At 69.5% G+C, this 57,671-nt stretch carries 45 protein-coding genes, 4 pseudogenes and 3 riboswitches (1 of these 52 running past the window's edge); of the genes and pseudogenes, 13 read left to right on the top strand and 36 right to left on the bottom strand.

Going from position 1 to position 57,671, the window contains the following annotated elements; translation table 11 throughout:
* From A5696_RS20660 to A5696_RS20625, 8 genes are all read right to left on the bottom strand, one after another.
* Positions 1 to 542: the beginning of an urease subunit alpha gene (locus tag A5696_RS20660; protein WP_067882868.1), read on the bottom strand. Its footprint begins 1,174 nt before the window's first position; 542 of the gene's 1,716 nt are visible here — the first part of the coding sequence; the start codon lies at positions 540 to 542; its stop codon lies off the left edge, out of view.
* Complete coding sequence (locus A5696_RS20655) at positions 539 to 853, bottom strand: urease subunit beta (RefSeq protein ID WP_067882867.1); 315 nt, start codon at positions 851 to 853, stop codon at positions 539 to 541. The genes A5696_RS20660 and A5696_RS20655 overlap by 4 nt, the downstream gene beginning before the upstream one ends.
* Positions 850 to 1,152 carry an urease subunit gamma gene (locus tag A5696_RS20650; RefSeq protein ID WP_067882866.1) on the bottom strand — a complete coding sequence of 101 codons (303 nt, stop codon included), beginning with the start codon at positions 1,150 to 1,152 and terminating at the stop codon, positions 850 to 852. Before A5696_RS20650 ends, A5696_RS20655 begins: the two co-directional genes overlap by 4 nt.
* Before the next feature lie 45 nt (positions 1,153 to 1,197).
* Positions 1,198 to 2,763 carry an APC family permease gene (locus A5696_RS20645; protein ID WP_082956387.1) on the bottom strand — a complete coding sequence of 522 codons (1,566 nt, stop codon included), beginning with the start codon at positions 2,761 to 2,763 and terminating at the stop codon, positions 1,198 to 1,200.
* Between the two features lie 61 nt (positions 2,764 to 2,824).
* Positions 2,825 to 4,234, bottom strand: coding sequence for a PPE family protein (locus tag A5696_RS20640; protein WP_231964539.1), 1,410 nt, complete (start codon positions 4,232 to 4,234; stop codon positions 2,825 to 2,827).
* Complete coding sequence (locus A5696_RS28950) at positions 4,231 to 5,595, bottom strand: PPE family protein (RefSeq protein ID WP_304442257.1); 1,365 nt, start codon at positions 5,593 to 5,595, stop codon at positions 4,231 to 4,233. Before A5696_RS28950 ends, A5696_RS20640 begins: the two co-directional genes overlap by 4 nt.
* 615 nt (positions 5,596 to 6,210) lie before the next feature.
* Complete coding sequence (locus A5696_RS20630; protein WP_067882864.1) at positions 6,211 to 7,374, bottom strand: agmatinase family protein; 1,164 nt, start codon at positions 7,372 to 7,374, stop codon at positions 6,211 to 6,213.
* A gap of 117 nt (positions 7,375 to 7,491) precedes the next feature.
* Positions 7,492 to 7,559: riboswitch (guanidine-III (ykkC-III) riboswitch) on the bottom strand.
* A 353-nt stretch (positions 7,560 to 7,912) separates the two neighbouring features.
* On the bottom strand, positions 7,913 to 8,329 hold the full coding sequence (locus A5696_RS20625; protein ID WP_067882863.1) for a PaaI family thioesterase: 417 nt from the start codon (positions 8,327 to 8,329) through the stop codon (positions 7,913 to 7,915).
* Positions 8,330 to 8,619: 290 nt separating this feature from the next.
* Between A5696_RS20625 and A5696_RS20620 the strand changes: the two genes are divergently transcribed.
* The 9 genes from A5696_RS20620 to A5696_RS20580 all read left to right on the top strand — a co-directional run bounded on the left by A5696_RS20620 (position 8,620) and on the right by A5696_RS20580 (position 21,235).
* Positions 8,620 to 9,039 carry a BlaI/MecI/CopY family transcriptional regulator gene (locus A5696_RS20620; RefSeq protein WP_067882862.1) on the top strand — a complete coding sequence of 140 codons (420 nt, stop codon included), beginning with the start codon at positions 8,620 to 8,622 and terminating at the stop codon, positions 9,037 to 9,039.
* 14 nt (positions 9,040 to 9,053) lie between these two features.
* The gene (locus A5696_RS20615; RefSeq protein ID WP_067882861.1) at positions 9,054 to 10,004 is read left to right on the top strand and encodes a M56 family metallopeptidase; all 951 of its coding nucleotides are present in this window, start codon (positions 9,054 to 9,056) and stop codon (positions 10,002 to 10,004) included.
* Between the two features lie 87 nt (positions 10,005 to 10,091).
* Positions 10,092 to 11,558, top strand: coding sequence for an NADP-dependent phosphogluconate dehydrogenase (gene gndA / locus A5696_RS20610; RefSeq protein WP_067882860.1), 1,467 nt, complete (start codon positions 10,092 to 10,094; stop codon positions 11,556 to 11,558).
* Positions 11,559 to 11,603: 45 nt separating this feature from the next.
* A complete protein-coding gene (locus tag A5696_RS20605) occupies positions 11,604 to 13,040 on the top strand; it encodes a GuaB1 family IMP dehydrogenase-related protein (RefSeq protein ID WP_067882859.1) in 1,437 nt (478 codons plus the stop codon).
* 171 nt (positions 13,041 to 13,211) lie between these two features.
* Positions 13,212 to 14,582, top strand: coding sequence for a hemolysin family protein (locus A5696_RS20600; RefSeq protein ID WP_067882858.1), 1,371 nt, complete (start codon positions 13,212 to 13,214; stop codon positions 14,580 to 14,582).
* Positions 14,579 to 15,628, top strand: coding sequence for a hemolysin family protein (locus A5696_RS20595; protein ID WP_067882857.1), 1,050 nt, complete (start codon positions 14,579 to 14,581; stop codon positions 15,626 to 15,628). Before A5696_RS20600 ends, A5696_RS20595 begins: the two co-directional genes overlap by 4 nt.
* Before the next feature lie 300 nt (positions 15,629 to 15,928).
* Positions 15,929 to 18,130, top strand: a complete 2,202-nt coding sequence (locus A5696_RS20590) for a malate synthase G (protein ID WP_067882856.1) — start codon at positions 15,929 to 15,931, stop codon at positions 18,128 to 18,130.
* Between the two features lie 92 nt (positions 18,131 to 18,222).
* A complete protein-coding gene (locus tag A5696_RS20585) occupies positions 18,223 to 20,295 on the top strand; it encodes a substrate-binding domain-containing protein (RefSeq protein WP_067882855.1) in 2,073 nt (690 codons plus the stop codon).
* A gap of 79 nt (positions 20,296 to 20,374) precedes the next feature.
* A complete protein-coding gene (locus A5696_RS20580) occupies positions 20,375 to 21,235 on the top strand; it encodes a haloalkane dehalogenase (protein ID WP_067882854.1) in 861 nt (286 codons plus the stop codon).
* Positions 21,236 to 21,252: 17 nt separating this feature from the next.
* On the opposite strand, the gene gcvP is transcribed toward A5696_RS20580, so the two are convergent.
* From gcvP to A5696_RS20520, 12 genes and pseudogenes are all read right to left on the bottom strand, one after another.
* Positions 21,253 to 24,084 carry an aminomethyl-transferring glycine dehydrogenase gene (gene gcvP / locus A5696_RS20575; RefSeq protein WP_067882853.1) on the bottom strand — a complete coding sequence of 944 codons (2,832 nt, stop codon included), beginning with the start codon at positions 24,082 to 24,084 and terminating at the stop codon, positions 21,253 to 21,255.
* A 142-nt stretch (positions 24,085 to 24,226) separates the two neighbouring features.
* Positions 24,227 to 24,324, bottom strand: a riboswitch (glycine riboswitch).
* Positions 24,325 to 24,435: 111 nt separating this feature from the next.
* The gene (locus A5696_RS20570) at positions 24,436 to 25,065 is read right to left on the bottom strand and encodes a MerR family transcriptional regulator (protein WP_067882852.1); all 630 of its coding nucleotides are present in this window, start codon (positions 25,063 to 25,065) and stop codon (positions 24,436 to 24,438) included.
* Between the two features lie 240 nt (positions 25,066 to 25,305).
* Entirely contained in the window at positions 25,306 to 25,800 is a 495-nt protein-coding gene (locus A5696_RS20565; protein ID WP_067882851.1) for a bifunctional nuclease family protein, read from the bottom strand.
* A gap of 84 nt (positions 25,801 to 25,884) precedes the next feature.
* Positions 25,885 to 26,640 (bottom strand): MerR family transcriptional regulator, encoded by a 756-nt coding sequence (locus A5696_RS20560; protein ID WP_067882850.1) that lies wholly within the window; start codon positions 26,638 to 26,640, stop codon positions 25,885 to 25,887.
* Complete coding sequence (garA, locus tag A5696_RS20555) at positions 26,640 to 27,104, bottom strand: glycogen accumulation regulator GarA (protein ID WP_369803371.1); 465 nt, start codon at positions 27,102 to 27,104, stop codon at positions 26,640 to 26,642. Before garA ends, A5696_RS20560 begins: the two co-directional genes overlap by 1 nt.
* A gap of 236 nt (positions 27,105 to 27,340) precedes the next feature.
* Complete coding sequence (gcvH, locus tag A5696_RS20550; RefSeq protein WP_067882848.1) at positions 27,341 to 27,739, bottom strand: glycine cleavage system protein GcvH; 399 nt, start codon at positions 27,737 to 27,739, stop codon at positions 27,341 to 27,343.
* A 37-nt stretch (positions 27,740 to 27,776) separates the two neighbouring features.
* A pseudogene (locus tag A5696_RS20545) lies at positions 27,777 to 28,615 on the bottom strand (DUF881 domain-containing protein).
* Positions 28,616 to 28,717: 102 nt separating this feature from the next.
* Complete coding sequence (locus tag A5696_RS20540) at positions 28,718 to 29,050, bottom strand: small basic family protein (protein ID WP_066960535.1); 333 nt, start codon at positions 29,048 to 29,050, stop codon at positions 28,718 to 28,720.
* Positions 29,051 to 29,099: 49 nt separating this feature from the next.
* Entirely contained in the window at positions 29,100 to 30,026 is a 927-nt protein-coding gene (locus tag A5696_RS20535; protein ID WP_067882846.1) for a DUF881 domain-containing protein, read from the bottom strand.
* Positions 30,019 to 30,648, bottom strand: coding sequence for a CDP-alcohol phosphatidyltransferase family protein (locus A5696_RS20530; protein WP_067882845.1), 630 nt, complete (start codon positions 30,646 to 30,648; stop codon positions 30,019 to 30,021). Before A5696_RS20530 ends, A5696_RS20535 begins: the two co-directional genes overlap by 8 nt.
* Positions 30,649 to 30,737: 89 nt before the next feature.
* Complete coding sequence (gene secA2, locus A5696_RS20525) at positions 30,738 to 33,062, bottom strand: accessory Sec system translocase SecA2 (RefSeq protein ID WP_067882844.1); 2,325 nt, start codon at positions 33,060 to 33,062, stop codon at positions 30,738 to 30,740.
* A gap of 97 nt (positions 33,063 to 33,159) precedes the next feature.
* A complete protein-coding gene (locus tag A5696_RS20520; protein ID WP_067882843.1) occupies positions 33,160 to 34,803 on the bottom strand; it encodes an acetolactate synthase in 1,644 nt (547 codons plus the stop codon).
* 92 nt (positions 34,804 to 34,895) lie between these two features.
* Here A5696_RS20520 and A5696_RS20515 point away from each other — a divergent pair, with 92 nt between their 5' ends.
* Positions 34,896 to 36,815, top strand: coding sequence for an ABC transporter ATP-binding protein/permease (locus tag A5696_RS20515; protein WP_067882842.1), 1,920 nt, complete (start codon positions 34,896 to 34,898; stop codon positions 36,813 to 36,815).
* Positions 36,816 to 36,860: 45 nt separating this feature from the next.
* Here the strand turns inward: A5696_RS20515 and A5696_RS20510 are convergent, their stop codons facing one another.
* From A5696_RS20510 to A5696_RS20500, 3 genes are all read right to left on the bottom strand, one after another.
* Positions 36,861 to 38,366, bottom strand: a complete 1,506-nt coding sequence (locus A5696_RS20510; protein WP_067882841.1) for an FAD-binding protein — start codon at positions 38,364 to 38,366, stop codon at positions 36,861 to 36,863.
* Between the two features lie 82 nt (positions 38,367 to 38,448).
* Positions 38,449 to 38,952, bottom strand: coding sequence for a VOC family protein (locus tag A5696_RS20505; RefSeq protein WP_067882840.1), 504 nt, complete (start codon positions 38,950 to 38,952; stop codon positions 38,449 to 38,451).
* Positions 38,953 to 39,065: 113 nt separating this feature from the next.
* Positions 39,066 to 39,749 carry a TetR/AcrR family transcriptional regulator gene (locus A5696_RS20500; RefSeq protein WP_197517037.1) on the bottom strand — a complete coding sequence of 228 codons (684 nt, stop codon included), beginning with the start codon at positions 39,747 to 39,749 and terminating at the stop codon, positions 39,066 to 39,068.
* A gap of 109 nt (positions 39,750 to 39,858) precedes the next feature.
* Here A5696_RS20500 and A5696_RS20495 point away from each other — a divergent pair, with 109 nt between their 5' ends.
* Complete coding sequence (locus A5696_RS20495; protein WP_067882839.1) at positions 39,859 to 40,305, top strand: nitroreductase/quinone reductase family protein; 447 nt, start codon at positions 39,859 to 39,861, stop codon at positions 40,303 to 40,305.
* 6 nt (positions 40,306 to 40,311) lie between these two features.
* Here the strand turns inward: A5696_RS20495 and A5696_RS20490 are convergent, their stop codons facing one another.
* Positions 40,312 to 40,989: a hypothetical protein gene (locus A5696_RS20490; RefSeq protein WP_067882838.1), complete on the bottom strand. Its 678-nt coding sequence runs from the start codon at positions 40,987 to 40,989 to the stop codon at positions 40,312 to 40,314.
* 96 nt (positions 40,990 to 41,085) lie between these two features.
* Entirely contained in the window at positions 41,086 to 42,030 is a 945-nt protein-coding gene (locus A5696_RS20485) for a sterol desaturase family protein (RefSeq protein WP_067882837.1), read from the bottom strand.
* Between the two features lie 63 nt (positions 42,031 to 42,093).
* Here A5696_RS20485 and A5696_RS20480 point away from each other — a divergent pair, with 63 nt between their 5' ends.
* Complete coding sequence (locus A5696_RS20480) at positions 42,094 to 43,287, top strand: NAD(P)/FAD-dependent oxidoreductase (RefSeq protein ID WP_067882836.1); 1,194 nt, start codon at positions 42,094 to 42,096, stop codon at positions 43,285 to 43,287.
* Positions 43,288 to 43,293: 6 nt separating this feature from the next.
* On the opposite strand, the gene A5696_RS20475 is transcribed toward A5696_RS20480, so the two are convergent.
* From A5696_RS20475 to A5696_RS20455, 5 genes and pseudogenes are all read right to left on the bottom strand, one after another.
* Positions 43,294 to 44,004, bottom strand: coding sequence for an MgtC/SapB family protein (locus A5696_RS20475; protein ID WP_067882835.1), 711 nt, complete (start codon positions 44,002 to 44,004; stop codon positions 43,294 to 43,296).
* Between the two features lie 126 nt (positions 44,005 to 44,130).
* Positions 44,131 to 44,454, bottom strand: a complete 324-nt coding sequence (locus A5696_RS20470) for a DUF732 domain-containing protein (RefSeq protein WP_067882876.1) — start codon at positions 44,452 to 44,454, stop codon at positions 44,131 to 44,133.
* A 29-nt stretch (positions 44,455 to 44,483) separates the two neighbouring features.
* Entirely contained in the window at positions 44,484 to 45,887 is a 1,404-nt protein-coding gene (locus tag A5696_RS20465; RefSeq protein ID WP_067882834.1) for a PPE family protein, read from the bottom strand.
* Positions 45,888 to 45,958: 71 nt separating this feature from the next.
* Entirely contained in the window at positions 45,959 to 47,269 is a 1,311-nt protein-coding gene (locus tag A5696_RS20460; protein ID WP_067882833.1) for a PPE family protein, read from the bottom strand.
* 965 nt (positions 47,270 to 48,234) lie between these two features.
* Positions 48,235 to 49,182 (bottom strand): annotated as a pseudogene (locus A5696_RS20455) (PPE domain-containing protein).
* Between the two features lie 261 nt (positions 49,183 to 49,443).
* Between A5696_RS20455 and A5696_RS29245 the strand changes: the two are divergent.
* Positions 49,444 to 49,548 (top strand): annotated as a pseudogene (locus A5696_RS29245) (hypothetical protein); the annotation flags it as partial.
* 88 nt (positions 49,549 to 49,636) lie between these two features.
* A riboswitch (M-box (ykoK) riboswitch) is annotated at positions 49,637 to 49,812 on the bottom strand.
* 83 nt (positions 49,813 to 49,895) lie between these two features.
* Here A5696_RS29245 and eccA read toward each other — a convergent pair.
* The 6 genes and pseudogenes from eccA to A5696_RS20425 all read right to left on the bottom strand — a co-directional run.
* The gene (eccA, locus tag A5696_RS20450; RefSeq protein ID WP_067882832.1) at positions 49,896 to 51,728 is read right to left on the bottom strand and encodes a type VII secretion AAA-ATPase EccA; all 1,833 of its coding nucleotides are present in this window, start codon (positions 51,726 to 51,728) and stop codon (positions 49,896 to 49,898) included.
* Positions 51,725 to 52,930 (bottom strand): type VII secretion protein EccE, encoded by a 1,206-nt coding sequence (eccE, locus tag A5696_RS20445; RefSeq protein ID WP_067882831.1) that lies wholly within the window; start codon positions 52,928 to 52,930, stop codon positions 51,725 to 51,727. Before eccE ends, eccA begins: the two co-directional genes overlap by 4 nt.
* 19 nt (positions 52,931 to 52,949) lie before the next feature.
* Entirely contained in the window at positions 52,950 to 54,821 is a 1,872-nt protein-coding gene (locus tag A5696_RS20440; RefSeq protein ID WP_067882830.1) for a type VII secretion-associated serine protease mycosin, read from the bottom strand.
* Positions 54,799 to 56,316: a type VII secretion integral membrane protein EccD gene (gene eccD, locus A5696_RS20435; RefSeq protein WP_067882829.1), complete on the bottom strand. Its 1,518-nt coding sequence runs from the start codon at positions 56,314 to 56,316 to the stop codon at positions 54,799 to 54,801. Before eccD ends, A5696_RS20440 begins: the two co-directional genes overlap by 23 nt.
* Before the next feature lie 267 nt (positions 56,317 to 56,583).
* Complete coding sequence (locus A5696_RS20430; protein WP_067882828.1) at positions 56,584 to 57,486, bottom strand: ESX secretion-associated protein EspG; 903 nt, start codon at positions 57,484 to 57,486, stop codon at positions 56,584 to 56,586.
* Between the two features lie 106 nt (positions 57,487 to 57,592).
* Positions 57,593 to 57,671, bottom strand: a pseudogene (locus A5696_RS20425) (type VII secretion protein EsxI); the annotation flags it as partial.

Below are 57,671 nucleotides of genomic sequence, written 5' to 3'. Positions count from 1 at the left end.
TCGCCGGGGGTGACGGTGGTGGCCTTGGTGCCCTCGGCGGGCCCGGTGCCGCCGCCGATGATGGTGGTGATGCCCGACCCCAGCGCCTCGGGCATCAGCTGCGGGCAGATCAGGTGCACGTGGCAATCGATGCCGCCGGCGGTGACGATTTTCCCGTTGCCGCCGATGATTTCGGTGGACGGTCCGACCACCAGGTCCGGGTGCACGCCCGACATGATGTCGGGGTTTCCCGCCTTGCCGATCGCGACGATGCGGCCGTCGCGAATCCCGATGTCGGCCTTGATGATTCCCCAGTAGTCGAGGATCACCGCGCCGGTGATCACGGTGTCCGGCGCGCCGTCGGCCCGGCTGGCGCGCCCCTGGCCCATCGATTCGCGCAGCACCTTGCCGCCGCCGAAGACCGCCTCGTCACCCGCCAAACCCGGTCCGCCGCTGCGGTCTTCGGTGATCTCCACCAGCAGGTCGGTGTCGGCCAGCCTGATCCGATCCCCGGTGGTGGGGCCGAACAGGTCGGCGTAGCGCTCCCTGGACAGCCGCGTCATGACGGGTCGAGCCGTCCGGGCGGGTCCAGGCTCAGTCCGTGCACCTCGCGCCGGCCGCGCAGCGGGACCAGCCGGACCGTCTGGGCGATGCCGGGTTCGAAGCGGACCGCGGTAGCCGCCGGAACGTCGAGCCGGTGGCCATGAGCCGCGGCACGGTCGAACGACAGCGCCGGGTTGGCCTGCGGCAGGTGGACGTGGCTGCCGACCTGCACCGGGCGGTCGCCGGTGTTGACGATCCGCATCTCGAGCCGTTGCGCGCCGGCATTGATCTCGATATCGCCCGCGCCATAGAGGATTTCGCCGGGAATCATGCGATCGGGTGATGGACGGTGACCAGCTTGGTGCCGTCCGGGAACGTCGCTTCCACGTGCACCTCGTCGATCATCTCCGGTACCCCCTCCATCACGTCGTCGCGACCCAACACCGCACACCCGCTGGACATCAGCTCGGCCACGCTGCGGCCGTCCCGCGCGCCCTCGAGGATGTGGTCGGTGATGACCGCGGTGGCCTCGGGGACATTCAGCCGCAACCCGCGCGCCCTGCGCCGACGAGCCAGCTCGGCGGCGTAGGACAACAGCAGGCGCTCTTGCTCGTGCGGCGTGAGAAGCATGTCCTCCCGATCCTGCCATCCCGCTGCGGCGGGTCTTACCCCGACTCAGGCCCGCCGCGGAATGGCGTCGGCGTAGGGGGCGTCGCTCTTGGCGTACGCCCGGGCCGACGCCATGTACAGCAGGCCCACGCCGATGATGACCCCCGCCATCAGCAGCACGACATAGTTGTCGTACCAGGGCGCGTCGGGGGTGCGCGGCCAGCAGATGTTGACGATCGCCGCGACGCCGTAGATCAGTGCGCTGACATTGACCAGCATGCCCCACCTGCCCAGCTGATACTTGCCCGACGGCCGCCAGCCCTTCAGCCTCGCCCGCAGCGCGGCCAGCACCACCATCTGGAAGCCGAGGTACACGCCGACCGTGCCGAAGCTGACGAGCTTGTTGAGCGGGTGCTCGGAGACGATGGTCCCGGCGATCAGCGCGCCCGGGACGATGACCGCGGCCAGCAGGGCGAACGGCGGCACGTGCCGCTTGTGATCGAATCGCGCCAACAGCCGCGAACCGAAGATCATCCCGTCGCGGCCGTAGGAGAAGATGAGCCGGCTGGCGGCGGCCTGCAGGCTCAGGGCGCACGACACGAACGAGATCAGCACGATGCCCAGCACCACCCGGGAGCCCAGGTCTCCGAAGGCGCTCTGCAGGACGGTCGAGATGGGATTGGTGTCCTCGCCGCGGATCACCGCGCCGAAGTCGGTCACCGACAGGATCAGGCTCAGGCACACGAACGTCGACGCCGCCCCGCCGACGTAGATGGTGCGCCGCATCGCCTTGGGGATCTGGATGCCGGGGTTGCGGACCTCCTCGGCCACGTCGCCGCACGCCTCGAAGCCGAAGAACTGATAGAAGCCGATCAGGCTGGCGGCCAGGAACGCATACAGGAAGCTGTGGCCGCCCTGGGCGTTGAAGCTGTGGAACAACACACCCAGGCCGTGGGCGCGGTGGGTGATCAGCAGCCAGATGCCGACCACCAGGGCGCCGATGAGCTCGGCGCTGAAGCCGAAGATCGCGAAGTAGCCCAGGATCTTGGTGCCGGTGAGGTTGATGAGCGTGGCCACCGCCAAAACCGCCAGCGCGCAAAAGATCTTGGCCAGCGCGGTCGGGCGGAAGCCGACCATGGCGGCCAGGTAGGGACCCGCGCCGAAGGCCGCGTCCGCGATGAGGGCCAACAGGCAGAACATGTAGACCCAGCCGGTCATCCACGCCCACTTGCGCCCCCACAGCCGTCGCGCCCAGGGGTAGACGCCGCCGGCCACCGGGAACTGCGCGACCACCTCGCTGAACACCAGCGCCACCAGCATCTGCCCCGCGCCGACGATCAGCAGGCTCCAGATCATCGGCGGGCCCGCGGTGGCCAGCGCGAACGCGAACACCGTGTAGATGCCGACCACCGGCGACAGATATGTGAAGCCCAGCGAGAAATTGGCCCACGGGCTCATGTCCCGTTTGAACTCCGAGGAGAACCCCAGCGCCTTGAGCTGGGCGAGGTCCTCGTCCTCGGGCGCGGCCTCGGTGGGCGTCGTCGCGCGAGGTTGAGCCTGGTGTGCGGGCGTGGGTAGCACGTCGACGGCCGGGTCGCTCTCTACGCTTTGGTCAGACCCGGCGAACTTCATGAAAAACAATTGAACCGACCCCAATCATCGAAACCTGTTGTCACAATCCGGTTTTCGTCGCCTATTTCTGCGTGCCCTCCTTAATCAGCGTCGCGGCCGTGCGCTTGAGAACATCGCGCTGCCTGGTCACGTCGGCGATCGCCTTGCGGAGCTGGTTGAGTTCGTCGCGCTCGCTGACCGCGCCGTCCCCGTCCGCGGGTGCGCCGGGCTTGACCCAGGGCGCCGCGGGATCCTCCTGCTCTCCGGGCAGCGCCGCGACCACCTTGTGGCGCAACCGGCCGCGCGGCTGGTCGCCGCGCGGCGCGTTGACGACGCTGGCCACCGGGCCCATCGCCGGTAGGCCGCCGTAGAAGGTGCCCGGGCCGCCGAGCCCGGCCGGCGGCGAGCCGTCCAGGGCGGTGGCCGGCAGCGCCGTCGCGGCCAGCCGGATCGCCGGGGAGCTGCCCCACGACGGCGGCACCGACAGGTTGCCGACCGTGGCCGCCCCGCCCAGGCCCGCCGAGGCGCCCGCGCCGGACGGGCCCGCCACGTTGGACGCGAGGCCGGCGCCGGCCGCCGCCCCGGCCGCCGGTGCGGCGGCCGCCGGCGGCGTCAGCGCACTCACCACCGGGTTCCAGGCCGCGGCCACCGGCGGGGCGAGGGTCAGCAAGGAACCGGAGGCGTCGAAGTTGAGACCCTCGGAGAGGATCTGATAACCGACCGTTCCGGCGCTGAGCGTGTGGAACGTCTGCAACGGATAGCTGTTCAGCACGTCCAGGATCGGATTCGGCCCGTTCAGGTAGTCGATGATCGGGTTGCCCGCGGGAGCCGAGGCCGCCGGTGCCGACATGCCCTGCAGCAGATTCGGCACGTTCGCGAGCGCCGACTGGGTGCTCGAGCCGGTGGCGGTGGCCGCCGCGTTGCTGACCGCGGGGCCCTGGGCCGTTGTTCCGGCCTGGTTGGTCGTCGGCGGCGGTGTGGCGAACGCCGTCAGCCTCGTCGCGGCCGCCGAGGCCCCGGCGTAGCCGTACATCGCCGCGGCGTCCTGCGCCCACATCTCGGCGTACTGCGCCTCGGTGGTCGCGATCGCCGGGGTGTTCTGCCCAAAGGTGTTGGTGGCCACCAGCGATGCCAGCAAGGCCCGGTTCACCTCGATCTCCGCCGGGGGCACCGTGGCCGCAAACGCCGCCTCGTAGGCCGCGGCCGCCGAGCCGAGCTGACCGGCGGTCTGCGAGGCCTGGGCGGCGGTCGCGGTCATCCACGACAGGTAGGGGGTCACCGCCGCGGCCATCGCCCCCGACGACGGGCCCACCCACGGCCCGTCGGCGAGCCCGGACACCACTTCGCGATAGCAGCTCGCGGTCGAATTCAGCTCCGCCGCAAGCGCTTCCCAGGCCGCCGCGGCCGCCGTCAGCGACCCCGCGCCGGGACCCGCGTACATCCGGGCGGAGTTGACCTCCGGCGGCAATCCCGCGAAATCCAGGCCGATCACAGCATCGCCTCCTTGATCAGGCGCGCCGCCGCGTCGCGCTCCATCGCGGCTTCGGCGATCTCCTTGCGCAGCTTGCCGAGCTCTTCGCGCTCCCGGTCGCTCAACGCGCTGGCGACGTGCTGCCGAGCCGGTTGCGCCGGCGCGGGCCGCCCGGCCGCCTCGTCGGCGCCCTGCTCGCCCGGCATCGTCGGGACCACCTTCTGGCCCGACCCGGTTCGTGCCCGCGTCTCCTCGCCGCGGGGCGCGTTGACCAGGCTGCCCACGGGCGGGACGCCGCCGAAGAAGCCCCCCGGCCCGGCCTGCGGCGCGCCGCCCGGGCCGGCCGCCGGCACCGCCGCCGCGGTGGCCGCCAGCCGGATCCCCGGGGTGGCCGACGCCCACGACTGCGGCACCGACAACTTGCCGACGGAGCCCGCCCCACCCGCGCTCGCGGCGACGGACCCGCCCACCCCCGGGTTGACCGAACCCGCCAGCGAACCGAGCCCCGCGGCGGGCGCCACGTCGCCGGCCACGCCCGCGGCCTGCGGAACCGCCAGCCCGTACAGGCCGCCCAGCAGAGGTGTGATGCCCGACGCCGTGAACAACGGCCCACTGATGACCAGGGCCCAGTTGCCGGTGTCGGTGGTGAAGGTGTTGAGCGCCTGGCCGGTGGTGGTGCCCAGCACGTCCTCCACGAACGAGATCGGGTCCCACGATCCCCCGGACCCGAGGCCCTGCAGCGCGGCCGGCACCAGGTTCATCGCCTGCGTCAGGCCGGACTGCGCGCCGGGACCCGTCGCGGCCGCGGCGGCCTGGCTGACCGCGGCGGCCTGGGCGGCCGTCCCGCCCTGGTTGGTGGTCTGCGGCGGCATGCCGAAGGGGATCAGCTTCGTGGCCGCCGCCGACGCGCCCGCGTAGCCGTACATCGCCGCGGCGTCCTGGGCCCACATCTCGGCGTACTGCGCCTCGGTGGCCATGATCGCGGGGGTGTTCTGCCCCAGGAAGTTGGTGGCCACCAACGCCGCCAGCAGCGCCCGGTTCACCTCGATTTCCGGTGGCGGCACGGTCGCCACGAACGCGGCCTCGTACGCCGCGATCGCCGACTTGAGCTGACCGGCCGTCTGCTCGGCCTGCGCGGCCGTTGCGCTCATCCAGGACAGGTACGGGGTCACCGCGGCGACCATCGTGGCCGACGACGGGCCCACCCACGGGCCGCCGGTGAGTTCGGAAATCGCCGAGCGATACGAACGTGCCGCGATGGTGAGCTCCGCGGCCAACCCGTCCCAGGCCGCGGCGGCGGCGACCATCGGCCCCGGGCCCGGCCCCGCGTACATGCGTCCGGAGTTGACCTCCGGCGGCAATGCCGCAAAATCCAGCGTCACAACTCCCCCTGACAAGCCCACCCGGCGCGGGCGCACACATTCCCGGCAGCCGTGCCTGCGCGAACGATGGTTGGACGCTGGCTTCTCAACGCCCGGCAATGCGCGCGGTGCGGTCTCGGCAGAGACGTGGCCGGCAGCGCACCGGCGCGCACTTCGCCATGCCAGCGTCTGGATCGGCGCGCAATGACTACATGGTGGCGCAGCAGGCTGAAACCAGCCTGGTTAACTCCTGATAATTAGCTGAAGGTACGCCCAGACGCTCTGGGCATGCTGGCGGCGGCGCCCCCGCAGCTAACGGCCATCCGGCCGTGGCCGGAGCCACGCGGGGCGCCGCTCGATCGACCTGGACGGGCCGCGGACTACGCCGACGCGAGATGAAAATGCTTATACAACAAGGCGTGTCGCCGGTCCGGACGCGCGCGCCGCCGGGACCTCAAGGGCGGCGTTCAGGGCCGCTCGGGGACCCCACACTCGTGGCCCCCGCAACCCGAACGCGCGGCCGGTCGATCATGCCGCCGCAGACGTCCGTCCGTCCGGATGGCATTGCCATTGCCATACTCGGCAAGCAATGGCCGCCATCCGGGCGGAGGGTCCGTCGGAACCCGCGGGGCGGGGCTAGTCGCTATAGGGTCCCCACGCGTGTCGCTTCATGGCGGCCGGTTTCTTGCCGAGTTTTCCGGCGCGCACCATCACGGCCAGGCTGTCCAGGATGACCCGGCTGCTCATCAGCGCGGTCTGCTCGGCCCAGTCGTAGGGCGGCGAGCATTCCACCACCTCGATCCCGTTCAGCCCGGGTTCGGAGATCAGCCGGATGAGGTTGAGCGCTTCGCGCGGCAACAGCCCGCCGGGCTCGGGCCAACCGGTGCCCGGCACGAAGCCGGCGTCGATGACGTCGATGTCGAACGACAGGTAGACCGCCTTGGCGTCCTTCCACGCCGTTTCGAGGGCGATCTCGGCGACCTTCTCGATCCCGACGCGCTCGACGTCCCCGACCGTGATCACGGTGCTACCCCGCTGCCGGCCCACCTGAACCCCGGCGCGCGGCGCCTGCCACCCGCCGATGCCGATCTGCACCAGGTTGGTGGCCGGCGCGTTCTTGATGTTGGTGGCGTGAAACCACGGGGTGGTGTGCATGCGCTCGTCGAGGTCGGTTTCCTGGGTGTCGACGTGGCGGTCGAAGTGGATGATGCCCACGTTGCCGTCCATGTGCGGGGCCAGGCCCCGCACGGTCGGGAATCCGATCGAGTGGTCGCCGCCGAGGATCACCGGGAACACGCCCTGGGAGACAACGTGGGACATGGCCTGGCTGATCTGGTCGAAGGACTTCTCGATGTTGGCCGGGATCGTCAGCACGTCGCCGATGTCGACGATGTTGAGTTGCTCCCGCAGGTCGACCCCCAGCTCGTAGCAGTAGGTGCCGAACAGGTTGGTCGAGCGGCGGATCCCCATCGGGCCGAACCGGGTGCCCGGCCGGTAGGTGGTGCCGGCATCCAGGGGCGCCCCGAAGACCGCCACCTCGGCGTCGCCCACGTCGTGCACGTCCTCCAGGAACGGGCACTTGAGGAACGTTCCGCGCTCCCCGGCGAAGTGCGGCAGCTCACCGCGGGAGAAGGTGGACAGCGTGCGGTCGTTGATCGTCGGGGCGGCCTCGAGGCCGTGGGCGAGGCACCGCTCGATCTCTTCGCGATGCCGCCGGGTGGGCAGTTCCGCCTCGGCCTGCTGTGCCCAGCTGCCTTCCCGGTTGGGAATGTCGGCCTGACCGGCGAACGGGTTTGTCATCAATGTGTCCTCTCGTCGCGAACCAATTCACGGCGGAGGATGCCCCGACGACCGGCGTCTAAGCGGAAGACAGGTCCAGGGACCAGTTTTGGGTGAACCGGCGCGTCAGGCATCCCGCGGTCGCCGTCTTGTCGCTTTCCGGGTACGGCGAACTCGTCCGGGCGGCCCCTGCGGCGCGCCGCTATTGAAGGTACCGGCTCGTTCGGCGGGGGCAACTTTCGGCGGCGGCCGTGTCGCACCGCGGCGATCGGCTCCGTCCCACCCGCCGGTCCCGGGCTTCGCCGCATTCATGCGCTGGGTGAAAGGCGTTGCACAGCAATGCGTTTCACGCAGACGCTGCCGCGCATCCGGCCCCCGCGAAGCCGAGACGTTGGCGAGGCGTCGGCCGAACGCAACGAAGAACCGCTCCGGGGCGGCGCGCAGAACCGGCCACCGCGGGTCGTGATTTCCGTTGCGGAGCAGGCATTTTCGCAGCCCGGCCGCCGCGCCGCCGGCAGCCTACGTGACGACTGGTCGAGCGCTGGGAACTTGCTGGGAATTACGCCTCGAGGTTCTGCAGGCGCACCTGGCCGCGGGCCACCACCCGATCGGCGGCGTCGGTGATCGTGACGAGCCAGAGCTGCTGGCGCCGGCCACGGTGGATCGGCTCCGCGCTGCCGTGCACGGTTCCCGAGCCGATCGAGCGCAGGAAGTCCGTGTTGTTGTTGACGCCCACCACGTTGCCGCCGTCGCCGTTGGCGTTGAGCCAGGTGTAGGCGGCAACGCTGGCCATGCTCTCGACCATGGAGCAGTAGACACCGCCGTGCACCAGGCCCATCGGCTGTAGCAGTTTCGGGGTGACCTCGAGCTGGGCGCGGGCGCCGTCTGGTCCGAGTTCGGTGAACCGCAGCCCCAGCTCGGTGTCGAACGGCGCGGTGAAATTCGGCGGCAGGATCGCGTCGGGCGGCGGTGGCACGTTATGTGTCTACACCATTGCCGACCGGCGGCCGGCGGGGCGGAACGGCCGCCCGAAAACGGGCGAGCCCCGCGCTGGGCGCGGGGCTCGCCGATCGAGTAGACCGGGGGTCGCTGCAGCCCTCAGGACTCTGCCGCGGTCATTGTCGCTCGACCGCCATTAATATAGGCAAGGCTGCCCTAATTTCGCAAGAGCTTCCCGGCGAAACGCGACGCGACGTGACCGCGTTGGTACGACCGGCAGTAGTAAGCGGAGTACGCTGGTTTCGACGCTCAGGAGATGAACGCACTATGGCCAAGCTGACCCGGTTGGGCGATCTGGAACGCGCCGTGATGGACCATCTGTGGTCCACGGCCGAACCGCAAACCGTTCGCCAAGTCCACGAGGCGTTGTCGGCGCGGCGCGACCTCGCATACACGACGATCATGACCGTCCTGCAACGGCTGGCCAAGAAGAACCTGGTCTCCCAGATCCGCGACGACCGCGCCCACCGGTACGCGCCGGTGCACGGCCGCGACGAGCTGGTCGCCGGGCTCATGGTCGACGCGCTGGCGCAGGCGGAGGACTCCGGGGACCGGCAAGCCGCGCTCGTGCACTTCGTCGAGCGGGTCGGCGCCGACGAGGCCGAGGCGCTTCGGCGCGCCCTCGATGAGCTGGAAGCCAATCAACGCGACGACACGCCGTCGGCTGGCGCAGCGGCGGAGGACTGAGGGAGACTGGCAGCGTGGCAGCGCTGGCCTTCACCATCCTCGCGGTGCTGTTGGTCGGCCCCGCGCCGGCCTTGTTGGCACGCGCGACGTGGCCCCTGCGCGCACCCCGCGCCGCGATGGTGCTCTGGCAGGCCGTCGCGCTGGCCGCGGTGCTGTCTGCGTTCAGCGCCGGGATCGCGATCGCCAGCAGGCTGCTCGTGCCCGGGCCCGACGGGCGGCCCACCGCCGGCATCGTCGGCGCCGCGGGCCGGCTCGGCTGGCCGCTGTGGACGGCATACATCGCCGTCTTCGCGTTGACCGTGGTGGTCGGCGCCCGGTTGATGGTCGCCGTCCTGCGGGTGGCCATCGCCAATCGGCGCCGGCGGGCCCATCACCGCATGGTCGTCGACCTGGTCGGGGTCGGGCATGGCGCGGCCGCCGCCCAGCCGTGTGCCCGCACGCGCGACCTTCGCATCCTGGACGTCCGGCAGCCGCTCGCCTACTGCCTGCCCGGCGTCCGGAGCCGGGTCGTGGTCAGCGAGGGCGCGCTGCAAACGCTCGCCGACGAGGAAGTCGCGGCGATCCTCACCCACGAGCGGGCCCACCTGCGGGCCCGCCACGATCTGGTGTTGGAGGCGTTCACCGCGGTGCACGCCGCCTTCCCGCGGCTCGTCCGCAGCACCAACGCGCTGCGCGCGGTGCAACTGCTGGTCGAACTTTTGGCCGACGACGCGGCGGTGCGCGCAACCGGCCGCACCCCCCTGGCCCGCGCGCTGGTGGCGTGCGCGTCGGGGCGGGCGCCGTCGGGCGCCCTGGCCGTCGGTGGCCCGAGCACGGTGGTGCGGGTGCGCCGGCTGTCCGGGCGCGGCAACAGCCTGAAGCTCTCGGCGGCGGCGTATCTGGCCGCGGCCGCCGTCATGGTGGTGCCCACGGTGGCGCTGGTAGTCCCGTGGCTCACCGAGCTGCGCCGGCTGTTCAACCTCTGATGCACCGCCCCGGGCGAACGCGCGCCCGCTGTGCCACAGTGTGACCGAAGGAATTTCGGAACAGCTCCCAACGAAAGAGGCGCAGCAATGAGTTCGTCGGACGCGAAGACCGGGACCGCGCAGATCGGCGTCACCGGCCTGGCGGTCATGGGATCGAACATCGCCCGCAATTTCGCCCACCACGGTTATACGGTCGCGCTGCACAACCGGTCCGTCGCCAAGACCGACGCGCTGCTCCGGGAGCACGGCTCGGATCTTGGAGAGGGCAACTTCGTGCGCTCTGAAAGCATCGAGGAGTTTCTCGGCGCTCTCGAGAAGCCGCGGCGGGTGCTCATCATGGTCAAGGCCGGCGACCCCACCGACGCCGTCATCAACGAGCTCGCCGACGCCATGGAGGAAGGCGACATCATCATCGACGGCGGCAACGCGCTCTACACCGACACCATCCGCCGCGAGAAGGCGATGCGCGAGCGCGGGCTGCATTTCGTCGGCGCCGGCATCTCCGGCGGCGAGGAGGGCGCGCTCAACGGGCCTTCGATCATGCCTGGCGGTCCGGCCGAGTCGTACAAGTCGCTGGGCCCGCTGCTCGAGGAGATCTCCGCACACGTCGACGGGGTGCCGTGCTGCACCCACATCGGGCCCGACGGCGCCGGACATTTCGTCAAGATGGTGCACAACGGCATCGAATACTCCGACATGCAGCTGATCGGCGAGGCCTACCAGCTGCTGCGCGACGGGCTCGGCAAGACCGCCGACGAGATCGCCGACGTGTTCGACGAGTGGAACTCGGGCGATCTGGACAGCTTCCTGGTCGAGATCACCGCGCAGGTGCTGCGGCAGAAGGACGCCAAGACGGGCAAGCCGCTCGTCGACGTCATCCTCGACGAGGCCGAGCAGAAGGGCACCGGCCGCTGGACCGTCAAGTCCGCCCTCGACCTGGGTGTGCCGGTGACCGGCATCGCCGAGGCCGTGTTCGCCCGGGCCCTGTCGGGCTCGGTGACCCAGCGCAAGGCCACCACCGGGCTGGCTTCGGGCGAGTTGGGTGAAAAGCCAAGCGATGCAAAGCAATTCGTCGAGGATGTCCGCCAGGCCCTGTACGCGTCGAAGATCATCGCCTACGCCCAGGGGTTCAACCAGATTCAGGCCGGCAGCGCCGAATACGACTGGGGCATCACGCCGGGCGACCTGGCCACCATCTGGCGCGGCGGTTGCATCATCCGGGCGAAGTTCCTCAACCGGATCAAGGACGCTTTCGACGAGGACCCCGACCTGCCGACGCTGATCGTCGCGCCGTACTTCCGCAGCGCGATCGAGGCCGCGATCGACGGCTGGCGTCGCGTCGTGGTGACCGCCACCCGGCTGGGCATCCCGATCCCGGGTTTCTCCTCGGCGCTGTCCTACTACGACGCGCTGCGCACCGAGCGGCTGCCCGCGGCGTTGACCCAGGGGCTGCGCGACTTCTTCGGCGCGCACACCTACGGCCGCACCGACGCCGATCCGGACAAGCGCTTCCACACGCTCTGGAGCGGTGACCGCAGCGAAGTGCCCGCCTGAGCGCGGCTCGCGTGTAAGAGGGCGCAAAGGGGGCAGTCGACTGTCATGAGGTTCTTGGACGGGCACCGGCCGGGGTATGACCTGACCTACAACGACGTGTTCATCGTGCCCAACCGGTCCGAGATCGCGTCGCGCTTCGACGTCGATCTGTCCAGCGCAGACGGCTCGGGCACCACGATTCCCGTGGTGGTCGCCAACATGACCGCGGTGGCCGGGCGGCGGATGGCGGAGACGGTCTCGCGGCGGGGCGGCATCGTGATCCTGCCCCAGGACCTGCCGATCACCGCGGTGCAGCAGACGGTGCAGTTCGTCAAGAGCCGCGACCTGGTGCTCGACACCCCGGTGGTGCTGGAGCCCGACGACTCGGTGTCCGACGCGATGGCGCTGATCCACAAGCGCGCGCACGGCGTGGCCGTCGTGTTGTTCGAGGGCCGCCCCATCGGCGTGGTCAGCGAATCCTCCTGCCAGGGCGTGGACCGCTTCACCCGGGTGCGCGACGTGGTCGCGACCGACGTCGTCACCGCTCCGCTGGGCACCGAACCGCGCAAGATCTTCGACCTGCTCGAGCACGCCCCCATCGGCGTCGCGGTGGTGACCAACGGCGACGGCACCCTGGCCGGGGTGCTCACCCGGACCGGGGCCGTGCGCGCCGGCCTGTACACGCCTGCCACCGACGCCCGGGGGCGGTTGCGGATCGGCGCGGCCGTCGGCATCAGCGGCGACGTCGGCGCCAAGGCCCGGTCGCTGGCCGAGGCCGGCGTCGACGTGCTGGTGATCGACACCGCGCACGGGCATCAGGTCAAGACGCTGGACGCGATCAAGGTGGTCGCCGGGCTGGACCTGGGCTTGCCGCTGGCGGCGGGGAACGTGGTGTCGGCGGAGGGCACCCGTGATCTGCTGGGCGCCGGGGCGACCATCGTCAAGGTGGGCGTCGGGCCGGGCGCGATGTGCACCACCCGGATGATGACCGGGGTCGGTCGCCCGCAGTTCTCGGCCGTGCTCGAATGCGCCTCGGCGGCAAGGGAAATGGGCGGCCACGTGTGGGCCGACGGCGGCATCCGGCACCCGCGGGACGTGGCTTTGGCGCTGGCCGCCGGGGCGTCGAATGTGATGATCGGCTCCTGGTTCGCCGGCACGTACGAGTCGCCCGGCGACCTGATGCGCGACCGCGACGACCAGCCGTACAAGGAGAGCTACGGCATGGCGTCCAAACGGGCGGTGGTCGCCCGCGCCGGCGAGGAGACCGCGTTCGACCGCGCCCGCAAGGCGCTGTTCGAGGAAGGCATCTCGACGGCGCGGATGGGGCTGGACCCCGACCGCGGCGGCGTCGAGGACCTGATCGACCACATCACCTCGGGCGTGCGCAGCACCTGCACCTACGTCGGCGCGGCCACCCTGGCCGAGCTGCACGAGCGCGCCGTCGTGGGGGTGCAGTCGGCCGCCGGGTTCGCCGAGGGCCACCCGCTGCCGCTGGGCTGGTGAGCGCTGAGCCGCCGACGGTCGATCTGCCCGGTACGTGTTGGCTAACATGTGAATTCACGTGAGTTTTCTCCCTGGCAGCAAAGCGCTGCGCCGCACCGAGGAAAGGGATGACGTGCCGCAGGCACGCGCCGACGCCCCACCACCGGCCCGGGCCGTCCGCAGGAAGCGGCCGTGAACGTCGCCCTCACCGCGGTCAGCCTGCTGGCCATAGCGCTGCTCATCTTCGCCAACGGGGTCTTCGTGGCGGCCGAGTTCTCGCTGACCGCGCTGGACCGCAGCGTGGTGGACGCCAACGTTCGCGCCGGCAGCCGCCGCGACCGCCTCATCCAGCGCGCCCAGCAGCGGCTGTCTTTTCAGCTGTCGGGCGCCCAGTTGGGCATCTCCACCACCACGCTCGCCACCGGCTACCTGACCGAGCCGTTGGTGGCGGACCTGCCGCATCCGGCGCTGAGCTCCCTCGGCATTCCCAACGGGCTGGCCGACGGGATCATCGCGTTCCTGGCGCTGGTGATCGTGACGTCGGTGTCGATGGTGTTCGGTGAGCTCGTCCCGAAGTACCTCGCCGTGGCGCGCCCGCTGTCGAGCGCCCGCGCCGTCGCGGGTTTCCAGTTGCTGTTCTCGCTGCTGTTCACCCCGGCCATCCGGTTGACGAACGGCGCGGCCAACTGGATCGTCCGCCAGCTGGGCATCGAGCCGGCCGAGGAGCTGCGCTCGGCCCGGTCGGCGCAGGAGCTGGCGTCACTGGTGCGCAGCTCGGCCCGCAGCGGCACCATGGACGCGGCCACGGCCGTGCTGCTGCGGCGATCGCTGGAGTTCGGCGAGCTGACCGCCGAGGAACTGATGACGCCGAGGTCGAAGATCGTGGCACTGCAGACCGACGACACCGTCGCCGACCTGGTCGCGGCGGCCGCCGAGTCGGGGTTCTCCCGGTTCCCCATCGTCGACGGCGACCTCGACGAGACCGTCGGCATCGTGCACGTCAAGCAGGTGTTCGCGGTGCCGCCCGGCGAGCGTCCGCGCACCTTGCTGACCACCCTCGCGCAACACGTTCCGGTGGTGCCCTCGACGCTGGACGGCGACGCGGTGATGGCCGAGATCCGCGCCAACCCACTGCAAACCGCGATGGTCGTCGACGAGTACGGCGGCACGGCCGGCATGGTGACGGTCGAGGACCTGATCGAAGAGATCGTGGGCGACGTCCGCGACGAACACGACGACGCCACCCCCGACGTCGTCCCGGCCGGCGCCGGCTGGCGGGTGAACGGGTTGCTGCGCATCGACGAGGTGGCCGCCGCCACCGGATTCCGGGCCCCCGAAGGGCCGTACGAGACGATCGGCGGGCTGGTGCTGCGCGAGATCGGCCACATCCCGGCGGCCGGGGAAACCGTGGAGTTGACCGCCCTGGACGCCGACGGCCTGCTGGACTCCTTGATGCGCTGGCAGGCGACGGTGGTCCGGATGGACGGTCGGCGGATCGACGTGCTCGAGCTGCAGCGGCTGGACCGCCGCGCCGAAACCGCCGCCGGACGGGCCCCCCGATGAACGACCTGCTCGCGGTGCTGGTGGCGGTCCTGCTGATCGGGGTGAACGCGTTCTTCGTCGCAGCCGAATTCGCGTTGATCTCGGCCCGCCGCGACCGCCTCGAAACCCTGGCCGAGCAGGGTAAGGCGCGCGCCGTCACGGTGATCCGCGCGAGCCAGAACCTCCCGGCCATGCTGGCCGGCGTGCAGCTGGGGGTGACGGTCGCCTCGCTGCTGCTCGGACGGGTCGGCGAGGCCGCGGTCGCCAACCTGCTGCGCAGGGCGATCGGGCTCACCGGCATGCACCCGGCGCTGCTGCACACGGTGTCGCTGGTGATCGCGCTGGGAATCGTGGTGACGCTGCACGTGCTGCTGGGTGAGATGGTGCCGAAGAACATCGCGTTGGCCGGCCCGGAGCGCACGGCGATGCTGCTGGTCCCGCCCTACCTGGTGTATGTGCGGTTCGCGCGGCCGTTCATCACCTTCTACGACAACTGCGCCAACGTGGTGCTGCGCGCGCTGCGCGTCGAGCCCAAGTCGCAGCTCGACATCGCCGTCTCCACCACGGAACTGCGGGTGATGATCAGCGAGTCGGTGTCCGAGGGCCTGTTGGACGCCGAGGAGCACGGCAGGCTGACGCGGGCGCTGCAGCTTCGCACCCGTGTGGTCGGCGACGTCGCGCGGCCGCTCGCCGCGATCCGCGCGGTGCGGGTGGCCGCGCCCGGCTCCGGGCCGACCGTCGGCGCGGTCCAGGAGGCCTTGGCGCAAACCGGCTACTCCCGGTTCCCCGTCGCGGATCTCGACGGCAAGTTCGTCGGCTACCTGCACATTAAGGACGTGCTGACGCTCGACGACGACCCGAAGACGGTGATCGACCAGGCGCTGGTGCGACCGCTGCCGCGGGTTCCCCGATCGCTGCCGCTGGCCGACGCGCTGTCGCGGATGCGCCGCAGCAACAGCCACCTGGCGTTGGTGACGGCCGACAACGGGGTCACCGGCGACGTGGTGGCGATGGTGGCCATGGAGGATCTGGTGGAAGACCTCGTCGGGGCCATGCGCGACGCATAGCCGCCCGCCGGGCCCGGCGGATGGGTGGGCCCGCGCGCAGGCCGTATGATCTGCAACGGCTACCAGTCAAGGAAATGCTGGAGAGCAGAGGGTCCCGGCCCGCGGAACATGCGTTGCCAGAAGCGACCCTCGGGACCCGCCGCGGCGCCATCGTTGTGGCTGGAGCCCGGGCGTGACCTGCTGTTGCGGGTCGCCCGGGTAACTGTCGTCGGGCTGCCGGTCGGTAGGCTGACGACGATGCCTGTTGTGGCCGGTGAGGTTCCGCTTGGCCCCTGAGGAGCCCATTTATGGAGGAGAAACATGACTGACCGCGTGTCGGTGGGGAACTTGCGCGTCGCCAAGGTGCTCTACGACTTCGTGAACAACGAGGCCCTGCCCGGCACCGGAATCGACCCGGACAGCTTCTGGGCCGGTGTCGACAAGGTCGTCACCGACCTCACGCCGCAGAACCAGGATTTGCTGAACCGCCGCGACGAGCTGCAGGCGCAGATCGACAAGTGGCACCGGCAGCGGGTCATCGAGCCGATCGACACCGAGGCCTACCGGGAGTTCCTGACCGAGATCGGTTATCTGCTGCCCGAGCCCGACGACTTCAGCATCACCACGTCCGGCGTCGACCCCGAGATCACCACCACCGCGGGCCCCCAGCTGGTGGTGCCGGTGACCAACGCCCGCTTCGCGCTCAACGCCGCCAACGCCCGCTGGGGCTCGCTGTACGACGCCCTCTACGGCACGGACGTGATCCCCGAAACCGACGGCGCCGAACAGGGCACCAGCTACAACAGGGTGCGCGGCGACAAGGTGATCGCCTATGCCCGCCAGTTCCTCGACGGGGCCGTGCCGCTGTCGTCGGGTTCCTGGGCGGACGCGACGGGCCTGAGCATCGCCGACGGCCGGCTCGAAGTCACCCTCGGCGACGAATCCGTCGGGCTCGCCCAGCCCGAGAAGTTCGTCGGATACAGCGGCGAGCTCGGCTCCCCCAGCTGGTCGGTGCTGCTGATCAACAACGGCCTGCACATCGAGATCCTGATCGACCCCGAGTCGCCCGTCGGCCGGACCGACCGCGCCGGCATCAAGGACGTCGTCCTGGAGTCGGCGGTGACCACGATCATCGACTTCGAGGACGCGGTGGCCGCCGTCGACGCCGACGACAAGACCGCGGCCTACCGCAACTGGCTCGGCCTGATGCGGGGCGACCTGGCCGCCGAGGTGGACAAGGACGGCAAGACGTTCACGCGGGTGCCCAACCAGGACCGCAACTACACCACCCCCGACGGCGGTGAGCTGGTGCTGCCCGGGCGCGCGCTGCTTTTCGTGCGCAACGTCGGGCACCTGATGACCAACGACGCAATCGTTCTGAGCACCGACGGCGGCGAAGAAACGGAGATCTTCGAGGGCATCCAGGACGCGCTGTTCACCGGCCTGTGCGCGGTCCACGGCCTCAAGGCCACCGACGCCAACGGGCCGCTGGTCAACAGCCGCACCGGCTCCATCTACATCGTCAAGCCCAAGATGCACGGCCCCGACGAGGTGGCATTCACCACCGAACTGTTCAGCCGGGTCGAGGACGTGCTCGGACTGCCGCAGACCACGCTGAAGGTCGGCGTCATGGACGAGGAGCGGCGCACCACCGTCAACCTGAAGGCGTGCATCAAGGCCGCCGCCGACCGCATCGTGTTCATCAACACCGGGTTCCTGGACCGCACCGGCGACGAGATCCACACCTCGATGGAGGCCGGCCCGATGGTGCGCAAGGGCACGATGAAGAGCCAACCGTGGATCCTGGCCTACGAGGACAACAACGTCGACACCGGCCTGGCCGCGGGCTTCGCCGGTCACGCCCAGATCGGCAAGGGCATGTGGACCATGACCGAGCTGATGGCCGACATGGTCGAGCAGAAGATCGGCCAGCCCAAGCAGGGTGCCAGCACCGCCTGGGTGCCGTCGCCGACGGCGGCCACCCTGCACGCGTTGCACTACCACCAGGTCGACGTCATCGCGGTGCAGCGGGAACTGGCGGGCAAGAAGCGGGCGAGCATCGAGCAGCTGTTGACCATCCCGCTGGCCAAGGAGCTGGCGTGGGCCTCCGAGGAGATCCGCGAGGAGGTCGACAACAACTGCCAATCCATCCTTGGCTACGTGGTGCGCTGGATCGACCAGGGCGTCGGGTCGTCGAAGGTGCCGGACATCCACAACGTCGCGCTGATGGAGGACCGCGCCACGCTGCGGATCTCCAGCCAGCTGCTGGCCAACTGGCTGAAGCACGGCGTGATCACCAGCGAGGACGTCCGCGCGAGCCTGGAGCGGATGGCCCCGATGGTCGATCAGCAAAACGCCGGTGATCCCAAGTACCTGCCGATGGCGCCGAATTTCGACGACAGCATCGCCTTCCTGGCCGCCCAGGAGCTGATCCTGTCCGGAGCACAGCAGCCCAACGGCTACACCGAGCCGATCCTGCATCGGCGCCGGCGCGAATTCAAAGCCCGCGCCGCCGGTGGGTGAAACCGGCTCGACAATGCGGTGAGCAGTGCCTCTGATGACTAGAATCTGCGCCGAGTCCATGACGAGTCGACGGAAAGGCGGCGGGCACCGGTATGGGTAGGCACAGCATGCCCGACCCGGAGGACTCCGTCGACCGGCCGGCCGACGAATACGTCGCCGGTGATCAGGACGCCGCCGAGGACACCGGTCACCACTACCGCGACGCCGCGGCCGACGACCGTTATTGGCACGACGACTTCGCCGACGAGAACTTTCCCGCGCGCGGCGAGGCGGCCCATCCCGCCGACGACACGTTCGCGGACGGCACCGCCGACGACTATCCGGAATTCCCGCCGCGCAGGCAGGGCCCGGCGGGCGACGAGCCGCCGGCCTCCCCGCCGTCGCTGTCATCCCGGTTACGGGGCGGGCACCGGGGGCTCGGCGAGCGGCTCGGCGGCCACCGCAGCGAGGGCGGGCGCCGCGGCGTCAGCATCGGGGTGATCGTCGCGCTCGTCGCCGTGGTCGTCGTGGTGGGCACCGTGATCCTGTGGAGCTTCTTCGGCGACGCGTTGTCCCACCGGTCGCACAACGCCGCCGCCCGCTGCGTCGGGGGTCAGGAGTCGGTCGCCGTCATCGCCGACCCGTCGATTTCCGATCCCGTGCAGCAGCTGGCCCAGAGCTACAACTCCACGGCCGGCCCGGTCGGCGACCACTGCATGGTGGTGAACGTCAAACCGGCCGGTTCCGACGCGGTGCTCAACGGGTTCGCCGGCAAGTGGCCCGCAGATCTGGGCGGGCAGCCGGCGTTGTGGATCCCGGGCAGCTCGGTGTCCGCCGCGCGGCTCGCCGCCACCGCGGGCCAGAAAACGATCACCGAAAGCCATTCGCTGGTGACGTCGCCGGTCATGCTCGCCGTCCGGCCCGAGCTCGGGCAGGCCCTCGGCAACCAGAACTGGGCGGCGCTGCCGGGCCTGCAAACCAACCCGAACGGGCTGGCCGCGGTGAACCTGCCGACGTGGGGGTCGCTGCGGCTGGCGCTGCCGACGAACGGCAACGGCGACGCGTCGTATCTGGCCGGCGAGGCCGTCGCGGCCGCGTCGGTTCCGGCGGGCGCGCCGCCCACCCAGGGCACGGGCGCCGTCCGCGCCTTGTTGAGCGCCCAACCCAAGCTGGCCGACAACTCCCTGACCGAGGCGTTCAACGCCCTGCTCAAGCCCGGCGACGCGGCGGCCGCGCCGGTGCACGCGGTGCTGACCACCGAGCAGCAACTGTTCCAGCGCGGCCAATCGCTGTCCGATGCCAAGAGCACGCTGGCGTCGTGGCTGCCGGGCGGCCCCGCGCCGGTCGCCGACTACCCCACGGTGCTGCTCAGCGGCCCCTGGCTGACGCCGGAGCAGACCTCCGCCGCCAGCGGGTTCGACCGCTACCTGCGCAAGCCCGAGCAACTCGCGAAGCTGGCCAAGGCCGGTTTCCGGGTCAACGGGGTCAACCCGCCGAGCAGCCCGGTGACCAGTTTCCCGGCGTTGCCCGCGACGCTGTCGGTGGGTGACGACGCGATGCGCGCGACGCTGGCCGAAGCCATGGCCGCCCCGGCGAGCGGACTGGCCGCGACCATCATGCTCGACCAGTCGATGCCGGTCGACGAGGGCGGGAAGACCCGGCTCGCCAACGTGATCGCTGCGCTTCGGGACAAGATCAAGTCGATGCCGCCCAGCGCCAGCGTGGGCCTGTGGACCTTCGACGGCCACGAGGGCCGCTCGGAGGTGCCGGGCGGACCGCTGGGCGACCCCGTCGGCGCCGCCGGAGGCCAACCGCGCTCGGCGGCGCTGGCGGCCGCGCTGGACAAGCAGTATTCGTCGGCCGGCGGCGCGGTTTCGTTCACCACCCTGCGCATGATCTACCAGGAGCTGCAGACCAATTATCATGCGGGCCAGGCGAATTCGATCTTGGTGATCACGTCCGGACCGCACACCGACCAAACCCTGGACGGCGCCGGACTGCAGGATTTCATCCGCAAGAGCGCTGACGCGGCCAAGCCGATCGCGGTCAACGTCATCGACTTCGGCAGTGACCCGGACCGCTCCACCTGGGAAGCCGTCGCGCAACTCAGCGGCGGCGGATACCAGAACCTGTCCACGTCGGCGTCCCCGGACCTGGCCGCCGCCATCAACACTTTCTTGAGCTGAGGGCGTCGGGGCGAGCACAGCTGACGCGGCGCTGTCACCCCTTCCGCATACGATCGTGGGCGTTGCCGAAGGGAGCGTCATGCAGGTCGATTTCACCCCGGATCCCCAGCTCTATCCGTTCGAGTCGCGGTGGTTCGACAGCTCGCGCGGGCGTCTGCACTACGTCGACGAGGGCGACGGCCCGCCCCTGCTGCTGTGCCACGGCAATCCGACGTGGAGCTTCCTGTACCGGAACATCATCGTCGCGCTGCGCGACCGGTTCCGTTGCATCGCACCGGATTACCTCGGGTTCGGGCTGTCCGAGCGACCCGCGGGATACGGCTACAAGATCGATGAGCACGCGCGGGTGGTCGGCGAATTCGTCGATCACCTCGGGCTCGACGGCTACCTGACCATGGGCCAGGACTGGGGCGGCCCGATCGGCATGGCGGTCGCCGTCGAGCGCGCCGACCGGGTGCGCGGCGTCGTGCTGGGCAACACCTGGTTCTGGCCGGCGGACACGTTCTCGACCAAGGCGTTCAGCCGGGTGATGTCCAGCCCGCCGATGCAGTACGCCATCCTGCACCACAACTTCTTCGTCGAACGGCTCGTCCCGGCGGGCACCCAGCACCGGCCGAGCGCGGCGGTGATGGAGCACTACCGCGCCGTGCAACCCAGCGCGGAGGCGCGCAAGGGCGTGGCCGAGATGCCCAAGCAGATCCTGGCCGCCCATCCGCTGCTGGCCCGCCTGGCCCGTGAGGTGCCGGCCAAACTGGGCGACAAGCCGGCGCTGTTCGTCTGGGGCATGAAGGACTTCGCCTTCCGGCCCGGCCCGTCACTCCCGCGGATGCGCGCGACGTTTCCCGACCACGTCGTGGTCGAGCTGCCCGACGCCAAGCACTTCATCCAGGAGGACGCGCCCGACCGGATCGCCGCGGCGATCATCGAGCGCTTCGGCTGACCGGCCGCGGCGACAACCTAGGCGAACGCCTCCACCGGCGGGCAGGAGCACACCAGGTTGCGGTCGCCGTACGCGCCGTCGATGCGGCGCACCGGCGGCCACACCTTGGGCCGGAAGCCTTTGCCCAGCGGGTAGGCCGCCTCCTCGCGGGTGTACGGGTGATCCCAGTGCGAGACCAGCAGGCACTCCGCGGTATGTGGCGCTCCCCGCAGCGGGTTGTCGTCGGCCGACCACTCCCCCGAGCCCACGCGGTCGATCTCGCGGCGGATGGCGATCATGGCCTCGCAGAAGGCGTCGATTTCGGTCAGGGTTTCGCTCTCGGTGGGCTCCACCATCAGCGTGCCGGCCACCGGGAAGCTCATGGTGGGCGCGTGAAAGCCGTAGTCCGCCAAGCGCTTTGCCACGTCGTCGACGGTCACGCCGGTGGACTTGGTGATGCCGCGCAAGTCCAGGATGCACTCGTGGGCCACCATGCCGTTCTCCCCTGCGTAGAGCACCGGGAAGTACTCGTCGAGCCGCCGGGCGATGTAGTTGGCCGACGCGATCGCGGTCAGTGAGGCCGCCCGCAGGCCGCTAGTTGCTCCGCCGCCCATCATCCTGATGTAGGCCCAGGTGATCGGCAGGATGGAGGCCGACCCGTAGGGCGCCGACGACACCGCGTGGCCGCCGGGCAACTCCGGCGCGTAGGGGTGGCCCGGCAGGAACGGGGCCAGGTGCGCGCGCGCCGCGACGGGGCCGACGCCCGGCCCGCCGCCGCCGTGCGGGATGCAGAACGTCTTGTGCAGGTTCAGGTGGCTGACGTCGCCGCCGAACTTCCCGGGCCGGGCCAGCCCGACCAGCGCGTTGAGGTTGGCGCCGTCGATGTAGACCTGACCGCCGGCGTCGTGCACGGCCGCGCAGATCTCGGCGATGTCGTGCTCGTAGACGCCGTGCGTGGACGGGTAGGTGATCATCAGCGCGGCCAGCCGGTCGGCGTGCTCGGCCACCTTGGCCCGCAGGTCGTCGAGGTCGACGTCGCCGTTCTCGCGGCAGGCGACCACGGCCACCCGCAGCCCGGCCAGCGCCGCGGACGCGGCGTTGGTACCGTGCGCGCTCGACGGGATGAGGCAGATGTCGCGGTGCGGCTCGCCCCGGCTGGCGTGGTAGTCGTGGATCGCCAGCAGGCCCGCGTACTCGCCCTGTGAGCCGGCGTTGGGCTGCAGCGAGACGGCGTCGTAACCGGTGATCTGCACCAGCCAGCTCTCCAGGTCGGCGACCAGCCGGCGGATCCCCGCGGTGTCGGAGGCCGGCGCGAACGGGTGCAGGCGGGCGAACTCCGGCCAGGTGATCGGTTCCATCTCGGCGGCCGCGTTGAGTTTCATCGTGCAGGAGCCCAGCGGAATCATGCTGCGGTCCAAGGCGACATCCTTGTCCGCCAGCGTGCGCAGGTACCGCATCATCGCGGTTTCGGTGCGGTATTGCGTGAATGCGGGATGGGTGAGGAACTCCGAGCTGCGGGTGGCGATGCCGACGGACTCCGGCTCGGCGGGCTGAACCCCGAACGCCTGCAGCACCGCGGCCACGTGCTCGTCGGTGGTGACCTCGTCGCAGGCCACCGACACATGGTCGGCGTCGACGCGCCACAGGTTGATGCCGTGGGCCTTCGCCGCCGCCAGCACCTCGTCGGCGCGCCCGGGGACCCGGGCCAAGACGGTGTCGAAGAACGTGTCGTGCACCAGCGCGGCACCCAGTGCCGCACCGATCCTGCGGGCCTGGGTGTGGACCCGCCGCGCGATCGCGGTCAGCCCGTCGGCGCCGTGGTAGCTGGCGTACATCGCGGCCATCACCGCCAGCAGCACCTGTGCGGTGCAGATGTTGCTGGTCGCCTTGTCGCGGCGGATGTGCTGCTCGCGCGTCTGCAGCGCCAGCCGGTAGGCCGGTGACCCGTCCGCATCCAACGACACCCCGACCAGCCGCCCCGGCAGCTGGCGGGCGTGCTTGGCGTGCACGGCCAGGTAGCCGGCGTGCGGGCCGCCGAATCCCATTGGGACACCGAATCTTTGGGTGGTGCCGAACGCGACGTCGGCACCGATCTCGCCGGGCGGTGTGATGAGCGTCGACGCCAGCAGGTCGGCGCCGACGGCGACCAGCGCGCCCCGGTCGTGGGCGGCGGCAACCAGCGCCGACCAGTCCGTGACCCGGCCGCTGGCGCCGGGCAACTGGGTGATGACCCCGAAGAAGTCACCGTCCGGGAGGCCGTCACGCAAGTCGGCGGTGACGATCTCGACGCCCAGCGGCCTGGCCCGGGTGGCCAGCACGGCCGCGGTCTGGGCGAAGACGTCGGCGTCCACCGCGAGCCGGTTGGAGCCGCGCGCCGCGCGGTGCATCAGGGTCATGGCCTCGGCCGCGGCGGTGCCCTCGTCGAGCATCGACGCGTTGGCCACCTCGAGGCCCGTCAGGTCGGCCACCATCGTCTGGAAATTCAGCAGCGCCTCCAGCCGGCCCTGACTGATCTCCGGCTGATACGGGGTGTAGGCGGTGTACCAGGCCGGGTTCTCCATGATGTTGCGCAACAGCACGGGAGGCGTGAGCGTGTCGTAGTAGCCCTGCCCGATCATCGACACGGCCACGGTGTTGGCGTCGGCCAGGCGCCGCAGCTCGGCCAGCGCCTCGGCCTCGCTGGCGGGCGGCGGCAACTGCTCCAGGCCGGGGGCGGCGCCGCCGTCGACGAGCCGGTCCAGGATGCCGGTGGGAACCGCCTTCGATGCCAGCTCGTCTAACGACTCCACGCCGATGACGGCGAGCATGGCCGCGACGGCCTGGCTGTCGGGGCCGATGTGCCGGTCTGCGAACGTTGATTGGTCGGGCACTCGCGAACTCCTGAGGTCGAGGGACTGGCGGCCCTCTCCCTCTGTCTTCACCCGCGGCCCGGGCGCCTGAGAGATTCGGCGCCGGGCGCCTTTCCCCATCGGCGGGTGGGGATCGTGTCTCCACCGCTTTCCAGAGGCGTCGTCAACTCGCGCGGTCCGGGTGCCTGAGAGGTTGACGGAGAGGTGTTGCTCCTTCGGCGTCCGTGACTGGCAGCCACGGAACTCTCCCGCCCGAGTGCGACGCGCCCGCCAGTTTACCCGTGGCCCGGACGCGGTGGCGAACAGACGCAAAAGCCCGCGACACGCCAGGCTTAGGGGGGCTTTTGTGTCTGCTCGCGGAGAAAGTGGCGGCTAGCCGATCTTGCGGTCGCGGTGCTTGCGCCGGGAGGCCAGCTCGTCCTCCGGGGCGGCGATCGATTCGCCGCCGTCGGCGCGCTCGCCGTGGAAGTCGGCGATGACGCCGGTCAGCTCGCGCATGGCCCCGGAGACGGCGATGCCGAACACGCCCTGCCCGCCCTGCAGCAGGTCGACGACCTCTTCGGCCGAGGTGCACTCGTAAACGGTGGTGCCGTCGGAGAACAGCGTGATGTTGGCCAGGTCCTGCACGCCGCGCTGGCGCAGATGGTCGACCGCCACCCGGATGTTGTGCAGTGAGATGCCGGTGTCGAGCAACCGCTTGACGATCTTGAGGACCAGGATGTCCTTGAACGAGTAGAGCCGCTGGCTGCCGGAGCCGGCCGCGCTGCGGATCGACGGGACCACCAGCGACGTGCGCGCCCAGTAATCCAGCTGCCGGTAGGTGATCCCGGCGATCTGGCAGGCGCTCGGCCCGCGGTAACCCACGAGCTCGTCGGGCACGGAATCGTCGGGAAACAGCCCGGGTTGCACGGGCGCGCTCGCTGCGGTGACGGTCGGGTCGCTGCTCGCGGCGGTCGCATTGTCAGCTAGGTCCAGCTGCTCTTGACGTGGCTGCTCGCTCACGGTGGTTCCTCTCGCCGATCGCGCTGTCGTCATTGGCTGCACCGCAGCCACGTTTGCTCAGGCCCGAGTGCTAGAGAGCTTACGCTTTTCGATAGCCGCCGCGCCCGTAAGTCGTGATCAAAGTATGGCGGCTGCGCGGCCGTGTGGCCGCACTATCGGCCAGCGTGTCGACATCGCGGTGCCAGATGAGATGGATCCGTGATGTCGGGGTCCAGCCTAGTGGTCCGGGATGGCCCGGGGTCAGGTGGCCTTGAAGTCGTCCGGCGAGACGCTGTCCAGGAATTCCTTGAACTTCTCCACCTCGTCCTCCCGGACGGCGGTGTTGCCCTCTTCGTCGCTCTCGTCGGGGATGAGCAGGCCGGCCTGGGCGAGGACCGCCTCCTCGACGTAGATCGGAACGCCGACCCGCAGCGCGATCGCCACCGAGTCCGACGGGCGCGCCGAAACGGTGATGTTGCGGTCGAAGACCAGGTCGGCGTAGAAGGTGCCCTCCTGCAGATCGACGATCCGCACTTCTTTCAGCGAATGCCCAAGGGCGGCAATGAGATCCCTGATCAGGTCGTGCGTCAGCGGGCGAGGCGGTTCGACGCCTTGCTGCTCCAGCGCGATGGCCGCGGCTTCCGACTGGCCAATCCAAATCGGCAGGTATCGGTCACCGTTGGCCTCGCGCAGCAACAGCACCGGCTGGTTCTGCGGCTGCTCGACGCGAATGCCGACAACACGAACTTCACCCATTTGTGTCTGCCCTCCGCATATGCCGCTCTGGTCGCACTGCCAGCCTGGTGTGCACACACCAAGCTGTCCAACGAAGTCTAATCCTCAGCGATGCAGAACGTCGCGAACGGCGGACTTGATCAGCGAGGTGTGCAGTGTGATAGCGAGCGCAGCCACCTCACGCGCCAGGTCGTCGGCGCGGTCGCGGGCGCCGGTCTTGCCCGCTTTGACTACCGGCCCGGCAATTTGGGCGATCAGGTCGGACTGGCGGTCGGCGGCGTTGCGGAAGGCGCGCAGATGCCGCGGTTCGACGCCGTACTCCGATAACGCCCGCGCGCACTGGAGGATCACCACGGCGTGTTCGTCGAAGAAGCCGCCCGGGCCGGTGGTGATGACCCCGGCTTTGAGCAGCGCCGTCAGGAGATTGTCGTCGACCCCGGAGCGTTCCAGCAGGTCTTCGCGGCTCAGCCGGACGCGGGGCGGAGCGACCGCCGCCGCGTCGGGCCTGGCCTCGCCCGCGGCGCCGACGTCCCCGCCGTCGGGCACCGACACCAATCGCGGTACCCCGTAAGGCGATCCGATCGGCGGCAGCTCACCGTGGGGCTGGGCGTCCAGCTGCGCCCTGATCACCTTCAGCGGCAGGTAGTGGTCGCGCTGGGCGGTGAGGATGAACCGCAGCCGGGCACAGTCGTAGGCGGTGAACCTCCGGTATCCGGATGCGGCGCGCTGCGGCGTCACCAGCCCCTCGGCCTCCAGAAAGCGGATCTTGGAGATGGTGACATCGGGGAAATCCGGTCTCAACAGATCCAGGACCGCCCCAATCGACATCCCGGCGAGTGCCGGGCTATCGGGCGCGCTCACTACCCTCCGGAACCTCCATCGTCGTCACCCTGCTTGGGGCCGGTCAAAAACACCAACCGGAACTTGCCGATCTGCACTTCGTCGCCGTTCGCGAGCACCGCCGAATCGACGGGTTCGCGGTTGACGTAGGTGCCGTTCAGGCTACCGACATCGACGACGTGGAATTCGTTGTTTTCCAACCGGAATTCGGCGTGGCGACGGCTGACCGTGACGTCGTCGAGGAAGATGTCGCTGTCGGGGTGCCGGCCGGCGGACGTGATGGGCTGGTCGAGCAGGAACCGCGAGCCCGCGTTCGGTCCCCGTTTGACGACCAGCAGCGCCGAGCCGGCGGGGAGCCCTTCGACCCCCGACACCGCGCTCTCGGTCCCCGCTTGCGCGGGGGCGTCCAGTTCGTTGAGGAAGTCGGCACGGAAGACGGAAGTCGTCTCTACCGTGACTTCGTCAGAGGTCTGGTCGTTATCCATGTCCGTCACGCGCTGCTCCTCACTGGCCGCTGTGGCGTTATCCGGCCGGGCGGCTCGCCCGGCTCTCGTTTTCTGGCCCCGTACTGCTGATTACTCGACTGTCCAGTGCCTTCCAGTGTCCCTCAAATGCCGATCTGATGAACGTACCGCGCACCGGTCCGCAATGCGCCCACCCCCGACCTCGGATCCGCGCCGCCCGACTCGGCGGGCGGGGCTGGCAGGCACATTAGCAACCGTCATTCCGTCAGGGTCCCCCGGTAGGCCTCGGCGTCGAGCAGCGCCGAAATGGCCGACTGGAGCTCGGCACCGTCGGAAACCTGGACATCCACCAGCCAGCCGGCCCCGTACGGGTCGGAGTTGACCAGCTGCGGACTGCCCTCCAGCTCGCCGTTGACCGCGGCCACCGTCCCGGAGACCGGGGCGAACAGGTCCGACACCGACTTGGTCGATTCCACCTCGCCGAACGATTCGCCCGCGCTCACTTGGCTGCCCACATCGGGCAGCTGGACGAAAACAACGTCGCCGAGGGCCGACTGCGCGAAGTCGGTGATGCCCACCCGGACGGTGTCCTCACCGCTTCGTCGAACCCATTCGTGTTCGGCGGTGTAGTGCAGATCGGACGGAATATCGCTCACGGGTGATCCTGTTCTGGTCGCTTCTCGCACGGCAAGTTCACTTGACGGGCTGAGCGTATTGGTGCGGTTTTGGTTGCCGCAAGGTGGTCACGTCCACCTTGTCGGCCTGCTGCACGGACATCCGCGCGCCGACGCGCTTGACGCTGTCCTCCGCGCCGCCCGGGATGTTCATCGCCGCGGCCAGCGTGGGCGGATCGCCAATCGCCAGAATCGAATACGGGGGCGACAGGTTCTTTGTGTCGATGGTCAACGAGCCAGGCGTACCCACAATCCAGGTATCGACACCTACCCGCACGGACTGGTGGGCGTCGTTGACCTCGATCGCCTCGGCGCCGGCGGCGCGCAACTCGTTGACCACGTCGAGCATCGCCTCCGGTGACACACCCGGGCCGGGGTCGTCGATCGTGACGGTGACGCCCGGCCCGGTGGCGCCCACGGCGCCGACCAAGATGGACAGCGCGGCCAGCCTGGCCTGCGCGCTCTGGATGGCGGCCTGATCGTTGTTGCCCGAGGGCTGCAGGGAATTCAGCGTGTTCTGCAGTTCGCTGACTTCGGTGTTCAGGGTGGCCTCGCGCTGCCGCAGCGAATCCAGCAGCACCAGGAGGTCGGCGGGGCGGGCGGTGTCCAGCGAATCGCCCGACTTGGTCTGGCGCACCTGGGTGACGATCGCGATGCCCAGGACCAGGCACAGCACCGTCGCCAGCGTTCCGAAGACGAGCCGGGAGCGTCCGCTTCGCAGCAGGCCGGAGAGCCCCGTGCGGTGAACCGGTCCGATCTCAGGGCGCGGGCGTTTGGCGGGCAGTTCGTGGCGGCCATGCTGACCGGCCTCGGCCGGCTTGCCGCCCTCAGGCTGACCGTGCCGGCCTGGCGCGTCAGGACTTTCGTCGGGGCCGCGGTCGGGCGGGTCCTCGTTCACGACGATCTCACCTCTTTCACTGCGCCGCTCCTCATCGTCGCCGGCGCGTCTCACTGCGCCACTCAAGCCCCGAACAGCCGGCGGCGCAGCGCCGCGGCGTTGCCGAAGATCCGGATGCCCAGGACGACGATGATGGCCGTGGAAAGCTGCGTGCCGACGCCCAGCTGGTCGCCGACGTACACGATCAGCGCGGCCACGAAGACGTTGAACACGAACGACACCACGAACACCTTGGGGTCGAAGATGCGTTCGAGGTAGGCGCGCAGCCCGCCGAACACGGCGTCGAGCGCGGCCACCACCGCGATCGGCAGATAGGGCTGGATGGCCTCGGGGACGGCGGGGTGGAAGATCAGGCCGAGCACGATGCCGACGGCGAGCGCCGCGATTCCGATCATGCACAGCACCCCGTGTCGGAGCGGCGAATCCGTCTCGAGAGGAGTCTTCTCACTGGGGCCCAATCTGTTTGGCGAACTTCACATCCCGGATCGATCCGGCGGGCAGCGACAGACCGTCGGCGACGTTCACGGTGACGACGACGCCGTAGGAGGACTCCAGCAGCCGCAGACGCTGCAGTCCCGGGCTGCTGTCGAAGACGTCTCGCATCGCGTGCGGTGGGCCGATCGCGAGGATCTGGTAGGGGCTGCTGGTCGGGTTGTTGTCGACCAGGATCGCCCCGCCCGCCTGACGGATGGTGACGTTCGGCCCGATCCGGACGCCGCCGACGGAGATGGCTTCGGCGCCGCTGGCCCACAACGAGTTGACCACCAGCTGCAGGTCGCGGTCCAGGATGATCTGCCTGCTGCCGCTGACGCGCTGCTTGGACACGTCGGAAAGGTTCGGGCCGGCACCGGGATCCGTCACGGTCACCGACAGACCGGGCCCGATCACCGCCGTGCTGGCCGCCGCCAGGCTGAGCGCGTCGAGGCGGTTCAGCAGCCGCTGGCCCTCCGCGTTCTCGGCCAGCGCGCGTCGTTGCACGTCGTCGACTTTCGCCGACAGCGCGCCGCGCTCCCTGCCCAGCCTGGTCGCCGTGGTTTCCGACGAACGCACGCTTTGCAGCAGCAGCTGCTGCGCGTTGCGAACGCCGGGAGCAACCGAGCGGGCCTGGGCGACGGCGGCGGCGAAGACCGCGGCGATCAACAGCGCCGCCACCGCCTCCCAAAGCCAGCCGACGGCCCGGTCCCGCCCGCGCCGCGGCGTGTCAGGGCCGCCGTGCCGGGCGGCGGCCGCGGCGTACCCCGGATCCAGGTGCTCCGACAGCAGGGCGCGCAGCAGCGACGGCACCGGGATCAGTTGCGGCCGGGCCGCCTCGTGGGCGCTGCGGCCGGCGTTGGGGTCGTAGCCGCCGAGCAGGCGGTCGGGCTCAGCCATGTTCACTCGCCTTGGGCGAAATCGGTTGCCGTACAGGATGTTTCAGCTTGGGCATGCGGCGCAGCACCAACACCATCTGCACCGCGTACAACACGAACGCCCAGAGGTACATGTAGAGGCCCCAGCCCAGGAAGCCACAGCCGACGGCATGCAGCACGCGGCTCCACGTCGCGCCGCCCGTTCCGAGCAGGACGAGCGGGAAGCCGGACATCAACGCGAAGGTGGCGGCCTTGCCGACGTAGGTCACCGGCAGCGCCGTCAGTCCGCGGCTGCGCAGCAACGGCAGGGTCGCCGCGAGCAGCCCGTCGCGCACCAGCAGCGTGATGACGAACCACCACGGCACGATCCCGTCGACGGCCAGCACGATCGGAACGGTCGCCATGTACAGGCGATCCACCGCGGGGTCCAGCAGAACGCCGAGCCGCGAGGATTGGTTGAGCGTGCGGGCGATCTTGCCGTCGGCCCAGTCGGAGGCCCCGCTGAACATCAGGATCGCCACCGCCCAGCCGTTGGCGTGGGCGAACAGCAGGGCGTAGATGAACACCGGGATGAGCACCAGGCGGATGGCGCTCAGGGCGTTGGGCACTGTCAGCACCCGGTCGGGCGGAAGCACCTGCTCCATGAGCCGTGACATTAGCCGAACGCCGAGTGTGAAGCTGGCCGCACACTCGAGCCCGAGCGTGCGGCTGGACGCACATTGGGCGGCTCGGCCTAGCGGAACACCCCGGGCAGGCTCAGGGTCGACAGCGTGTCGTCGGACAGCGGGTTGTCGTTGACCATGTACGTCCACGTCGACGTCGGCCGTGCCAGCTTGGACAGGTCTAGGCCGGGCTCCTCCTCGAGCACGTTCGCGGTCTCGAACGTCTGCTGGGCCGCCTCGATCGCGTCGGCGGCCAGCGACGCGAACGCGTCGACCGCGAGCCGGTGGAACTCGTCGAGCGGGTTTTGGCGCCCCAGCGCGCGCAGGTGGATGCTTTCGCGGATGTCGGCCAGATACGCCAGGTGATCGGCCCAGCCCCGGTCGAGGTGATACAGCATGATGAGCCGGCAGATCTTCTCGAGGCGCTCCTCGGGGATCTCCTTGGCCAGCTCCCCGTACCGGTCCGGCGCCAGCTCGGCCAGCTCCTCGCGCGCGGTTGCGGTGCGCAGCAATGTGTTTCGCCGGTCGACGATGATGGCGCGCTGCTGGGCGATCAACTGGTTGTAGCGCCAGGTGTTGGCGTGCACGTCCAGCATGCGGCCCTCGGCGACCCGCTGCGCGTGGTCGAGCATCCCGGCCGCCTTGGGGCTGACGATCCGCCCGTCGTCATCGGTCTGCATCGGGAGCTTGTTGTGGTCGAGGTTCGCGGCGACCACGTCGTCCTCCCAGCTGGAGAAGAACACCGACGATCCGGGGTCGCCCTGGCGTCCGGCGCGCCCCCGCAGCTGGTTGTCCAGCCGCTGGGTGTGGTGGCGGCCCGTCCCGACGACGTGCAGCCCGCCCAGCTCGGCGACGCGGTCGTGGTCGGCCTCGTCGGATCCGCCGAGCCGGATGTCGGTGCCGCGCCCGGCCATCTGGGTGGACACCGTGACGGTGCCGTACTCGCCGGCCTCGGCGATCACCTTCGCCTCCTCGGCGTCGTTCTTGGCGTTGAGCACGACGGCCGGCACGCCGCGGCGCAGTAGCCGCTCGTGCAGCTCCTCGGACTCGGCCACGTCACGGGTGCCGACCAGTACCGGCTGCCCGGTCTGGTGCACCTCGGCGATGTGCTCGACAATGGCGTCGTTCTTGGCTGCGGCGGTGATGTAGACCCGGTCGGACTCGTCCTCGCGAATGTTGGGCTCGTTCGGCGGGATTGGCGACACGCCGAGCTTGTAGAACTGGCGCAGCTGCTCACCGGCGGCCAGCGCGGTGCCGGTCATGCCGCAGACGGTGGCGTAGCGATTGATCAACGCCTGCACCGTGATCGTGTCGAGCACCTCGCCGGTCTCGGTCGTCTCGATGCCCTCCTTCGCCTCGACGGCGGCCTGCAGGCCGTCCGGCCAGCGCTGCAGTTGCGCGATGCGCCCGCGCGCGGAGTTGATGAGGTGGACGGCGTCGTCGCGGACGATGTAGTGCACGTCGCGCTGCAGCAGCACGTGCGCGTGCAACGCCACGTTGACCTCGGTCAGCGTGGTGCCGACGTGCTCCTCGGAATACAGGTCGATACCGCCCAGCGCCTTTTCCACCTTGCGGGCGCCGACGTCGGTCAGGTGCACGTTGCGGCTGTCGGCGTCGGTGTCGTAATCGGTGCCCGCTTCCAGCTCACCGACCAGCTTGATGATCTCCAGCCGCGGTGTCTCGCGATGCGTGGTGCCGGCCAGCACCAGCGGGACCAGCGCCTCGTCGACCAGCACCGAGTCGGCCTCGTCGATCAGGGCCACGTCGGGATTGGGCGAGACGAGGTCGTCGACGTCGGTCACCAGCTGATCGCGCAGCACGTCGAAGCCGATCTCGTTGACCGAGGCGTAGGTGACGTCGCAGCCGTAGGCGGCCCGGCGCTCCTCGCTCGTCGACTCGGCGGTGATCCAGCCGACCGTCAGCCCCAGGGCCTCGATGAGCGGACCCATCCACTCCGCGTCCCGGCGGGCCAGGTAGTCGTTGATCGTCACCACGTGCACGTGCCGGCCGGCCAGCGCGTATCCGGCGGCCGCGATCGCGCCCGACAGGGTTTTGCCCTCACCGGTGGCCATCTCGATCACGTCACCGGCCAGCATGCGCAGCGCGCCCAGCAGCTGCACGTCGAACGGCCGCAGCCCCGTCGTCCGCTCGGCCGCCTCCCGGGCGATCGCGAGGAACTGCGGGATGTCGGCCGATTCGGCGAGGTCGTCGAGCTTGAGCAGCCCGGTCGCCTTGCGCAGCTTCTCGTCGCTGAGGTCGGCGGCTTCCTTGTCGTACTCCGAGGACGCGGTGACGTCGGCGAGGGAGCGGCTGCGGTTCTTCTCGGTGCTGGCGCCCAGCAGTCGCCAGAATCGGCTACTCAGGCGGCCGGGTTGGGTCCGGGTGGTCTTCGACACAGGTCAACGGTACGCGAGCGCCCGGCTGGCGCGAGCGTGCGTGTTTGCCCGCGACACGCCGGGGCTTCGGAGTACAACTGCGCACCCGCGCGGCCGGTCAGGCCAGGTTCGACCGGCGCGGATACGCGACGGCCGGGTCGGTGAGCACGTTGACGACGGCGGGTAACCCGCTGGCGAAGGCGCGTTCCAGCGCCGGGCGCAGCTCGACCGGCGCGGAGACCAGCTCGCCGTGGCAACCCAGGGCCCGCGCCACCTCGTCGTAGCGGGTGCCCGGCCGCAGCTCCGCGACCACCGAGTAGCCGTACAGCGCCTCCATCGGGTGCTTTTCAAGTGCCCAGATCCCGTTGTTGCCGATCACGGACACCACCGGCACGTTGTGCCGCGCCAGGGTGTCCCACTCCATGCCGCTGAAGCCGAACGCGCCGTCGCCCTGCAGCAGCACGACCTGGCGGTCGGGCCGGGCGAGCTTGGCCGCGAGGGCATAGCCGGGGCCCGAGCCGAGGCAGCCGAACGGGCCGCTGTCCAGCCAGCAGCCCGGCAGGTAGCTGTCGATCACCCGGCCCGCATAAGACCCGAAGTCGCCGGCGTCGATGACGACGATCGCGTCGCGGTCCAGCAGCGGCGCCAGCTCGGCGTACACCCGCATCGGGTGCAGCGGAACCCGATCGTCGGCGAGTTCGGCCTTCTCGGCGCCGCGCGCCGCCGTCTCGGCTGCGCGCAGTTCGTCGACCCAGGCCCGGTGGTCGGCGCTTGGCGTGTTCGCCAGGGCGGACAGGATCGCGGTGAGGTCGCCGTAGAGCCCGGCGGCGATGGGACGGGGATGCGCGCGGCCGGGTTCGGCGCGGTCGGCCACGACCAGCTGGGTCTCCGGGCCGAACACCTTGCCGAAGCCGAGCCGGAAATCCATTGGCACGCCGACGATCAACGCCACGTCGGCCTCCCCCAGTGCCTTGGCCCGAACCCGCGAAAACGCCATCGGGTGGTCGGCGGGCACGACGCCGCGGGCCATCCCGTTCATCAGCACCGGGATGTGGCGTTCCTCGGCCAGGCGCAGCAGCGCCGCCTCGGCGCGCCCCCACCAGACGTTGGTGCCGGCCATGATCACCGGCCGCTTCGCCGCGGACAGCAGGCCGGCGGCCCGGTCCAGTGCGGCGCCGTCGGTGGCGGGCGGCGCCGGCAGGTCGGTCAGCGCGCCGGGCCGGCTGTCGTCCTCCGACAACGAAAACGCGTGATCCATCGGGAAGTCGACGAACCCAACCCCCGACGGGGCGCCGACCGCCGCCCGCAACGCTTCGTCGACCAACCGGCCGGCGTCGTCGGCCGACTGCGCGGTGGCGGCGAATCGGGCCAGCGGGGCCACGAACGGCACGTGGTCGATCTCCTGCAGCGAGCCCATGCCCCAGCGCCCCGCGGGGGCCCGACCGCCCAGCACCACCAACGGCGACTGATTCTGCTGCGCGGCGGCCATCGCGCTCATCCCGTTGGTGACGCCCGGCCCGGCGGTGAGCGCGGCCACGCCCGGCAGCCTGGTCACCTTCGACCAGCCCTCGGCGGCGAACGCCGCGGTCTGCTCGTGCCGCGTGTCGATCAGCCGGATACCCTCGTCACGGCACCCGTCGTAAATGGAAAACAGGTGGCCGCCCGACAACGTGAAGACGGTGTCGACGCCGCTGGCTTTGAGCCGCCGCGCGATGAGCCGGCCGGCGTGCAATGTTTGTGTGGGGATGGCGTCGGTGCTCATAACCGCAGCCTAGCCAGATCCTTCGGGTAACTTCGCCGGAGGATTTTTGTTGAGCACAGGCTGGACACCTCGGCCGTAAGGAGACGTCGACCATGGGCCCGAAGCCGTTCAAGCCGTCGATCGATTGGTCGACGGCACCCATGGATTCGCTGCGGTGGATCGCCATCGCGTGGGCGATCGGGGCCGTGTGCCTGCTGGCAGTGCTGTTCGCGTTTCGGTTCCTCACCCCGTGGGGCCGGCAGTTCTGGCGGATCACCCGCGGATACTTCGTCGGCCGGGCGAGCGTCAAGGTGTGGCTGATGCTCGGCGTGTTGCTGCTGTCGGTGCTCCTCTCGGTGCGCCTGACCGTGTTGCTCAGCTACCAGGGCAACGACCTGTACACGGGCGTGCAGAAGGCCGTGCAGGGCATCGCGGCCGATGACGACGCCGTCAAACAGTCTGGGATTCATGGCTTTTGGATGTCGATTGCGATCTTTTCCGTGCTCGCGACGCTGTACGTCATCCGGTTCATGATCGACATCTACCTGACACAGCGGTTCATCATCGCCTGGCGCATCTGGCTGACCGCCCACCTCACCGACGACTGGCTTGACGGCAAGGCTTATTACCGGGACCTGTTCATCGACAACACCATCGACAACCCGGACCAGCGCATCCAGCAGGACATCGACATCTTCACCGCCAATGCCGGGGGCACTCCGAACATCCCGTCCAACGGGACGGGCAGCACGTTGCTGTTCGGGGCCGTGAATGCGGTGGCCTCGGTGATCTCGTTCGCCGCGATCCTGTGGCAGCTCTCCGGGAATCTGGAGGTTTTCGGCCTGGTGTTGCCGCGCGCGATGTTCTGGACGGTCCTGGTCTACGTGCTGGTCGCGACCGTGGTCGCGGTCTGGTTGGGCCACCCGCTGATCCGGCTGAGCTTCAACAACGAGAAACTCAATGCCGCATTCCGTTATGCCCTGGTGCGGTTGCGCGACGCGGCCGAGGCGGTCGGGTTCTATCGCGGTGAACGAGTCGAGCGCGCGCAACTGTGGCGGCGCTTCACCCCGATCATCGCCAACTACCGCAAGTTCGTGCGCCGCACCATCATCTTCAACGGCTGGAACTGGTCGGTGTCGCAGGTGATCGTTCCGTTGCCGTGGGTGATCCAGGCGCCGCGGCTGTTCGCCGGGAAGATCGACTTCGGTGACGTCGGCCAGAGCGCGACGGCGTTCGGCAACATTCAGGATTCGCTGTCGTTCTTCCGCAACAACTACGACGCGTTCGCGGCATTCCGGGCGGCGATCATCCGGTTGCACGGGCTTGTCGATGCCAACAGCCAGGGCCGCGCGCTGCCGACCATTCTCGTCAAGCCGAGCGAGGAGTCGACTGTCGAGCTTCGCGGTGTCGAAGTACGCACGCCCGCCGGCGACCGGCTCATCGATCCGCTCGACGTGCAGTTGGACGAGGGTGACGCGTTGGTGATCACCGGGCGCTCCGGGGCCGGCAAGACCACGCTGCTGCGCAGCCTGGCCGAACTGTGGCCGTACGCGTCCGGGACGCTGTGCCGTCCCGATGGCGAAAACGCGACGATGTTCTTGTCGCAGTTGCCCTATGTCCCGCTGGGGAGCCTGCGTGGCGTCGTGTGCTACCCGAACTCGCCCGACGCCGTCTCCGACGACGAGCTGCGCGACGTGTTGACCAAGGTGGCCCTCGCGCCGCTGATCGACCGGCTCGACGACGAGCAGGACTGGGCCAAGGTGCTTTCGCCCGGTGAGCAGCAGCGGGTCGCCTTCGCGCGCATCCTGCTCACCAAGCCGAAGGCCGTCTTCCTCGACGAGGCCACCTCGGCGCTGGACGAGGGCCTGGAATTCGCGCTCTACCAACTGGTGCGCACGGAATTGCCGGACACCGTCCTCGTCAGCGTCAGCCACCGGCCGACCGTCGAGCAGCACCATGAGCAGGAGCTGCACCTACTGGGCGGCGGCGAATGGCGGCTGGGCCCGGTGGAGAAAGAGCCCGCGCGGGTTTGATCTCCTAACGCTCCTGCGCGCCCCCGGCACCGGGTCTTGGCGCGCCTACGCTCTCGCGGCCCCTCGGGCCGCGCTCGCTCCAGCGCTACGGGCCGCGTGCGCTCCGGCGCGGCGACCGAAGAACGAACCCTCCCCCAGCTGCGTGCCGCTGGCATAGCCCTTGCCGTCCTGGGCGATGTTGGACGCACACGCCCCCACCGCGTACAGCCCCGACACCGCCGAACCGTCCTCGCGCAGCACTTGTCCGTCCACGGACACGGCCAGCCCGCCGACGGTGAAACCTGCGTACATCGCCTTGCCCAGCGACATGTCGAACGCGCCCCACGGCCCTTTGTCTTGCGGCGCAAGGAATTCCGGCTGCTTGTGGAAGTCGGGGTCCTCGCCGCGGGCGGCGTGGGTGTTGTAGCGGTCCAGCGTCGCGACCAGGTTGCCCTGCGGAATGCCGAGCGCGGCTTCCATCTCGGCGACCGTCTCCCAACCGTCGATCAGCGGCACCAGCGGCATCTTGGGATGCTCCAGATGCGCCTCGTCGACGATCAAAAACGCCGCGCTGTCCGGCTGATCCATGATGAACCCCGCCGTGCGGGAGTGGTAGGAGTCCTCGGCGACGAACCGCTGGCCGAGCTTGTTCACGATGATCCCGGTCAGCAGGATCGACGGCGGGTAGGGCGGCGCGGTGATGAAGATCTGATCCATGTGCTGGGTGGCGCCGCCGGCGGACACGCCCATCCGGATCCCCAGCCCGTCGTCGTAGGTGTTGCCGAGGACGAACGGCTTCTCCCCCAGCTTGGGGGTGTACTTGGCCACCATCTCCGGATTCATCACGAATCCCCCGGCAGCGATGATCACCGAGTTTGCCTTGATCGCACCGGTTTCGGTGAAGCGCTTCCACGCCACGCCGGTCACCCGGCTCTTTTGGCCGGAATCGTCCACGATCAGCTGGGTGGCGGCCGTCTCGTAGCGGACCTGCACGCCGAGGCTCGCGGCGCGCTTGAGGAGCAGATCGATCACCATGCTGGCCCCGCCCGTGTCGCCGGGCACGGGCACCTTGTGGCCGCGCGGCGCCGGCACCGCCTTCTCCAGGAAGGGCCACACCTTCTCGTTCCCGGTGAACATCAACCCCTCGGTGTTGGGCTGGATCACCGCCTTGCCCGGGAAGTAGCTGCGCTCGAACTGAAAACCCAAGTCTTCCAGCCAATTGAAGTGCTCGACGCTGCCCTCGCAGTACGCGCGAATCTTCGCATGGTCGGGCTGGCGCGACACGGCGACCAAATACTTGTACATCTCCTCGGGCGAGTCGGGGTGCCCCGTCGCCTCTTGCACGGCGGTCCCGCCGCCGAGGTAAAAATGGCCTCCCGCAAGGGAAGTGGTGCCACCCGCCGCGGCGGCGCGCTCGAGCACCAGCACCCGCGCGCCGGCCCCCAGCTTCTCGGCCGCACTGACCGCCGCGCAGCCGCCGCCGATGCCGAATCCGATCACCACCACGTCGACGTCGTCCGACCACGACGCCACCGTGCCGGCGTCGATCGTCGTTGGGATCTCGGTGCTCATTGGCGCCACTCCTCCACATCGCTTCGTCCCCCTCGCCGCTTCGCCGCTGGGGATGCCCCCACTGCATCGTCGCCGGCGCGGCTCACCGCTGCTGCTCCCGTTTGATGTAGTCGTAGAAGGCCCTCATCTCGGGCGCGATGTAGGCGATTTCGAGGAACGGCACCCCGGCCTGCCGCGCCGACACGTAGGCGAACCGGATACCGCCGGCCATCACACCCTGCTGCACCACCGGCGCTCCTTGGCCGGCGGCCTCGGCCAGGGCCGAGTCGAATGCTTCCGGGCTCGCCGCCTCCACGCAGATGTGGTGCAACCCCGCCCCCGATTCCCGGAGGAAGTCACTATAGATGTTCTCCCCGCGGACCGGTTCGATCAGCTCCAACTGCATGTCCCCGAGGTAGCTCAGGGAGATGCTGGCGACGAAGTCGGCCGGCTTGCCGAGATAGCTGCACGTATCCGGGGCAAAGTGCACGTCGGGTATCCGCACCCACTTCCGGACGCCTAACAGGCCGGTGAGGGCCGTTTCGGTGGCATCCAGGTTCGGGGTGACCCACGCGATCTGCGTCGGCGATTGAGGAGGAAGGGTCATCGCTTCGCAGGATAGCCCAGTGCGGCGGCGGCCAGAAAGGCGCAACACGACTTTGCCGCGGGCCGCCGCGTCGGGCTGGGCAAAACGCGGTGAACACGTTCTAGTTCCGGGCGTCAGTGCCGGGTGAGCACGTCGACGAGCAGCCGAAGCTGGGTGTCGAACACCGCCGCGGGGTCGGTCAGGGTGTCGGTGCCGTATTGCCCGAACACCTCGAGGCTGATGGCGCCGAGCACGCCGGCCCACAGCAAGAAGCACTTGGCGATCACCTGGTCGTCGCCCGGAAACCCGAACTCCTGACGGATGCGGTCGAAGTCCGACGACATGGGTTGCGGCGCAGGGTCATTCGTCAACCGGATGTCTCCGGTGGCGATCCCGGCGGCGACGGCGTCGAAGAACGCGCCGACCACCCGGGTGCCGGCCGGGACCGTGCGCTCCGCCGGCGCGTGATACCCGGGCACCGGGCTGCCGTAGAGCAGCGCCCACCGGGCCGGGTGGGCGACGGCCCACCGCCGTGCCGCCCGCCCGATGGCGATGACGTCGTCGCTCCACAGATCGCCGACGGACTCGCGGGCCCGGTCCACGGCGTCGGCCAAATCGGAATAGGCGTCGACCAGCAGCAACGTCAGCAGCTCGTCGCGGCTGGACACGTACCGGTACACCGCCGAGGACACCATGCCCAGATCGCGGGCGATCGCACGCACCGACAACCCCGCGGCGCCGCGATCCACCAGCTGGCGCCGGCCCAGCTCGATGATGCGCGCCTCGATCTGCTCCCGCGACTCCTGGCGTTTGCCCACGCCGCCAGTCTGGCACAAACCGAGATCGCCGCTCTTGATTTTCGGTCGGGGCTGTGGCAGGGTGTCCGGCGAAGAGAGCACCGCTCTCTAAGATCGGAGAGGACTCACCATGGCCACGCGCTACGAAGAACCGAACGGGATGGCGCGCGCCGCCAACACCGTCATTCGCTGGCTCGCCGAGCTGGGAGTCAGCATCGCCGGCACCCGCGCGTTGCGCGTCCGTGGCCGCAAAAGCGGTAGACCGCGCGCGGTGGTGATCAACCTGCTGAGCGTCGACGGCGTCGACTACCTGGTCTCACCGCGGGGCAACACCCAATGGGCCCGCAACGTCAGGGCCGCGGGCGTCGTCGAGGTGGGCCCGCGCTGGCGTAGGCGACGCGCCCGGGTCAGCGAGGTGGACGACGCGGCCAAGCCCGTGGTGTTGCGGCGCTACCTTCAGCGGTGGTACTGGCAGGTCAAGGACTACGTCGGCGGATTGACGCCGGACTCCACCGATGAGCAGCTGCTCGCCGAGGCGCCGACGATCCCCGTCTTCGTGCTCGAACCCGCCCGTTAGGAGGCGTCAACGCGGGTTGGTCGTGGCCCCGAGATCCTGGCGGACCTGGTCCGAGGCGGCCCGCCACGACACCGCCGCGGGCAGGTCTCCCCACACGCTGTTGAAGATCCCGACGATCTGCCCCGGCCCGCCGCTGGGCGCCAGGTAGACCGGCCCCCCGGAATCGCCCTTCTGGCTCTGGACGCCGTGTGACATGGTGAACCAGCCGTTGTTGACGCTCTCGACGGTTCCGCACGTCTCACCGGTGATGACGCCGAAATGGCAGACCGGTTCACCGGGCTGCAGCGTCGCGCCGGGGTTCGATTCGAGTGGGCGCCCGCCCGGCAGGATGTTGTTGGCGGTGACGCCGCTGTCCAGCACGATCGCCTCGTAGTCGTTGATCACCTGATCGGTCGCCACGGTCGTGCCGCTGGGCGTGTTGTCTCGGAACGTGGCGAGCCTGCCGATGGCATTGTGTTGCCGGTCGTAGACGACCCCGCTGCCCCGGCAGTGCCCGGCGGTGAACGCGATCTTCAGCGCCGGGTCGACGTACCCCAGGGTGCACACGCGGCTGTCCTGATGGATTTCCATCCCGGGGAAGACCAGCGGGGGGTCGGCTTTGGCCGGCGCCGCGGCCGGCCAGCATGCCAATACCGCAACGGAAGCCGACGCGGCGAACGTGCGCATTGCCAGGCGGTGCACCATGAGCTCCCATCCGTCCGCGAAAAGACCGACCCGAAGGGTGACGTTACGACTCAGTCTCACCCCTTGTTGATCTTTTCGCACGTGACGGCGCTGGCGTTACCCCGGCGTGACCATCGGGACGGCATCGGCGGACCGGCCCGCCGCGCGCGGTAGCCACCCCGGCGGCCCGAAGACGTAGCCGAGCCGGTCCCGCAGCCGGTTCGCCGATCGCCAGTCGCGGGCGATCGCGACGTATTCGCGGGTCTGCAGCGTCCAGATGTTGAACGTGTCGACCCGCTTGGTGAGGCCGTAGTGCGGGCGGAACAGCTCGGCCTGGAAGGTGCCGAACAGGCGATCCCAGATGATCAGGATGCCGCCGTAGTTCTTGTCGAGATACAACTGGTCCATGCCGTGGTGCACGCGGTGGTGCGACGGGGTGTTGAGGATGAACTCGAAGGGCCGCGGCAACTTGTCGATGCGCTCGGTGTGCACCCAGAATTGGTAGATCAGGTTCAGCGACCAACTGAAAAACACCATCCACGGGGGAAGGCCCAAGAGCGGCAACGGAATCCACATCAGGATCTCGCCGCTGTTGTTCCACTTCTGGCGCAGCGCGGTGGCGAAGTTGAAGTATTCGCTGGAGTGGTGGGCCTGGTGCGTCGCCCAGATCAGCCGCACCCGGTGGGCGATCCGGTGGTAGGTGTACCACAGCAGGTCGACGCCGAGGATCGCGATCACCCAGGTGTACCACCGGTTTGCCGCCAGGTGCCACGGCGCGAGGTAGGCATAGATGCCGGCGTAGCCGAACAGGGCCAGGGCCTTCCAGCCGGCCGAGGTGGCGACCGAAACCAGGCCCATCGACAGGCTGGCCACGGCGTCGCGGGCCAGGTAGGCGCCCGACGCGTGCCGCGCCGGATAGGCAGCCGAGGCCTCGAGGCGCTCCAGCTTGCGCGACGCCGTCCATTCGAGGGTCAGCATCAACAGAAAGAACGGAACGGCGAACAGCACGGGGTCCCGCATCTGCGGGGGCAGCCCGAACCAGAACCCGAGGACGGCATTCACACGGATAGATTACGACCATCGGCCAACGCCGGTAACGGCGCGTACCAATGAGGTGTTGAGCACTTGACCGCTGTGGTGGTAGTGGGCTCGGGGTTTGCGGGACTGTGGGCCGCACTCGGCGCCGCACGGCGGCTCGACGAGCTCGCGGTGCCGGCCGGCACGGTGGACATCACCGTGCTGAGCCCGCAACCCTTCCACGACATCCGGGTGCGCAACTACGAGGCCGATCTGAGCGCCTGCCGCATCCCGCTCGCGGACCTGCTCGATCCCGTGGGCGTCGCGCACGTCACCGCCGAGGTGACCGCCATCGACACCGGCGCCCGCACGGTGACCACGTCGAGCGGTGCGACGTTTGGCTACGACCGGCTGGTGCTGGCGGCGGGCAGCCGCGTGGTCAAGCCCGACATAGCGGGGCTGCGGGAGTTCGGCTTCGACGTCGACACCCACGACGGCGCGCTCGCGCTGCGGCGGCACCTGCGCGAGCTCGCCGCGGAGGCGCCGACGCCGGCGGCCGCCACCGTCGTCGTGGTCGGGGCCGGCCCCGCCGGGGTCGAGGTGGCCTGCGAATTGCCGGCGCGGCTGCGCGACTCGTTCGGCACCGTCACCCCCCGCGTGGTCATGATCGACCGCAACCCCGCGGTGGGCTCCGACATGGGCTCCTCGGCGCGCCCGGTGATCGAACGGGCCTTGACGGCAAACGGCGTCGAGACCAGGACGGCCGTCGGCGTCACGGAGGTCACCCGGCGCGGTGTGTCGCTGTCCTCGGGCGAACGGCTGGAGGCGCACACGGTGGTGTGGTGCGCCGGCATGCGGGCCAGCGCGCTGACCGAGCAGCTCCCCGTGCCGCGTGACCGGCTGGGCCGGGTGCGGGTCGACGATTACCTGCGGGTCGTCGGGGTGCCGTCGGTGTTCGCCGCGGGCGACGTCGCCGCGGCGCGCATGGACGACGAGCACCTGTCGGTGATGTCGTGCCAGCACGGGCGCCCGATGGGCCGCTATGCCGGGTACAACGTCATCAGCGACCTGCTCGACGAGCCGATGCTGGCCCTCCGAATTCCTTGGTACGTCACGGTTCTCGATCTCGGCCCGGCCGGTGCCGTCTACACCGAAGGGTGGGATCGGGCGGTGGTCTCGACGGGAGCGGAGGCCAAGGCCACCAAGCAGACCATCAACACCCGCCGGATCTACCCGCCGCTGACCCGCAGCCGCGCGGAGCTGCTGGCGGCAGCCGCGCCGGAGTTGCAAAACCGCCCCTGATCGGGATCAGTCGGACTGCACCTGGTCGCCGGCGTACCAGTGCACCGCGCGCACACCCGGCTGCAGCGACAGCTCGGCCACCAGGCGCTCGAGTTTCGCCGGGGTGTGGCCGTCCATGAGCAGATGTGCCGTCAGCGTGATCTCGTCGTCGTCGTCGGCCGGCCCGGTGTGGATGCCGCGCAGCGTCATGTCGTTGCCGCTGGCATGCTGAACGATCTGCGCGCGGGCGTACTTCTCCGTTTTGGGGCGGCAGACCACCTGCACCAGGAAGGGCTGCAGGCTCTCGTCCTCGTCGTCGGTGTTGTCGCGGTCGATCAGCCGGCCGAGCGGGCGGCCGAACAGGTGGATGGCGATGACGGTGCCGGTCCCGATCAGCGTGAAGACGAGGTGTCCCGACGCGGCCAGTACGCCGATCGCAGCCGAGCACCACAGGGTGGCCGCGGTGTTGAGCCCGCGGACGTTGACGCCCTCGCGCAGGATCACCCCGCCGCCGAGAAAACCGATGCCGGACACCACATACGACGCGACGCGCGTCGGGCTGGTGTCCTCGGTGGCGACGGCGTACAGCACGAACAGGGTCGCCCCGGCCGCGACCAGCGCGTTGGTGCGCAGGCCGGCTCGCCGGGCCCGCCATTGCCGCTCCAGCCCGATCAAGGCGCCGCAGCCCACCCCGACGGCCAGGCGGAGGGCGAAATCGGCGACGCTCAGCGTCTGCATGAGACCGCACTCCTTCCCCCGCTCGCCGCGCTGGTCGGCGGCAGCTAAGCACTCGCAGGTGAACGGCAGGTGGACCGCAGCCGATCCGGTTGTCCGGCGGCCACCTCCAGGAAACCGCCGGTTGCGCTACGACTTGGAGAGTTGGTGGGGGCAGTAAAACTTCGCCGCGATCATCGCGAAGTTGGACGCGTTCTCCATGTCCATTCCGGGATTGTGGGTCTTGACGTCGTGGACAAGTTCGAGACCCGATTCACCGTTGTTGAGGCAGGTGCACACGGCCTTGCCGGACGTGACCGCGGCGTCCGGGCTGGAATAGTGGATGCCGACCTGCTGCAGAGCGGCGAGGAATCCCCCGTCGTCTCCTTGCGGCGGAGGGGGCGGATCGGCATACGCGGGCGCGGCGAAGCCGATCGCGGCCGCGGCGCCAATGGCTGCCAGTAGCAGTCTCATGCTCATCACTCTCCCAATGTCGTTGCGGCCTAACCTATTTGCGCGTCTGAGGGCACGACCTGCGGCTTGTCGCCCTTTCGCAGGTGCACGGCGTGGATGCCGGGCTTCTTCGCCAGCTGCTCGAGCAGGGCGTCGAGGCCCTCCTGATCGACGTTGTGGTGCTGCACGCTTTCGGGTTTTTCCGAAATCTGTGCCACCAGGCGCTTGAGCTTCTCGGGCGACGCCGCGTCCTTGAGGTCTTTGATCGGTTTGACGCGGCCGCGCACCCCGGCGCCGCGCAAGGCGTCGGGGCCCCCGGCGCCCAGGGCGCTGCCCAGCATTCCCGCGACGGACATCGAACTGAGCAGACCGCCCGCCCCGAGCGCGGCGGCGGGCACCGCGTCGGGCCCGGCGGCCGACAGCGCCGCCGCTACCGTCCTGACGGCCGGGGTGGCCGTGGCCCAGCTGGGCGGGACCGACAACTTGCCGACCAGCGTGCCGGCGTTGCCCATGCCCGCCGACACGGCGTTGTACAGGGTCCCGCGGCCGAAGCCCAGCGCCCCCAGCCCCGCCCCAAGCGCGTCCTTCGGGAGCGCCCCGTATCCAACCGGCGGCGCGAACTTCAGAAACTGCGACACCGGGAAGTTGATCAGCAACCCGATGTCGTTGAATCCCGTGGTGAAGCTGAGCGGGACCTTGATGGCGTTGTAGAGGTTGCCGTAGAGGGTGCCCGCGCCAGATCCGAACAACGAGTTCAACAGCCCGTTCATGGTGTCCGTGTAGTCGGTGGCGAGGTTCGACAGCCCCTGCAGAATCGGGTTGGTGCTGGTGAGCGGGTTAGCCGCTTCCGACAAGAGGTTCCCTACGGTCCCCGCCGGGGTGGCAGCGGCTTGGGTCACCGCGGCCGCTTGCGCCGCCGTGCCCGCTGTGTTGGTCGTCTGCGGCGGCTGGTTGAACGGCGTCACGTTGGACGCGGTCGCCGACGAAACGAGGTAGTTGTCCATCGCCACGGCGTCTTGCGCCCACATCTCGGCGTATTGAATTTCGGTGGCGGCGATCGCCGGGGTGTTCTGTCCGAAGACGTTGGTTGCCACGAGCGACGCCAGTTGGCTGCGGTTGGCAGCGATCTCCGCCGGCGGCACGTGCGCGGCGAAGGCCGTCTCGTAGGCGGTTGCGGCGGCGGTGGCCCGGGTCGCAGCTTCGGCGGCCTGCGCCGCTGTGCCCTGCATCCAGGCCAGGTACGGCGTGACCGCGGCGACCATGTTGACCGATGACGGACCCACCCACGATCCGCTGGTCAGGCTGTCGACCACCGAAGAATACGAGGACACGGTGGACTGCAATTCGCTCGCCAGCCCATCCCAGGCCGCGGCGGCCGCTCGCAGCGACCCCGCTCCCGGGCCGGCGTACATCCGGCCCGAGTTGAACTCCGGCGGAAAAGCTCCGTAAAACATCGTCTATACCCCTTGCCTGCTCGTCTGCGCCCGAGTGGACGGTGCTGCTGGGTTGGTTCCCGTCACTGCCGTCACTCCTCTAGCACCGGAATGACGATGATCGTGGCCGCGGCGGGGTCGGCCTCGATGACACCGCCCAGTGAGCCGAGCGCAGCACTACCGCTGCCCCCGGACTGGAACGCGGCGGCCCCGACGGCGCGACCGGCCAGGCTCGAGAGCGCCATCTGGCCGAAGACCCCCTCCTCGCCCGTGAGCGAGGCCGCCGGCGCGGCAGCGAGGTTCGTCGGCAAGACCGACGCCAGTGTCCTGATCGCCGGGGCGGCCTCGGTCCAGCCCTGCGGCACCGACATCCCCCCGACCAGGGCGGCCTTGCCCATCGAGCCGCCGACGGCCGAGCTGAGCATGGGCTTCACGGCGCTGGCCCCCTGGGTCAGCGGCGCCAGCGCCCCGCTGATGGCCTTGGGACCGGCAAGGTAAGCGGCGGCACCCTGCCCGTTCTGGCCCCATGCGTACGCCTGCCCGAAGGACAGGAACGGGCCGCCGGGTATCGAGGCCAAGCCCTGCAGGGAGTAGGGCCCGGAGGCGATGGTGCTCATGATGTTGTTCCAGGCGGTCAGGTCGCCCGAGAGGCCGGTCGGCAACGTCGGCAGGGTTGTCAACTGCGGCAGGCTCAGGCCCGACAGCAGGTTTCCGGTCGTCGCCGTCGGGGCCGTTGGCGACGTGACGGTCGTCGCAAGGTTTTGCAGGAAAGTCGGCACATAGGTGATGAATTGGGACAGCTGCGTGCCAATCGACGCCGCCGGCGTGCTGGTGGATTGAGAGACCGCGGCCGCTTGGGCGGCCGGTGCGGCGCTGCTGGTGGTCTGCGGCGGCTCGGTGAACGGGGTGAGCTGTGACGCGGTGGCCGACGAGGCCGCGTAGGCGTACATCGCGGCGGCGTCCTGGGCCCACATCTCGGCGTACTGCGCTTCGGTGGCCGCGATCGCCGGGGTGTTCTGACCCAGGAAGTTGGTGGCGATCAGCGCCATGAGCAGGGCGCGGTTGGCCGCGATCACCGGCGGGGGCACCGTGGCGGCGAACGCCGTCTCGTAGGCGCCGGCCGCGATCTTGGCCTGGGTGGCCGCCTCTTCGGCCTGAGCGCCCGTCGCACTCATCCACGCCACGTACGGGCTGGCCGCCGCCGCCATCGCGATCGACGACGGCCCTGTCCAGGGCCCCGCCGCCAGGGTTTCGATGGTGGACCCGTACGCGGCGGCTGTCGACTGCAACTCCGTCGCCAACTCGTCCCAGGCCGCCGCGGCTGCGAGCATCGGCCCCGCCCCGGCGCCGACATACATCCGGCCGGAGTTGACCTCCGGCGGTAGCGCCCCGAAATCGAACATCTATTCCCTCCGGTCCCCTAAGTGGCCGCCATGGTAGGCGCGGGCCGTTAGCCGCGGCCGCAATCGAGCCGTAGCTCAAATGGAATCCATGGAATCCGGCGTTGAATCCATGGATTGATTCACTTGTTCGAAGAAAACCAGTCCCATTTCGTTGCCCGGCAAATGCAGCCGATCGCGCGACGACCAGCCATTTGGGCCCCGCTGCCCGCAATTGATCTCATCGTGATCGGAAAATATTCGTCGCATGTTCCCGCGATGTAAGGCTAACGTAAATAACGCGTGGCAGATGTCGTCTTTCGCTGTGAGTGCGCTGCCGGACAGCTAATACAGACCTGGACCGTAAGAGGGCGTAGAGACGATATACAGCGTCTTTTCAGCAACTAGACAGAAAGCTCTGATAACTTGCGAATCGCCTTGCGGCAGAATGACGACCAGCGAAGCTGGTTAAAGGCGCGGATAACCATTTCGGCATAAAGGCGCGAGTCTCGAAATGTCTTAATGCCGGGAGCGCGCTATTACGCGCCGCGGGCGTTTATTTGAGTTCGCCAATATGTGACTCATGTGTTGGCTGATGCACCACCAGAAATTGCGTCCAAAAGCCCCTGCGCTCGGCTAGAGCTCGCGCTACTCGATGCCGTTGCATGTTGCTGGCGGCGGCCTGCCCCTTTTGCCCGCCACCGAGCCGCCGGCCGGCCGGGCCGGGACCGTAGCGTTGGCGGCGTGGCCGTCGCCAACTCGATAGCTGATCGTCATGCGGTGCTCCCCTGAATTTCACCTAGCGTACGCATCGATACCTTCCACACCGCTGATTAGCTGCTGGGGATTTTCTGTGAGGAGGGCGCGGGCCTTTTCTGTCCTCACCGGCGCCGATTGGACGAAGAGGCGGCGTCCGAAGCGTTTCCGCGAGGTTGCGGAACGCTCATTCCGCCGACGCGCCCGCTGTGAGGCCGCATACAGCGCCCGCCCTACCCGGCGGCCGGCGGCCGCACGACGAAGGTCGGCCGGAAGCCGTACTGCGGGACGGCCCGCCCGTACGGCTGGGCGCCCGCGGCCCCGATCGGCATGGCGGGCGGCGGCACCATGGGCGTGCCCCCCAGCGCAGAAGCCAGCGGGCCGGCCAGCGGTGCCGGCGCCGTCCAGCTCGGCGGCACCGACATCGCGCCGATCATCGGGGCGCGGCCGACGCCGGCCGAGACGGCGTTGCCGAGACCACCGCCGCCGCCTACCGGGCCGGCCATGGCTTCGCCGAGCGCCCCGCTGGCCGCCTGGCCTGCGGCATCGCCGACCGCGTTACCCGCACCCTGCCCGCTCAGCAGCCCCAGGAACGGGGCCATGGTGTTGCTGGGCATGTAGAACCCCGACGAGAAGACGGTGTTCCACAGGTTGGCGTCGGGACCCCATTGCGCCCAAAGGCCGTCCAGCACCGACGATCCCGAACCGGACCCGGTCAGCAGGCCCACCACCTCCGTCGCCGGCGACGACGACACCGGCGAGGACAGCCCCTGCAGTGCGCTCGGCAGCGCCGACATCAGCTAGGCCAAGGCGTTCTGCTGGGTCCCGGCCGGGGTGGCGACGGCCCGGGCCACCGCGGCGGACTGGGCGGTGAGGCCACCGGGGCTGGTGGCCGCCTGCGGGTCGGTGAACGGGCTCAGTTGCGCGGCGGCAGCCGAGGAGGCGGCGTAGGAGTACATCGCCGCGGCGTCCTGGGCCCACATCTCGGCGTACTGGGCTTCGGTCGCCGCAATCGCCGCCGACAGCACCGACCCGTAAGAGGCTGCGGTGGCGCGCATTTCGGCGGCCAGCGCGTGCCAGCCCGAAGCGGCTGCCAGCATCGGGCCCGAACCCGCCCCGGAATACATCCGGCCGGAGTTCACTTCGGGGGGAAGCGTCGCGAAGTCCAGTGCCGCGGTCATCGTCGGCCTCCTGTCTTTCTCGCGGCCGCGCATCGGCAGGCGGCGGGAGTGTCGAATCGTGTTGCGGCCCAGGCTGATAGCGTGTCAGCCCGGGCCGGCGCCTGTGGGCGCGCAATGACAAATGGCATCGGACTTCTCCTCACGGAAGGGCCGATCCCGGGTCAACCAGGCAGTGCTGGCGCGCTTTTGCCCACGCCAAAGCCGCGGTCCCCGAGGCGAATTCACGCGGAAGCGGCCGGTAAGGGCGAGCCGTTCAGACTGAAAAGGAGCCGGGGTCGGATCGAAACGAAATGGTCGATCTGGTATACGGACTGTCGTCGGGACTCATTTCGCTCTCACCTCCTCACGGCTGTGGCACACGGGGATGCCTTGAATGCCTTGCAATACCCTTGTCCGGCAAGCGCATTGCGCGCAGCATGCACACGGGAGGAGCGCCAGGGCAGAACACCCCGACACCGCACCCCTCTCGTCAGAGCTTTGGCACCACACGGCGTATCCGGCTCGGTAGCGCCGGAAGCCACTTGGGCTCAACCCTTAATCCGGGAGGAGCTGTCCTGACCCTGGGCGTCTTTCGACGTTCGAGGTCAGTGGCCTGTGTCCGTGCAGACGCCTCACCTAGCGAGGTGCTTGCAGAGGCCATGGTGGCACCGCGGGCCCGGACCAATCAAGTCGGGCTGCCACCCGCTTGCGACAGATCGCAGGTCGGCGCCGAGCTATCCCGACTTCTTTTCGGCCACCGCGGCCTTGAGTCCCTCGGCAAGGTCATCGCGGGTCAGTTCCTTGAACCGGAGCAGTTGCGCCTCGCTGAACTCGGTCAGATCGCTGGCCAGCACCGCGTCCAGGTCCTCGTCGTCCAGGCGGAAGCTGCGGTGATCGCGGGCCTTTTCCACCACGTTGCGAACGAAGCCGGCGTTGCCGAGCGTGTCGATGCCGCGGATCAGGTCCCCGTCTTCCGAATAGCTCTCGTCGAGGTAGAACTTGGTGTACGACGGCAACAACACCTCAACCTCGGAGTCGGCGACGATGTCCTCGTTGTCGCGTGCCATCAGCTTGGTGAGCGCCAGCAGCTCGTCCGGTGTGTAGCTGAAGAACTCGATCACGGTCGAAAAGCGCCGCCGCAGACCCTGATTCACCTCCAGCATCTTGTCCATGGCCTTGGCATAGCCGGCGCCGAAGACCACCAACTCGTCGCGATGGTTCTCCATATAGAGCAGCAGGGTGTTGATGATCGCGTTGCCGTAGGGGTCGCCCTGGTGGTACCCGGTCTCGTGCAGGGTGTGCATCTCGTCGAAGAACACCGCCCCACCCAGCGCGCCCTCGAGCATTTCCTCGGTGTTCTTTTCGGCGTCGGCCATGTACCGGCCCAACAGCTTGGTGCGGCTCGTCTCCACCACCACCGGCTTGCGCAACACCGTGAGCCCACACAGCTGCTTGGCGAACGCGCGCGCCACCGACGTCTTGCCCGTCCCGGGCGGCCCGAGCAGCAGGGTGTGGCGCGAGGTCACCGGCACCGGGAGGCCCATCTTCTCCCGGGCCAGGTTCACCTTGGTGGTGGACTTGATGAGCTTGATTTCCCGCTTGGCCCGTTCCATGCCCAACATCGCGTTGAGCTCGGCGTCGCCTTCGGCCAGGTACTTGGCGGCCTCCTGCGCGTGGCGGGCCGCCTCCGTCTGGGCGCGGGTGGGCGCGCTGTCCGGATCCCACGGGTCGGTGCGGGCCTCGATCGTCTCCGGGTCGGTCAGTATCAGCCGGTAGTTCGGGTTGTCCAGCGCTTCGCGGGCCGGGGCGAACTTCGGATCCCGCGAGTAGACCCGGCGCAACAGCTCGACGGCCTCCTCCTCACGGCCCACGTGCCGCAGGCACATGCCCTGCGTGTACAGCGCGATGTTGGCCGCCCCCGGGACCCGGTCGCCCTCGACGGCGGCCTCGCCGCGCCGGAAGGCCTCCTCGAAGACACCCAGGGACGCCAGCGCGGTCGTCGCCATCGCGGCGCCGGCGGCCTTCAGTTCGGGGTGCCGCCAGGTCTTGCCCTCGGGGAACTGGGCGAGCACGTCCGGCCAACGCCCGGTGCGGAAGTACAGCACGCCCCGCACGTAGTTGACCACTTCCTCGTCGAACGGATGACGGGGCTCGACGCCGTCGAGCAGCTTGGCCGCCTCCTCGTACCGCTTGGCCTCGGCGAGGACGGCGGCATAAGCGCACGCCAGCGACTCCACGCTGGTGACGGCGAGGCGCAGGAACAACCCGTCGGAAACCTCCGGCCGGAACTGCAGGTCGGTGACGCCGAGGCGGCGGGTCTCCCAGCCGAACGTCCTGACCGACGCCCACGCGCCGGCCAGCACGTCGAGGCTCTGCTCCCCCGCCAGCATCCGCGCCAGCCAGGCATCGCACATGCCCGGGTCGAGCGTGGTCGCCGTGTTGAACATCTGCGCGGCGACCTGCGGGTTGTGGCTGGGCTGCAGCCCGTTGACCGAGATTCCGGACGCCAGAAGTCCGGCGACCATCGCATTACGGGCGTCTTCGGCGGTTGATTGAGGCCGCGTCATTGCGCTGCAGGCACGCTCGCTGCGCTCTCCCTGACCTGACCGACCGGCAGCACCAGATCCTCGTCATCGAGCAACGGACGGCTGGGCACGACCAGCAGGGGGCGAGCCGTCGGCGCCGGCAGGCTGGCGCGCACCGCGGCCAGCTGGCGGCCGGTGAGCCGGTTGAGTCCCGACGAATCCTTTCGGGGGAGCCGGCTTTCGCTGTGGTAGCGCACCCACGCCGCCAGCTGAGGCCGGCCGCCGCTGGTGTCGAGCCGGATCGTGATCACGGCGGCCGCCACGTCGGGCACCAACAAATCCTCGAGGGTCTGGGTGCTGATGTCCGACGGCGTCAACCAGAAGCTGGTGGCGAACCCATTGAAGTGCTTGAGGTACCGCCAACCGGGACGGCTCCAGGTCGGCTCCAGGTCGGCCAGCACGGCGCTGTCGACCTCGGCGAGCTGTTCGGCGGTCAACGGCTTGGCCACGCACGTCTGGCCGTCGAGATCCTGGGCGAGCCGCTCGGTGGCCGCCGCCAACGTCGACGCGAGCGAATCGCGGGCCGCGACGGCGGCAACGTTGCGTTGCGGGTTCATCCGCAGCACCAGCCAGGTGCGGCGCACGTAGGAGGTGGGCTCGTCGCTCACCACCCCCCATTCCTCCGGCCCCCAGTCGTCCAGCTTGGACTTCTCGGCGGCTCGGCCCTCGGGGCCGCCGCGGCGGACCTTCATCGAGACGATGTCGATGCCGTCGAGGTGAATGTCGAACTGCCGCAATCCCTCGGCGACGGCATGCACCGGCAGGGTGGCCGCCGTCGTCCGGTGCCGGTGGCGCCCGGAGGCGTCCTCGTCCCCGCCGTCGATCGCGATCACGCTCACCAGCTGGCCTTCATACTGGCGCACGCCGACCTTGTCGCGACCGAACCGGCGCTGGTGGTCTATCGGGGGCGTGCATCCCGCCGTCAGCGCCGTGCCCGGGTCGGCGGACCAGTCCCACAGCCACGTGGCCAGGCCGGAGGTCACCGTCAGCCCGTGGTGGGTGACCAGCGACAGCAGCGTCACCAACGACGCCAGCCCGACACCCACCCAGAACGCGATGTGGTGCTCGCCCTGCCACGAGTCCGGGCAGTGGCTGGCCACCAACAGGATCAGGATGTCGACCAGAAACACCGCGGTGACCCGCGGCCACGACAAAGACAGTCCAAAACTGCGCTGCGCCTTCATTACTTTTGCTGCTCCGACCTCATTGCTGCTTTCGTGTTCGCTTGATGAACACCGCTGTACCGAACACGGCGCCGCCAATCAGCAAGGCCGCGAACAACCCTCCGGCTGCGACCCATACTGGCACCATATCGCGGTGCGGGGCCGGTTTCGGAATGTTCAGGGGTGCCGACAGTTGCTGCGGCGGCTTTGGCGGTCCGTCCGGGACGTCCCAGGTCAGCGCCGCGACCGGGTCGACCACACCGTATCCGACCTGGTTGTCCACCCCGCGCGCCGGCGCCCTGGCGGTGCGTTCCAGGCGGTTGATGACCTGGTTCGCCGTCAGCTGCGGGTACTTCGCTCGCACGAGGGCCGCCACGCCGGACACGATCGCCGTCGAGAAGCTGGTGCCGGCGGGGACCAGGAGCGTGTTGTCGGGGCCGTCGATGGCGTTGATCAGGCCGTCGTCGCGGGGCGAGAGCCCGATGACGTCGGTGCCGGGCGCGGCGATTCCCACCCACGGTCCCGCGACGCTCGTCGACCCCTGCCCGCCGCCCTGGGTGAGCGGACGGCCTTCGGTGTCGACCGCCCCGACGGTCAGCACGTAGTCGCTGTACCAGGAGGGTGTCACCACCGTGGTGACGCCGCTCCAGTCGCGGGGGTCCTTGGGCTGCATGGGATCGAACGCGGGGTTCTGCTTGCAGTCCTTTTTGCTGGTGTCGCCGGCCGCGGCCACGATGACGACGTTCTTGTCGACGGCCGCATAGCGCACGGCGGCGCCCAGCGTGCGCTGGTCGATGATGTTGCGCGCGCTCATGCAGGTGACGTCGGAGATGTTGATGACCGTGGCGCCCAGGTTCGCGGCGTGCACGATCGCCCGCGCCATGGTCTCGACGTCGTCGACCTTCGCCCGCGTCTGCGGGTCCTCGTCACCGGTGTAGGCGTCCTTGAGGCCGAAAGCCTGGCTGGACTGCCGGATCGCGATGATGTCGACATCCGGGGCGATTCCGCTGTAGGCGTCGGGGGCCTGCGACGACGGCGCTCCCGGGGGCGGTGCCGGGGTTGGCGGCGGTTTGGGCGGGTCGAGTGGACGCGGTCCGGTCCGGTTGACCGGGTTGTCGACGCCGATCACCTGCCGGCCGCCGGAATAGCCGGGTACGGTCACCGTCCCGCCGCCGTGGTTGGCGGCCGGCGCCTGACCGGGTCCCGGCGCAGCTCCGGCCGGTGCCGGCGGCCCCGCCGGCGCGGGGGGGCCCGCGGGTGCCGGCGGCGGAGGGGGTCCCCCGAAGGGTCCGGGAGCCGGCGCCTCCGACTGGGGCGGCGGGGGCACCATCGTCACCGTCTGAGGCAGTGGCGACAGGGTCACCGTCTGCGGCGGCGGGGCTTTGGGGGGCGGCTCCGTGGTGGGGATGGTGACCGGCTTGCGCGGCGCCGCGGGCGGCGCCGTCGCGCCGTTGGCCGGGGCCGCGCCGATCATGGACGCCACGATGGTGCCGTGCGCGTCGCAGTCCGACAGGCCGTCGCCGGACATGATGTAGTCACCGCCGGGAATGAGGTGCGGAAACCGCGGGTGCGGCGTCACACCGGTGTCGATGACGGCGACCTTCTGCCCGGCCCCGCGGCCGAATTGCCAGGCCTCCTGCAGGTTGAGCATGTCCATGTACTTCGGCTGCAACCGGAAGTCGGTGCCCGGCAGCACCCCGACCTCGGTGCAGTAGGAGTTCTGCTTCATCGGCGCCGGCGGTCCCGGCGGGCCGTCCGGCGGCACCGCGCCCGGATCAACCGTCGGCGGGGAGATCGCGGACGCGGGTGGCAAACCGGCCAGTGCACCGGAAGTGAGCAGAAGCGCGGCGACGGTCGCGCGCGATGCGCGACCGCGCCACGCCCTGCTCTTAGCGGTAACGGATCGCGGCATAGACATTCATCAGCCACAATGCCAACGGGAAGATCGGCATCAGGCACAGGTACTCGACGTATTCCACCAGCTTGCGGAACAGCGGGCTGTAGATGGTGTTGGGCACCACCGCCGCGGCCGTCATGCCCAGCGCCGGCAGCAGCACCAGGATCGCCACGCTGATCGACACCGCCAGCGGCGACTGCAACCCGAGCGCGTAGCGCACCACCACCGCGGCGACGATCAGCACCGCCGTCGCGGCAAGGGTGATGGCCTGCCAGCGATCGACGTACGAGCGGCCGCGCAGCATCAGGAAGCCGGCGCAGAAACCGGCCAGCAAGAGCGGCAGCCAGCGCTGGAAGGTGTGCGGATCCGACAGCGCGGTCAGCGAGACCACCATCAGCACGCCGAGCCCGAGCAGCAGACCCGTCAGGAACGAGCGGGCGCGCTCGGCCTGCAGCACCACGTCGCGGACCGACGCGGGGCCCTCCAGGACCGGAGCTCCGCCGTCGGGGCGCACCACCGTGGTGGGCAGGTCGGGTCGCGCCTCGAACACCCAGCGGCTGGTGGCCGACGGGAAGACGGGCAGCCGAATGCCGGCGAGCCGGCGCGACATCGCCGGGGCGGCCTGGTAGGCCAGCACGCAGACCAGCACCACGCAGGTGAAGTTGGTGACGGCGCTGGTGTTCGCCACCATCCGCGCCAGGCTGGCGACGGCCGCCACCGCGCTGATGGTGACGATCGCGGTGTAGATGGCCAGCCGCCGGCCGGTGAAGCGCAGGGTCAGCGCCGCGGCGACCGCGAGCACGCCGAAGCCCAGCACCGCCTGCGGGGAGCCGACGCCGCCGGGCGGCGCCGAGGCCGCGGCCACCGTCAGCGGCGCGAGGCCGCTCAGCAGCATGATGTCGGCGACCAGCCGGTCCGAGGTGGTCTTCGCCCGCATCGCGAGCATGATGGCGACCGTCAACACGACGGCGGCGATGACCGCGGAGTAGGCGGTGGGCAGCCACGAGTTGTGGTGCCAGCGCCACCAACCCAGCAGGCCCGACGCCGCGGTGACGCCGATCGCCACCATCGACGCGCCGACCTGCACCGCAACCGTCGGGTCGATCGCGGCGAAGCGCTTGCTGAGGTTTGCCGAGACGGCGGTCGAGATGTGCTCGATGACCTGCGACCGGTGCTCGGTGTCCGGCAGGAACCGGATCCACAACCGGTCGCCGTCGTAGACGTCCTGCTCGGTCAGCGACTGGGTGGCCCGCAGGGGGGTGCCGTCGACCAGGCACAGCGCCCACCGGCCGCGACCGGTGGCCTCCAGCGGGGTCTCGCCCAGCTCGCGGAGCCGGCTGTTGACCACCTTCAGCAGCGGGTCGGTCATCACCGACACAGGGGCGTTGGCGTCCAGCAGGACGCCGATCTGGACGCCCTCGCCGGCCATGATGCCGACGACTACCGCCCGAGGCTGTGAGATTCCCTCAATGTCTGCCTGTAGGGCGTCAGCTACTCCTACTGCGGTCATCGCCCAGCACCCCCTGCCATGGTGAATGTGTAACCCCGTGTCGCCAGATGCGCGGGCGCCCCGGTCGCTTCACTCGCCGCGGCGCTGCGGCCCCCGGAGAGGTACAGCTCGACTAATTCGGATTTCATCTGCCTCGCCTTGCGCTAAGGAGTTGTGGTGACACTGCTTTGAAGATTTGCTGATGATTCTAGAGAAGTATGCCGTCTTCGCATCCCGATCGCATGTTGTCGGCAAAAGCGTTGGTAAAGTTTGTGTTTCACGCGGATGTCAGACCCTGCTGTGCGTTTTCCACTCGCCATAAGGCAGCGTGTCGAGCACGGTCTTGATGCCCACCTGCACCAGTTGCGGGGTCGCCGGGCAGATGGCCAGCCACGCCTCCCCCGAACCCGCGGTGCGAGCCTGCTGGTAGAGGGCGATGCGACCGCCCGAGCCGTCCTTCAGCGACAGCACCGAGGCGCTGGGGCCCTTGGCGTCGTCCCGGTACTGGCGCGCGTACACCGCGACCTCGGCCGCCGGATCCGACAACGCCTGGCCCAGCGCGGCGACCGTGGCGGCGCTGATGCCCATCCGCCGCAGATCACCGCCCGAGAAGACGTTGAACCCGGACTCCTGCCAGGACTTCGTCGCTTCCAGCATCTCCTCCAGCGGGACGTTGACCGCGTTGATCGCCGCGGGCTCCGCATGGTGGATCGACTCCAGCCCGTCCAGCACCAGCGACGCGATGGAGGCGCTGTCCGCGACGGCGACGTCGTCGACGGTGATGTCGCTGCCGACCCGCACAGCCGACACCCAGTGCTGGCCGCGGCGGGCCAGCACCACCCGGAACTCGTTTTCGGGGATGTCGCGCGAACCGGGCGGTTGGTTCTCGTCGTCAACGACGCCGTAGAGCAGCTTGCCCCGCGACAGCAGGGCGACGACCTCGAGGTCGGGCGCAGCCAGGACCCGCATCCGAGCGGCGACCTGCTCGTGCACCTCGTCGCCGACGACGATGCCCTGCTCGCGCATCACCGCCATTCCCGGGTGTTCGTTGAGCCAGTCGCTCGAGTCGGTGGAGACGAACGGCCGGCACCTCAATTCGGGCGCGACGTGTCGGATGTCGAGCAACGCCTGGAGCATCCAGAAGCCGTCGACGTTGACGGTGATGTCGGTGCGGGTGCTCTGTTGGTCCATCAATAGCCTCGGCGGTCGAAGTGGTCGAAATGGTCGAAGTTTACTGAAACCGCAGGACGCGGCAGCACACCACGTATCGGTGTGCTGCCGCGCCTGAAGTTGCGAGTTAGGCCCAGCTGGACCCGACGGCGCTGTCGGTGCTGGCCATGTTGCTGCCGGCGCTCTGCACCTTCTGGCCGTGGGCG

Source organism: Mycobacterium sp. E2699 (assembly GCF_001666745.1).
In the GTDB taxonomy this organism is placed as follows: Bacteria; Actinomycetota; Actinomycetes; order Mycobacteriales; family Mycobacteriaceae; genus Mycobacterium.
Note: the sequence above shows the minus strand (reverse complement) of the source record. Positions and strands in the feature narration are given on the sequence as shown.

Excerpts from the sequence above, each read along its gene's own strand:
- A5696_RS20655 (WP_067882867.1), bottom strand. The coding sequence starts at position 853 with ATGATTCCCGGCGAAATCCTCTATGGCGCGGGCGATATCGAGATCAAT.
- A5696_RS20650 (WP_067882866.1), bottom strand. The coding sequence starts at position 1,152 with ATGCTTCTCACGCCGCACGAGCAAGAGCGCCTGCTGTTGTCCTACGCC.
- A5696_RS20645 (WP_082956387.1), bottom strand. The coding sequence starts at position 2,763 with ATGAAGTTCGCCGGGTCTGACCAAAGCGTAGAGAGCGACCCGGCCGTC.
- A5696_RS20630 (WP_067882864.1), bottom strand. The coding sequence starts at position 7,374 with ATGACAAACCCGTTCGCCGGTCAGGCCGACATTCCCAACCGGGAAGGC.
- A5696_RS20620 (WP_067882862.1), top strand. The coding sequence starts at position 8,620 with ATGGCCAAGCTGACCCGGTTGGGCGATCTGGAACGCGCCGTGATGGAC.
- gndA (WP_067882860.1), top strand. The coding sequence starts at position 10,092 with ATGAGTTCGTCGGACGCGAAGACCGGGACCGCGCAGATCGGCGTCACC.
- A5696_RS20605 (WP_067882859.1), top strand. The coding sequence starts at position 11,604 with ATGAGGTTCTTGGACGGGCACCGGCCGGGGTATGACCTGACCTACAAC.
- A5696_RS20595 (WP_067882857.1), top strand. The coding sequence starts at position 14,579 with ATGAACGACCTGCTCGCGGTGCTGGTGGCGGTCCTGCTGATCGGGGTG.
- A5696_RS20590 (WP_067882856.1), top strand. The coding sequence starts at position 15,929 with ATGACTGACCGCGTGTCGGTGGGGAACTTGCGCGTCGCCAAGGTGCTC.
- A5696_RS20585 (WP_067882855.1), top strand. The coding sequence starts at position 18,223 with ATGGGTAGGCACAGCATGCCCGACCCGGAGGACTCCGTCGACCGGCCG.
- A5696_RS20580 (WP_067882854.1), top strand. The coding sequence starts at position 20,375 with ATGCAGGTCGATTTCACCCCGGATCCCCAGCTCTATCCGTTCGAGTCG.
- A5696_RS20565 (WP_067882851.1), bottom strand. The coding sequence starts at position 25,800 with ATGGGTGAAGTTCGTGTTGTCGGCATTCGCGTCGAGCAGCCGCAGAAC.
- garA (WP_369803371.1), bottom strand. The coding sequence starts at position 27,104 with ATGGATAACGACCAGACCTCTGACGAAGTCACGGTAGAGACGACTTCC.
- A5696_RS20540 (WP_066960535.1), bottom strand. The coding sequence starts at position 29,050 with ATGATCGGAATCGCGGCGCTCGCCGTCGGCATCGTGCTCGGCCTGATC.
- A5696_RS20535 (WP_067882846.1), bottom strand. The coding sequence starts at position 30,026 with ATGGCTGAGCCCGACCGCCTGCTCGGCGGCTACGACCCCAACGCCGGC.
- A5696_RS20530 (WP_067882845.1), bottom strand. The coding sequence starts at position 30,648 with ATGGAGCAGGTGCTTCCGCCCGACCGGGTGCTGACAGTGCCCAACGCC.
- A5696_RS20520 (WP_067882843.1), bottom strand. The coding sequence starts at position 34,803 with ATGAGCACCGACGCCATCCCCACACAAACATTGCACGCCGGCCGGCTC.
- A5696_RS20515 (WP_067882842.1), top strand. The coding sequence starts at position 34,896 with ATGGGCCCGAAGCCGTTCAAGCCGTCGATCGATTGGTCGACGGCACCC.
- A5696_RS20510 (WP_067882841.1), bottom strand. The coding sequence starts at position 38,366 with ATGAGCACCGAGATCCCAACGACGATCGACGCCGGCACGGTGGCGTCG.
- A5696_RS20505 (WP_067882840.1), bottom strand. The coding sequence starts at position 38,952 with ATGACCCTTCCTCCTCAATCGCCGACGCAGATCGCGTGGGTCACCCCG.
- A5696_RS20495 (WP_067882839.1), top strand. The coding sequence starts at position 39,859 with ATGGCCACGCGCTACGAAGAACCGAACGGGATGGCGCGCGCCGCCAAC.
- A5696_RS20490 (WP_067882838.1), bottom strand. The coding sequence starts at position 40,989 with ATGGTGCACCGCCTGGCAATGCGCACGTTCGCCGCGTCGGCTTCCGTT.
- A5696_RS20475 (WP_067882835.1), bottom strand. The coding sequence starts at position 44,004 with ATGCAGACGCTGAGCGTCGCCGATTTCGCCCTCCGCCTGGCCGTCGGG.
- A5696_RS20470 (WP_067882876.1), bottom strand. The coding sequence starts at position 44,454 with ATGAGACTGCTACTGGCAGCCATTGGCGCCGCGGCCGCGATCGGCTTC.
- A5696_RS20465 (WP_067882834.1), bottom strand. The coding sequence starts at position 45,887 with ATGTTTTACGGAGCTTTTCCGCCGGAGTTCAACTCGGGCCGGATGTAC.
- A5696_RS20460 (WP_067882833.1), bottom strand. The coding sequence starts at position 47,269 with ATGTTCGATTTCGGGGCGCTACCGCCGGAGGTCAACTCCGGCCGGATG.
- eccA (WP_067882832.1), bottom strand. The coding sequence starts at position 51,728 with ATGACGCGGCCTCAATCAACCGCCGAAGACGCCCGTAATGCGATGGTC.
- eccE (WP_067882831.1), bottom strand. The coding sequence starts at position 52,930 with ATGAAGGCGCAGCGCAGTTTTGGACTGTCTTTGTCGTGGCCGCGGGTC.
- A5696_RS20440 (WP_067882830.1), bottom strand. The coding sequence starts at position 54,821 with ATGCCGCGATCCGTTACCGCTAAGAGCAGGGCGTGGCGCGGTCGCGCA.
- eccD (WP_067882829.1), bottom strand. The coding sequence starts at position 56,316 with ATGACCGCAGTAGGAGTAGCTGACGCCCTACAGGCAGACATTGAGGGA.
- A5696_RS20430 (WP_067882828.1), bottom strand. The coding sequence starts at position 57,486 with ATGGACCAACAGAGCACCCGCACCGACATCACCGTCAACGTCGACGGC.